General features: G+C 72.2%; 54 protein-coding genes (2 of these 54 only partly in view). 33 read left to right on the forward strand and 21 right to left on the reverse strand.

Annotation, left to right across the window (positions count from 1 at the left end):
* Positions 1-424, forward strand: partial view of a type I methionyl aminopeptidase gene (gene map / locus MXD64_RS10310; protein ID WP_031259118.1) — the 3' portion only. Its footprint begins 344 nt before the window's first position; only the last 424 of its 768 coding nucleotides appear in the window; its start codon lies beyond the left edge, outside the window; it ends in the stop codon at positions 422-424.
* Here map and MXD64_RS10315 read toward each other — a convergent pair.
* Entirely contained in the window at positions 408-962 is a 555-nt protein-coding gene (locus MXD64_RS10315) for a 4'-phosphopantetheinyl transferase superfamily protein (protein WP_263136386.1), read from the reverse strand. The genes map and MXD64_RS10315 overlap by 17 nt on opposite strands.
* Positions 963-1,034: 72 nt before the next feature.
* Positions 1,035-1,238, reverse strand: a complete 204-nt coding sequence (locus MXD64_RS10320) for a hypothetical protein (protein WP_017885770.1) — start codon at positions 1,236-1,238, stop codon at positions 1,035-1,037.
* A gap of 284 nt (positions 1,239-1,522) precedes the next feature.
* Between MXD64_RS10320 and MXD64_RS10325 the strand changes: the two genes are divergently transcribed.
* The 5 genes from MXD64_RS10325 to MXD64_RS10345 all read left to right on the forward strand — a co-directional run bounded on the left by MXD64_RS10325 (position 1,523) and on the right by MXD64_RS10345 (position 6,935).
* On the forward strand, positions 1,523-3,445 hold the full coding sequence (locus tag MXD64_RS10325; protein WP_263136387.1) for a TPM domain-containing protein: 1,923 nt from the start codon (positions 1,523-1,525) through the stop codon (positions 3,443-3,445).
* 80 nt (positions 3,446-3,525) lie between these two features.
* Positions 3,526-4,251, forward strand: a complete 726-nt coding sequence (locus MXD64_RS10330) for a PspA/IM30 family protein (RefSeq protein WP_017885772.1) — start codon at positions 3,526-3,528, stop codon at positions 4,249-4,251.
* A 44-nt stretch (positions 4,252-4,295) separates the two neighbouring features.
* Complete coding sequence (locus tag MXD64_RS10335) at positions 4,296-5,117, forward strand: arginase family protein (RefSeq protein ID WP_262159714.1); 822 nt, start codon at positions 4,296-4,298, stop codon at positions 5,115-5,117.
* A gap of 55 nt (positions 5,118-5,172) precedes the next feature.
* Positions 5,173-6,576: a dihydrolipoyl dehydrogenase family protein gene (locus MXD64_RS10340; protein WP_042539463.1), complete on the forward strand. Its 1,404-nt coding sequence runs from the start codon at positions 5,173-5,175 to the stop codon at positions 6,574-6,576.
* Between the two features lie 2 nt (positions 6,577-6,578).
* Positions 6,579-6,935: a Fe-S oxidoreductase gene (locus tag MXD64_RS10345; protein ID WP_201300463.1), complete on the forward strand. Its 357-nt coding sequence runs from the start codon at positions 6,579-6,581 to the stop codon at positions 6,933-6,935.
* A gap of 1,093 nt (positions 6,936-8,028) precedes the next feature.
* Here the strand turns inward: MXD64_RS10345 and MXD64_RS10350 are convergent.
* Positions 8,029-8,847, reverse strand: coding sequence for an ABC transporter ATP-binding protein (locus tag MXD64_RS10350; protein WP_214520069.1), 819 nt, complete (start codon positions 8,845-8,847; stop codon positions 8,029-8,031).
* Complete coding sequence (locus MXD64_RS10355; protein WP_263136389.1) at positions 8,847-9,749, reverse strand: siderophore-interacting protein; 903 nt, start codon at positions 9,747-9,749, stop codon at positions 8,847-8,849. The genes MXD64_RS10350 and MXD64_RS10355 overlap by 1 nt, the downstream gene beginning before the upstream one ends.
* 66 nt (positions 9,750-9,815) lie before the next feature.
* Between MXD64_RS10355 and MXD64_RS10360 the strand changes: the two genes are divergently transcribed.
* The 6 genes from MXD64_RS10360 (at position 9,816) to MXD64_RS10385 (ending at position 15,889) form a co-directional block, all read left to right on the forward strand.
* Positions 9,816-10,763, forward strand: coding sequence for an alpha/beta fold hydrolase (locus MXD64_RS10360; protein WP_263136390.1), 948 nt, complete (start codon positions 9,816-9,818; stop codon positions 10,761-10,763).
* 58 nt (positions 10,764-10,821) lie between these two features.
* A complete protein-coding gene (locus MXD64_RS10365; RefSeq protein ID WP_263136391.1) occupies positions 10,822-12,366 on the forward strand; it encodes an ABC transporter substrate-binding protein in 1,545 nt (514 codons plus the stop codon).
* 70 nt (positions 12,367-12,436) lie between these two features.
* On the forward strand, positions 12,437-13,390 hold the full coding sequence (locus tag MXD64_RS10370) for an ABC transporter permease (protein WP_017885780.1): 954 nt from the start codon (positions 12,437-12,439) through the stop codon (positions 13,388-13,390).
* Positions 13,387-14,271 (forward strand): ABC transporter permease, encoded by an 885-nt coding sequence (locus tag MXD64_RS10375; RefSeq protein WP_140448127.1) that lies wholly within the window; start codon positions 13,387-13,389, stop codon positions 14,269-14,271. The genes MXD64_RS10370 and MXD64_RS10375 overlap by 4 nt, the downstream gene beginning before the upstream one ends.
* A complete protein-coding gene (locus MXD64_RS10380) occupies positions 14,268-15,107 on the forward strand; it encodes an ABC transporter ATP-binding protein (protein ID WP_263136392.1) in 840 nt (279 codons plus the stop codon). The genes MXD64_RS10375 and MXD64_RS10380 overlap by 4 nt, the downstream gene beginning before the upstream one ends.
* Positions 15,104-15,889: an ABC transporter ATP-binding protein gene (locus MXD64_RS10385; RefSeq protein WP_263136393.1), complete on the forward strand. Its 786-nt coding sequence runs from the start codon at positions 15,104-15,106 to the stop codon at positions 15,887-15,889. Before MXD64_RS10380 ends, MXD64_RS10385 begins: the two co-directional genes overlap by 4 nt.
* 743 nt (positions 15,890-16,632) lie before the next feature.
* Here MXD64_RS10385 and MXD64_RS10390 read toward each other — a convergent pair.
* Positions 16,633-18,078, reverse strand: a complete 1,446-nt coding sequence (locus MXD64_RS10390; protein ID WP_263136394.1) for an amidase — start codon at positions 18,076-18,078, stop codon at positions 16,633-16,635.
* Between the two features lie 37 nt (positions 18,079-18,115).
* On the opposite strand from MXD64_RS10390, the gene MXD64_RS10395 reads away from it, so the two are divergent.
* The 3 genes from MXD64_RS10395 to MXD64_RS10405 are packed head-to-tail and all read left to right on the forward strand — an operon-like array spanning position 18,116 to position 21,093.
* Positions 18,116-18,415: a hypothetical protein gene (locus MXD64_RS10395; protein ID WP_017888165.1), complete on the forward strand. Its 300-nt coding sequence runs from the start codon at positions 18,116-18,118 to the stop codon at positions 18,413-18,415.
* Positions 18,416-18,458: 43 nt separating this feature from the next.
* A complete protein-coding gene (locus tag MXD64_RS10400; RefSeq protein ID WP_159557975.1) occupies positions 18,459-20,132 on the forward strand; it encodes an ABC-F family ATP-binding cassette domain-containing protein in 1,674 nt (557 codons plus the stop codon).
* 43 nt (positions 20,133-20,175) lie between these two features.
* Positions 20,176-21,093, forward strand: a complete 918-nt coding sequence (locus tag MXD64_RS10405) for a L,D-transpeptidase (protein ID WP_263136395.1) — start codon at positions 20,176-20,178, stop codon at positions 21,091-21,093.
* Between the two features lie 17 nt (positions 21,094-21,110).
* On the opposite strand, the gene MXD64_RS10410 is transcribed toward MXD64_RS10405, so the two are convergent.
* Entirely contained in the window at positions 21,111-21,683 is a 573-nt protein-coding gene (locus tag MXD64_RS10410) for a gluconokinase (RefSeq protein WP_263136396.1), read from the reverse strand.
* Positions 21,680-23,248, reverse strand: coding sequence for a GntP family permease (locus MXD64_RS10415; protein ID WP_042539610.1), 1,569 nt, complete (start codon positions 23,246-23,248; stop codon positions 21,680-21,682). The genes MXD64_RS10410 and MXD64_RS10415 overlap by 4 nt, the downstream gene beginning before the upstream one ends.
* 206 nt (positions 23,249-23,454) lie before the next feature.
* Between MXD64_RS10415 and MXD64_RS10420 the strand changes: the two genes are divergently transcribed.
* Positions 23,455-24,153, forward strand: coding sequence for a FadR/GntR family transcriptional regulator (locus MXD64_RS10420; protein ID WP_263136397.1), 699 nt, complete (start codon positions 23,455-23,457; stop codon positions 24,151-24,153).
* Between the two features lie 246 nt (positions 24,154-24,399).
* Positions 24,400-25,821 carry a carboxypeptidase regulatory-like domain-containing protein gene (locus MXD64_RS10425; RefSeq protein WP_263136398.1) on the forward strand — a complete coding sequence of 474 codons (1,422 nt, stop codon included), beginning with the start codon at positions 24,400-24,402 and terminating at the stop codon, positions 25,819-25,821.
* Between the two features lie 242 nt (positions 25,822-26,063).
* On the opposite strand, the gene MXD64_RS10430 is transcribed toward MXD64_RS10425, so the two are convergent.
* The 5 genes from MXD64_RS10430 to MXD64_RS10450 all read right to left on the reverse strand — a co-directional run bounded on the left by MXD64_RS10430 (position 26,064) and on the right by MXD64_RS10450 (position 29,522).
* Positions 26,064-26,669 (reverse strand): GNAT family N-acetyltransferase, encoded by a 606-nt coding sequence (locus MXD64_RS10430; protein WP_017888172.1) that lies wholly within the window; start codon positions 26,667-26,669, stop codon positions 26,064-26,066.
* 9 nt (positions 26,670-26,678) lie between these two features.
* Positions 26,679-27,362 (reverse strand): uracil-DNA glycosylase, encoded by a 684-nt coding sequence (locus MXD64_RS10435; protein ID WP_214519694.1) that lies wholly within the window; start codon positions 27,360-27,362, stop codon positions 26,679-26,681.
* A 5-nt stretch (positions 27,363-27,367) separates the two neighbouring features.
* The gene (locus MXD64_RS10440) at positions 27,368-28,087 is read right to left on the reverse strand and encodes a Type 1 glutamine amidotransferase-like domain-containing protein (protein ID WP_263136399.1); all 720 of its coding nucleotides are present in this window, start codon (positions 28,085-28,087) and stop codon (positions 27,368-27,370) included.
* Positions 28,084-28,611 carry a phosphoribosyltransferase gene (locus MXD64_RS10445; RefSeq protein WP_017888175.1) on the reverse strand — a complete coding sequence of 176 codons (528 nt, stop codon included), beginning with the start codon at positions 28,609-28,611 and terminating at the stop codon, positions 28,084-28,086. Before MXD64_RS10445 ends, MXD64_RS10440 begins: the two co-directional genes overlap by 4 nt.
* Before the next feature lie 137 nt (positions 28,612-28,748).
* Positions 28,749-29,522 carry an SDR family oxidoreductase gene (locus MXD64_RS10450; RefSeq protein ID WP_031260283.1) on the reverse strand — a complete coding sequence of 258 codons (774 nt, stop codon included), beginning with the start codon at positions 29,520-29,522 and terminating at the stop codon, positions 28,749-28,751.
* A gap of 123 nt (positions 29,523-29,645) precedes the next feature.
* Here MXD64_RS10450 and MXD64_RS10455 point away from each other — a divergent pair, with 123 nt between their 5' ends.
* The 6 genes from MXD64_RS10455 (at position 29,646) to MXD64_RS10480 (ending at position 37,296) form a co-directional block, all read left to right on the forward strand.
* On the forward strand, positions 29,646-30,737 hold the full coding sequence (locus tag MXD64_RS10455) for an acyltransferase family protein (RefSeq protein ID WP_017888177.1): 1,092 nt from the start codon (positions 29,646-29,648) through the stop codon (positions 30,735-30,737).
* A gap of 390 nt (positions 30,738-31,127) precedes the next feature.
* Entirely contained in the window at positions 31,128-32,459 is a 1,332-nt protein-coding gene (locus MXD64_RS10460) for a bifunctional o-acetylhomoserine/o-acetylserine sulfhydrylase (RefSeq protein WP_017888178.1), read from the forward strand.
* Between the two features lie 263 nt (positions 32,460-32,722).
* On the forward strand, positions 32,723-33,925 hold the full coding sequence (gene metX, locus MXD64_RS10465; RefSeq protein WP_017888179.1) for a homoserine O-acetyltransferase MetX: 1,203 nt from the start codon (positions 32,723-32,725) through the stop codon (positions 33,923-33,925).
* Between the two features lie 135 nt (positions 33,926-34,060).
* A complete protein-coding gene (locus tag MXD64_RS10470; RefSeq protein ID WP_259495513.1) occupies positions 34,061-35,218 on the forward strand; it encodes a sensor histidine kinase in 1,158 nt (385 codons plus the stop codon).
* On the forward strand, positions 35,215-36,537 hold the full coding sequence (locus MXD64_RS10475) for a hypothetical protein (RefSeq protein ID WP_017888181.1): 1,323 nt from the start codon (positions 35,215-35,217) through the stop codon (positions 36,535-36,537). The genes MXD64_RS10470 and MXD64_RS10475 overlap by 4 nt, the downstream gene beginning before the upstream one ends.
* Before the next feature lie 87 nt (positions 36,538-36,624).
* Positions 36,625-37,296 carry a response regulator transcription factor gene (locus MXD64_RS10480; protein WP_017888182.1) on the forward strand — a complete coding sequence of 224 codons (672 nt, stop codon included), beginning with the start codon at positions 36,625-36,627 and terminating at the stop codon, positions 37,294-37,296.
* Positions 37,297-37,465: 169 nt separating this feature from the next.
* On the opposite strand, the gene MXD64_RS10485 is transcribed toward MXD64_RS10480, so the two are convergent.
* Positions 37,466-38,728 carry an MFS transporter gene (locus tag MXD64_RS10485; RefSeq protein ID WP_263136400.1) on the reverse strand — a complete coding sequence of 421 codons (1,263 nt, stop codon included), beginning with the start codon at positions 38,726-38,728 and terminating at the stop codon, positions 37,466-37,468.
* A 411-nt stretch (positions 38,729-39,139) separates the two neighbouring features.
* Between MXD64_RS10485 and MXD64_RS10490 the strand changes: the two genes are divergently transcribed.
* Entirely contained in the window at positions 39,140-39,598 is a 459-nt protein-coding gene (locus MXD64_RS10490) for a hypothetical protein (RefSeq protein ID WP_017888184.1), read from the forward strand.
* Positions 39,599-39,622: 24 nt separating this feature from the next.
* Here the strand turns inward: MXD64_RS10490 and MXD64_RS10495 are convergent, their stop codons facing one another.
* The 3 genes from MXD64_RS10495 to MXD64_RS10505 all read right to left on the reverse strand — a co-directional run bounded on the left by MXD64_RS10495 (position 39,623) and on the right by MXD64_RS10505 (position 41,545).
* Positions 39,623-39,808, reverse strand: a complete 186-nt coding sequence (locus tag MXD64_RS10495) for a hypothetical protein (protein WP_017888185.1) — start codon at positions 39,806-39,808, stop codon at positions 39,623-39,625.
* 118 nt (positions 39,809-39,926) lie between these two features.
* Positions 39,927-40,235, reverse strand: a complete 309-nt coding sequence (locus MXD64_RS10500) for a thiamine-binding protein (RefSeq protein ID WP_017888186.1) — start codon at positions 40,233-40,235, stop codon at positions 39,927-39,929.
* Positions 40,232-41,545 (reverse strand): glycosyltransferase 87 family protein, encoded by a 1,314-nt coding sequence (locus tag MXD64_RS10505; RefSeq protein WP_017888187.1) that lies wholly within the window; start codon positions 41,543-41,545, stop codon positions 40,232-40,234. The genes MXD64_RS10500 and MXD64_RS10505 overlap by 4 nt, the downstream gene beginning before the upstream one ends.
* An 83-nt stretch (positions 41,546-41,628) precedes the next feature.
* Here MXD64_RS10505 and MXD64_RS10510 point away from each other — a divergent pair, with 83 nt between their 5' ends.
* Positions 41,629-42,339, forward strand: a complete 711-nt coding sequence (locus MXD64_RS10510) for a YceI family protein (protein ID WP_017888188.1) — start codon at positions 41,629-41,631, stop codon at positions 42,337-42,339.
* A gap of 118 nt (positions 42,340-42,457) precedes the next feature.
* Here the strand turns inward: MXD64_RS10510 and MXD64_RS10515 are convergent, their stop codons facing one another.
* On the reverse strand, positions 42,458-43,318 hold the full coding sequence (locus MXD64_RS10515) for an ADP-dependent NAD(P)H-hydrate dehydratase (RefSeq protein WP_017888189.1): 861 nt from the start codon (positions 43,316-43,318) through the stop codon (positions 42,458-42,460).
* A 24-nt stretch (positions 43,319-43,342) separates the two neighbouring features.
* Between MXD64_RS10515 and MXD64_RS10520 the strand changes: the two genes are divergently transcribed.
* The 4 genes from MXD64_RS10520 (at position 43,343) to MXD64_RS10535 (ending at position 47,660) form a co-directional block, all read left to right on the forward strand.
* Positions 43,343-43,975 (forward strand): HAD family hydrolase, encoded by a 633-nt coding sequence (locus MXD64_RS10520; RefSeq protein WP_056068896.1) that lies wholly within the window; start codon positions 43,343-43,345, stop codon positions 43,973-43,975.
* A 9-nt stretch (positions 43,976-43,984) separates the two neighbouring features.
* The gene (locus MXD64_RS10525) at positions 43,985-45,067 is read left to right on the forward strand and encodes an NADH:flavin oxidoreductase/NADH oxidase (protein ID WP_159557955.1); all 1,083 of its coding nucleotides are present in this window, start codon (positions 43,985-43,987) and stop codon (positions 45,065-45,067) included.
* Between the two features lie 158 nt (positions 45,068-45,225).
* Positions 45,226-46,626 (forward strand): hemolysin family protein, encoded by a 1,401-nt coding sequence (locus tag MXD64_RS10530; RefSeq protein WP_017888192.1) that lies wholly within the window; start codon positions 45,226-45,228, stop codon positions 46,624-46,626.
* Positions 46,623-47,660 (forward strand): hemolysin family protein, encoded by a 1,038-nt coding sequence (locus MXD64_RS10535; RefSeq protein WP_259552712.1) that lies wholly within the window; start codon positions 46,623-46,625, stop codon positions 47,658-47,660. The genes MXD64_RS10530 and MXD64_RS10535 overlap by 4 nt, the downstream gene beginning before the upstream one ends.
* 97 nt (positions 47,661-47,757) lie before the next feature.
* On the opposite strand, the gene MXD64_RS10540 is transcribed toward MXD64_RS10535, so the two are convergent.
* Positions 47,758-49,197 (reverse strand): GuaB1 family IMP dehydrogenase-related protein, encoded by a 1,440-nt coding sequence (locus tag MXD64_RS10540; RefSeq protein WP_042539619.1) that lies wholly within the window; start codon positions 49,195-49,197, stop codon positions 47,758-47,760.
* A gap of 177 nt (positions 49,198-49,374) precedes the next feature.
* Between MXD64_RS10540 and MXD64_RS10545 the strand changes: the two genes are divergently transcribed.
* Entirely contained in the window at positions 49,375-53,121 is a 3,747-nt protein-coding gene (locus MXD64_RS10545; RefSeq protein WP_175470728.1) for a multifunctional oxoglutarate decarboxylase/oxoglutarate dehydrogenase thiamine pyrophosphate-binding subunit/dihydrolipoyllysine-residue succinyltransferase subunit, read from the forward strand.
* Between the two features lie 79 nt (positions 53,122-53,200).
* Here MXD64_RS10545 and MXD64_RS10550 read toward each other — a convergent pair whose 3' ends face one another.
* The gene (locus MXD64_RS10550) at positions 53,201-53,641 is read right to left on the reverse strand and encodes a GNAT family N-acetyltransferase (protein WP_042539621.1); all 441 of its coding nucleotides are present in this window, start codon (positions 53,639-53,641) and stop codon (positions 53,201-53,203) included.
* 115 nt (positions 53,642-53,756) lie between these two features.
* Here MXD64_RS10550 and MXD64_RS10555 point away from each other — a divergent pair, with 115 nt between their 5' ends.
* Positions 53,757-54,338, forward strand: a complete 582-nt coding sequence (locus MXD64_RS10555) for a hypothetical protein (RefSeq protein ID WP_263136401.1) — start codon at positions 53,757-53,759, stop codon at positions 54,336-54,338.
* A gap of 50 nt (positions 54,339-54,388) precedes the next feature.
* On the forward strand, positions 54,389-55,840 hold the full coding sequence (locus MXD64_RS10560) for a LamG-like jellyroll fold domain-containing protein (RefSeq protein ID WP_263136402.1): 1,452 nt from the start codon (positions 54,389-54,391) through the stop codon (positions 55,838-55,840).
* Between the two features lie 81 nt (positions 55,841-55,921).
* Here the strand turns inward: MXD64_RS10560 and MXD64_RS10565 are convergent, their stop codons facing one another.
* Both MXD64_RS10565 and MXD64_RS10570 read right to left on the reverse strand, forming a co-directional pair.
* Entirely contained in the window at positions 55,922-56,164 is a 243-nt protein-coding gene (locus MXD64_RS10565) for a zf-HC2 domain-containing protein (RefSeq protein ID WP_017888199.1), read from the reverse strand.
* On the reverse strand, positions 56,161-57,012 hold the full coding sequence (locus MXD64_RS10570; RefSeq protein ID WP_194590660.1) for a sigma-70 family RNA polymerase sigma factor: 852 nt from the start codon (positions 57,010-57,012) through the stop codon (positions 56,161-56,163). The genes MXD64_RS10565 and MXD64_RS10570 overlap by 4 nt, the downstream gene beginning before the upstream one ends.
* Positions 57,013-57,093: 81 nt before the next feature.
* Between MXD64_RS10570 and aroA the strand changes: the two genes are divergently transcribed.
* A protein-coding gene (gene aroA / locus MXD64_RS10575; RefSeq protein ID WP_263136403.1) for a 3-phosphoshikimate 1-carboxyvinyltransferase crosses the window boundary here: on the forward strand, positions 57,094-57,149 show its start. The gene runs 1,330 nt beyond the window's last position; the window shows 56 of its 1,386 coding nt (coding positions 1-56); it begins with the start codon at positions 57,094-57,096; the stop codon falls past the right edge of the window.

Here is a 57,149-nt window from a genome sequence, read left to right on the forward strand (position 1 = left end):
CTTCGTCGTCGGCACCGCGCGCCCCGAGGACACCGCACTCATCGACGCCACCGAGCGAGCGCTGGCCGCGGGCATCGCCGCCGCCGGACCCGGGGCACGCATCGGCGACCTGTCGCACGCGATCGGCACCGTGCTCGAAGCCGCGGGCTACCCGGTGAACGTCGAGTTCGGCGGACACGGCATCGGCTCCACCATGCACCAGGACCCGCACGTGTCGAACACCGGCCGCCCGGGCCGCGGCTACACGCTCCGACCGGGGCTCCTGCTCGCGCTCGAACCGTGGGTGATGGCGGACACCGACGTCCTGGTCACCGACCCGGACGGCTGGACCCTGCGGAGCGCCACCGGAGCGCGGACCGCCCACACGGAACACACCATCGCGATCACCGAGGACGGCGCCGAGGTGCTCACGCTCCCCCGCTGACCGTCCCGACCACGTCGACGGGCAGGCCACCCGCTGCGACGACGAGCACCACGTCCGGCGCGGGGAACAGCACGGTGAGCGGTTGTCCGACACCCTCGAAGCGGGCCGTGCCGCCGACCACGTCGACGTCCACCGCGAGCGGGTCGACGCGCAGCCCACGTCCGTCGCGTTTCAGCACGGCCTCCTTGGCCGCCCACGCGGCAGCGAGGAGCGCCGGGTCCCCGTCGGCCCGGAACAGTTCCCCCGGCGTGAAGGCGTCGAGCGGCGCGGCGGCGACCCGGGACACCCGTTCGACGTCGACACCGAGTGCCGCCGGTCCGACCGCGAGGGCGACGACGCCCGGTGCGCGCGACAGGCTCGCGCCGACCGGGACGCCCGCAGCACTCGCCCACGGACGGCCGTGGTCGGCCTCCGCGCAGTGCGGGCACACGCGCCCCGCGCGCACCGCGACCGGCTCGGCACCCGTCGCCGACGCGACGGCGGCGACCAGTGCCTCCCGGTCGTCCGCGCGCGCAGCGCCCGGTGTCCGGATGGTCACCGTGACGGCCTGGAGGCGCGGCTCACCGACCCGGGCAGCGCCCGTCGGTCGTGTGGCCCGGCCCAGAGCGGATCAGGCGTGCGTCAGCGCGATGAGCGCGACGTTCATGGTGCTGTACTGACCCTCGGAGCGGGTCGCCTGGCGGACTCGTCCGCGCAGGACCTCGTAGCGGCCGTCGTGCTCGCGCACGAAACCGATCACGCCCGTCGCCGGAGTCGACACCCGGTGGTAGCCGTCCTCGAGCGGGACGACCTCGGTGCTCGTGGTGCGTTCCATCGTTCTTCCCCTTCCGTTCATCCTCGAACAGTGGCGCCAGCATACCCCGGTACGGGGGACAGGACGTCCACAGGAAGCACCCTCCGGAGCGTTCCCCCAGAGTCTGGCGGTGCCCCTGCGTGGCCTGGATAGACTCCGGGCGACAGCGCCCTCGTGGCGCGGTCCGGGGCGGTGCCACGGGGTACCGACCGGCGACGGACGGAGGACGGATGCGAGCGGTCCAGCACGGATCGGACACGGACGGATCGAGCGGGCACAGGGGGACAACGCGGCTGTGGAGCCGTGTGACGGCCGCCCTCGTCGCGATGCTGATCGTCCTGGCTCCGGCAGCGACCGCCCACGCCACGGCGCCCGTCGACCTGGGCGGGACGTACGTCCTCGACGAGGCCGACGCGCTGACCGCACCACAGCAGGCGCGGGTCGAACAGGCCGTGCAAGACCTGTACGCCGAGACGCAGACGCAGCTGTACGTCGTGTTCGTGCCCTCCTTCTCCGATCCAACCGACCACACCGAGTGGGGTCGGGCGGTGCTCGAGAAGAACCAGATCGACAGCGGCGGCATCCTGCTCTCGGTCGCGGTCACCGAGCGCAACTACGACGTGCAGCAGACGAACGAGACCGCGATCTCGGAGTCCGACGTGCAGAACGCCGTCGACGATTCGCTGCTGCCCCGGCTCAAGCAGGATGACTGGTCCGGCGCCGCCGTGGCCTTCGCCGACGGGCTGACCCAGTCGCAGGCCCCGGTCGACCTCACCTGGCTGTGGATCCTGCTGCTCGTCGTGGTCGTCGGACTCGTCGTCGTGGTCCTGGTCGTCCGGACCCGCAACAAGCGCCGCACCGCCGCAGCCACCGAGGCACAGGAAGCCTCGCTCGCCGACCTCGAACGCAGCGCCGGCGGCGCCCTGGTCACGATCGACGACGAACTCCGCACCGCCGAGCAAGAGGTCGGGTTCGCGAGCGCGCAGTTCGGCCCCGACGCCGCCAAGCCCTTCGCCGACGCCGTGCAGGCCGCCCAGCGCGAGGTCCGCAAGGCCTTCACGATCCGGCAGCAGCTCGACGACGAGATCCCCGACACCCCCCAGCAGCGCGCCGAGTGGGCGAACCAGATCATCGTCATCTGCGAACGGGCGCACGCCGCGATCGAGGAACAGACCGAGGCGTTCGACCAGCTCCGCTCGCTCGAGGACGGCGTCGAGGACGCCGCCGCGTCGCTCGCCCAGGCCGTGGCCGCCGCACCGGCCTCGGTGGGGTCGGCAGCCGCCGCACTCGACCGCGTCCGCGCCCGCTACACCGGCCGCACCCTCGCAACCGTGGCGAACAACGTCGACCAGGCCCACCAGGTGCTCGCCTTCGCGACCGAACGCTCCAACGCGGCCACCGCCTCGATCGCCGCCGGCGACAAGGGCGAGGCGGTCGTCGCCGTGCGCGACGCCCAGCACGCCCTCGCCCAGGTGCAGCAGCTCACCGACGGCGCACTCGCCGCCGAGCAGTCCTTCGACGAGGCCACCGCCCGCGCCGAGGCGATGCGCATCGACATCCAGGGCGACGTCGCCGCCGCCCGCAGCCTGCGCTCCGGCGGCCCGGACCTCGCCGCAGCGGTCACCCGCGCCGAAGCCGTGCTCCGCCAGGGGCTCGACCCGAAGGACCCGGTCGCCGCCGTCGACGCCCTGACCCGGGCGAACACCGAGATCGACCAGGCCATCGCCGCGGCACGGGGTGCCGAGGAACAGCGCCAGCGCGCCACCCAGGCACTCGACGCCGCCCTGCGCGACGCCCGGAACCGGATCAGCCAGGCCCGCGACTACGTCTCCCTGCACCGCGGCGGCATCGGTCCGACTGCCCGGACGCGACTGTCCGAGGCCCAGCGTGCCTACGACGACGCCGTCGAACTCGCCCCGAGCAACCCCGGCCAGGCGCTGAACGCCGCCCGCGCGGCCGAGCAGTACGCCGCAGCCGCGATGGACGCCGCGAACGACGACCTGGACGGCTGGGGCGGCGGTCAGGGCGGAGGCGGTGGCGGCGCCCAGCTCGGCGGACTCGTCACCGGACTCGTCCTCGGCGGCCTGCTCGGTGGTCGCGGCGGCAGCTACGGCGGCGGTTCCTTCGGGGGCGGCGGCTTCGGCGGCGGCGGCTTCAGCGGCGGTGGCGGCTTCGGCGGAGGTGGCGGCGGAGGGGGCGGCGGCTTCTCCGGCGGCGGCCGCTTCTGACCCGACGGACTCCCCCGGCACCCAGAACCAGACACGACCCGACAACACCGTCCACAGGACTTCCACGAAAGGGAACAGCAATGGCCAAGCAGACCATCTTCGGACGCATCTCCACCCTCGTGCGCGCGAACATCAACCAGATCATCGACGACGCCGAGGACCCGCAGAAGATGCTGGACCAGCTCGTCCGCGACTACACGAACAACATCGCCGACGCGAAGACCGCGATCGCGCAGACCATCGGCAACGTCCGCCTGCTCGAGCAGGACCACGAGGAGGACAAGAAGGCCGCGGTCGAGTGGGGCCAGAAGGCCGCCAACGCCTCCACCGCAGCCGACAAGTACCGCTCCGAGGGCAAGTCGGCCGAGGCCGACAAGTTCGACAACCTCGCCAAGATCGCGATCGGCAAGCAGATCGCTGCCGAGCAGGAGGTCAAGGACGCCGAGCCGAACCTGGCGTCGCAGAACGAGGCCGTCGAGAAGCTCAAGACCGGTCTCGCCGGCATGGAGCAGAAGCTCGAGCAGCTCCGCGCGAAGCGGGACAACCTCGTCGCCCGCTCGAAGACCGCCGAGGCCCAGTCCCGCGTCAACGACGCCCTCGGCAACATCGACGTGCTCGACCCGACGAGCGACCTCGGCCGCTTCGAGGAGAAGGTCCGCCGCGAAGAGGCGAAGGTGCTCGGCCAGCAGGAGCTGCAGTCGTCGAGCCTCGACGCCCAGTTCGAGAGCCTCGAGGACGTCGGCAAGGACGCCGAGGTCGAAGCACGGCTCGCCGCGCTGAAGTCCGGCGGATCCTCGAGCATCTGACGAACACCCTGACGACGCCGGACCCCAGCTGACAGACTGAGACGATGCACTTCCTCGTGGTCGGTCAGTGGCAGGGTTCGGCGTCGTCGCGCGCGATGCGCCTGGGTGACGGCGCGTCGGCGATCGCAGCCGACCTCCCCCGGGCGTCCACCACCGTGGTCGATGTCCCGGCCGGCGCCGGAGACCGCCTCGAGACCGCGGTCGCCCGCTACACCTCGGTGCTCGCCGTCGCCGAACGCGTCGCGGAGGAGACCGCCGTCGCCACCGAACCGGTGCTCGTCGTCGGCGGTGACGGCGCCAGTGTCCTCGGCACGACCGCCGCCCTTCTGCCGGACACCGCGTTCGTCCGGATCTCCGGCTCCAGCGGGTACCGCGCGCTCAACCGTGCCCAGCCCGTCGCCGCCGAGACCGCCGCCCTGCGTCTGCTGGTCGACCGCCCCGACGACCTGTTCCCCGGCCTGCCGGTGGTGCCGGCGTCCTCGGTCGTCGTCGCCGGGGTCCGCGGGGTCGAGGACGCCGAGCGCGCCGCCCTCGACAAGGCCGGGATCGTGCACCTCGACGTCGACGCCGCCACACCGGACGCCCTCGCCGCAGCGGTCGAGCGCACCGGTGCGTCGTCCGTCTTCGTGCACGTCGACCTCGACGTCCTCGACCCGTCCGAGGTCGACGGACTGCTCGAACCCGTGCCGTTCGGCCTCGACGGCGCAGCGCTCGTCGAGCGCATCCAGGCCGCGACGCGCGGCCGGCGCCTCGTCGGCGCCGCACTCACCGGGTTCGCGCCCGTCGACCCGGGCCGTGCAGTGGACGACCTCGGCGTGATCCTGCGCGTCGTCGGCGCGGTGACCAGCGCCTCCCGGGTGGGTTGACCACGCACCCCGCGCGCCCGGCGCACCCCATGCCGGTCCGCGTACGCTCGGCCGCATGACGGACTACGACCTCATCGTGATCGGCGCCGGCGCAGTCGGCGAGAACGTGGCGGACTACGCCAGGAAGCGCGACCTGTCGGTCGCCATCGTGGAGGCCGAGCTCGTCGGCGGCGAATGCTCGTACTGGGCGTGCATGCCCTCGAAGGCACTCCTGCGCAGCGGACACGCCCTCGCCGCGGCCAAGCGGCTCGACGGTGCGAAGCAGGCCGTGACCGGCACGCTCGACGCCGCCCACGTGCTGGCCCGCCGCAACTCGTTCACCTCGGACTGGAAGGACGACAGCCAGGTCTCGTGGCTCGAGTCCGCCGGCATCGACCTGATCCGCGGGCACGCCCGCATCACCGGACCGAAGACCATCGACGTCGACGGCGAGACGCACACCGCCCGTGCTGCCGTCGCGGTCGTCACCGGTTCCCTGCACACGCTGCCCCCGGTGCCCGGTCTCGCCGACGCGAAGCCGTGGGGCACCCGCGAGGGCACCAGCGCCCAGCAGGTCCCCGAGAGCCTGCTCGTCATCGGCGGCGGCGTCTCCGGCTCCGAACTCGCCACCGCGTGGGCCTCGCTCGGCGCGAAGGTCACCCTCGTCGCCCGGCACGGCCTGCTCGGCGGCATGGAGCCCTTCGCCGGGGAACTCGTCGCCGACTCCCTGGGCGAACTCGGTGTCGACGTCCGCACCGGCGTCAACCCGGTCCGCGTCGACCGTGACGAGCACGGCCTCGTCACGACGGAACTCGACGACGGCACCACGGTCATCACGAGCGAGGTGCTCGCCGCCACCGGCCGCGCCGCCCACACACGCGACCTCGGGCTCGAGACGGTCGGCCTGACCGCCGGAGACTGGCTCGACGTCGACGACACGATGCTCGTGCACGGCACCGACTGGCTGTACGCCGTCGGCGACGTCAACCACCGCGTCCTGCTCACCCACCAGGGCAAGTACCAGGCCCGCGCCGCTGGCGAGGCGATCGCCGCCCGGTACCAGGGCACGCCGCTGCACACCGAGCCGTGGGGTGCGCACGTCGCCACCGCCGACCACGCCGCCGCGCCGCAGGTCACCTTCACCGACCCCGAGGTCGCGAGCGTCGGCCTGACCGAGGCGAAGGCCCGTGAGCAGGGGATGAACGTCCGCGCCGTCGAGTACGACCTCGGTGCGATCGCCGGGTCCTCGCTGCAGGCCGACGGCTACACGGGCCGCGCGAAGATGGTCGTCGACGAGGACCGCCGGGTCGTCGTGGGCGTCACGTTCGTCGGCCAGGACGTCGCCGAGATGCTGCACGGCGCCACCGTCGCCGTCGTGGGCGAGGTCCCGATCGACCGCCTGTGGCACGCGGTGCCCGCCTACCCCACGATGAACGAGGTCTGGCTGCGCCTGCTCGAGACCTACGGCCGCCCGGCCTGAGCGTGCGCAACCCGCTGCTCGACTCCCCCGTCTCCCTGGCGGGGTGGGCGTTCGCGACGGCCGTCGGGCTCGCCGTGGGCGTCCCGCTGTCGACCGGGCGGATCCGGGTGGTCGACGGGCTCGTGGTCTGCACGGGGCTCCCACGCTGGGTCTTCCGTCGAGGCGGCACCTGCGTCGGCTCGGTGTACCTGACCCGCGACAACGACGGCCCGCGGGTGCTCCGGCACGAGCGGGTGCACGTCGAGCAGTGGCGGCGGTACGGCATGCTCATGCCGCTGCTCTACGCCGTCGCCGGCCGGGATCCGCTGCGGAACCGCTTCGAGGTCGAGGCCGGCCTGGAGGACGGCGGGTACCGCTGACGGGTGCGGCGGGTGCGGTGCGGGTGCGGGTGCGGGTGCGACCTCGGCGGACGTGTCGGCCGACGGCTCGGTCGGTCACAACACCCCGCCTTGAGCGCGGCGAGCGGTCGCAGCCCGTCGCCTGCGGCGCCGCCAGCCGACAGTTCGTGACCACATGACGCCCGGCCCACGACGTGTCGTGACCACTCGGCGGCAGGCCCTCCAGGCGACGAAACGCGACCAGTCGACGGCCTGGAGGCGCGTGGCGGGCCCGCCACGGGCCTCCCGGCCGCCGCGCCCCACCCCACTGCACCCGGTCGCGGGTCGCAACAACCCGCCAGGCGCGCAGCGAGCGGTCGCAGACCGTCGCCTGCGGCGCCGCCAGCCGACGGTTCCTGACCACTCGCGCGCTGGCCCACGACGTGTCGTGACCACTCGGCAGCAGGCGGGCCAGGCGACGAAACGCGACCAGCCGACGGCCTGGAGGCGCGTGTCGGCGCCGCCACGGGCCTCCCGGCCGCCGCGCCCCACCCCACTGCACCCGGTCGCCGGTCGCAACAACCCGCCAGGCGCGCAGCGAGCGGTCGCAGACCGTCGCCTGCGGCGCCGCCAGCCGACGGCTCGTGACCACACGACGTGCGGCCCACGACGAGTCGTGACCACTCGGCAGCAGGCGGGCCAGGCGACGAAACGCGACCAGCCGACGGCCTGGAGGCGCGTGTCGGCGCCGCCACGGGCCTCCCGGCCGCCGCGCCCCACCCCGCTGCACCCGCGCACCGGTCGCAACAACCCGCCGGGCCCGCGCCGAGCGGTCGCAGACCGTCGCCTGCGGCGCTGCCAGCCGACGGCTCGTGACCACACGACGTGCGGCCCACGACGAGTCGTGACCACTCGGCAGCAGGCGGGCCAGGCGACGAAACGCGACCGGCCGACGGCCTGGAGGCGCGTGCCGGCGCCGGGACAGGGCCACGGCCGGTCGCAACACCCCGCCGGGCCCGCGCCGCGCGGTCGCAGACCGTCGCCTGCGGCGCCGCCAGCCGACGGTTCCTGACCACTCGCGCGCCGGCCCACGACGAGTCGTGACCAGCCCCACCCGGCCGCCGGCGCAGCCGCGTCAGGCCGCGGGCCGCCGGGGCACCACGAGCGGCGTGCCGGTCTCGGGGTCGGGGACGACGACGCACGGCAGGCCGAAGACGTCCTCGACGAGGTCCGCGGTGAGCACCGACGCCGGCTCCCCCGAAGCGACGATCGCACCGTCGCGCATCGCGATGACGTGGGTGGCGTAGCGGGCGGCCTGGTTCAGGTCGTGCAGCACCGCGACGACCGTGCGGCCGGCGGCGTGCAGCGTCGAGGCGAGTTCGAGCACGTCGTACTGGTGCGCGATGTCGAGGAACGTCGTCGGCTCGTCGAGCAGCACGATGTCGGTCTGCTGCGCGAGCACCATCGCGATCCACACCCGCTGCCGCTGCCCGCCGGAGAGCTCGTCGACGCTGCGGTCGGCGAGTTCCACCGTCGACGTCTGCTCCAGTGCGGCCTGCACGGCCTGCCGGTCGGACCCGGACGACGGGTGCAGCAGGTCCTGGTGCGGGAACCGGCCCCGGGACACGAGGTCGCGCACGGTGATGCCGTCGGGGGCGATCGGGGTCTGCGGGAGCATCCCGACCCGGCGGGCGACGGCCTTCGGGCGGTACGAGTCGATCGGCGCACCGTCGAGGTACACCGTGCCGGCACGGGGCTTCAGGGTGCGGGCGAAGGACTTCAGCAGCGTCGACTTGCCGCAGGCGTTCGGGCCGACGATGACCGTCAGCTCACCGTCGGGGATGTCGACGTCGAGCGTGTCCACCACGACCCGGTCGTCGTACGCCAGGGTCAGCCCGCGGGCGCCCAGCGCGGTGGTCGGGACCGGGCCGTGCGCGGCACCCGCGGTCGGCATCAGTGCTCGGCCTTGCCGTGCCGCCAGTAGCCCATGAACGCGACCTGCTTGCGGTCGATGCCGACGCCGCGCACCAGGTGGCGGCGGAGTTCCTTGACGCAGCCGGCCTCGCCCGCGATCCACGCGTACACGGGACGATCGTCGACCGCGGCGGGGACGTCCCACAGCACCTGCTCGTCGACGTCGACGTCGGTGAGCTCGGCGGCCGGCTCGCACGCGGCGGCAACGGCTGGTGCGACGGTGGAGGCCCAGGCGTGCACCTGGTCGGTCATCCGGACGCCGTGCGTGGCGCCGTTCCGGGCGATCCAGCGGACCTCGACCCCGGCGGGCGCGCTGACGGGCAGCCGGTCGGCGTCGGTGGGCACCTCGATGAAGACGTGGCCGACGGTCGAGACGTCGAGGGCTTCGAGGATGGCGCAGATCGCCGGTGCGGCGGTCTCGTCCCCGGCGAGCAGGATCCGGTTCGCGTGCCCGGGAGCGAACTCGGCGGCACCGGTCGGCAGGTCCTCCGGCGACTCGGGCACGTGCGGCCCGACGATGCGCAGCTCGTCACCGACGCGGCACACAGACACCCAGCGCGACGCCGGACCGGTGTCGCCGTGCGCGACGAAGTCGATGTCGAGCTCGCGGGCGTCCGGCCGGAACGAACGGACCGTGTACGTGCGGAGCGGGTTCCGGGTCTCGTCCGGCAGCGCGCGCCAGGCGGCGTACCAGTCCTCGTCCTCGGGCAGTTCGGAGAAGCCGATGCCGGGCAGGGGCAGCACGATCTTGATCCGCTGGTCGAGACCGACCGAGGAGAAGTCGGCGAGCGCGTCGCCCGTCAGCGTGACCCGGACGAAGTTCGGGGTGAGCGACGTCACGGCGGCCACACGGACGGAGAAGACGCGATACCGGGTTGCCACGGAACCGAGTATGGCATGCCTTACCTAACGTCTCCAGGCCCCCGGAACGGTGCGAGGATCGTCCCCGTGTCCGATGCCGCCGACGACGAATTCGCCGACCTGCCCGCCCTCGCCAGCGCGAGCGGCGTGACCACGCCGCTCCGCGCCTCCAGGCAGGTGGTCCGCACCGCGGACGGGCAGGAGATCTCCGCGATCCGGTGGGGCGACGTCGGCCAGGAGGCCCGGATCACCTACCTGCACGGGCTCGGCATCGACGCCCACAGCTTCGACACCACGGCACTCGCCGTGGGCGAGCCGGCGGTCGCCCTCGACCTGCCCGGCCACGGTCGGTCGTCGTGGCGGGAGGACGCGGACTACGCGGCCGCCGCGACCGCGCCGAGCGTGCTCGCCGCGCTCGACGCGCTCGCGGTGCCGCCGGGGGTCGTCGTCGGGCACTCGCTCGGCGCCATCCTGTCCGCTCGGCTCGCGGCCACCGCGCCGGAGCGTGTCACAGGACTCGTGCTCGTCGACATGTCGCCGGACTTCGCGCAGCGTGCGGTCGACCGGATCGCCCGTGCGCTCGAGGCCGAGGAGCCGTTCGAGTCCCTCGAGCAGGTCGTCGACCGGGCGATCGAGGCTCGGGTCGGCGACGACCGGCAGGTGCTGCTGCGCGAGGCCCGGCACACGACGGCCCTCGGTGCGGACGGACGGCTCGTCCGCCGGCACCACTTCCCGCACCTGCCCGCCGGCCGGACGTCGTCGGTGGGGCGCTTCGCCGACGCGTGGCCGGACCTCGAGGCCCTGCGCGTGCCGATCCTGCTCGTCCGGGGCGACCGCGGGTACGTCTCCCCGAAGCTGCACGCCGGGTTCGCCGAGCGTCTGCCGGACGCCGAGATCGTGACGGTGACCTCGCGGCACGCGGTGCAGAACCAGGCGCCCCTCGAACTGGCGTCGGCGATCCGGGCATGGGCGGGGCGGCACGGATTGTTGCACCCGATCGAAGAACCGTCGCCGGACGGCCCCGGCCGCCGGTAGCCTCGTGCGAGCGCGAGGCCCGATCCCGCCCTCGCGCCCGGAAGGAACCCACCACCCCATGAGTCCGCTCCTGCTCCGTCGTCCTGCACGCACCTCGCGCACCGGGCGCGCTGTCGTCGCCGCCACCGCGGTCGCCGTCGTCGTAGCCCTCGCGCTGACCGGCTGCTCCGGCTCGTCCGACACCACCGGCGGCAAGGACGCCACGGTCCGTGTCGGGCTCGTGCTCGAGCCGACGAGTCTCGACATCCGCACCCAGTCCGGGGCGGCGCTCGACCAGGTGCTCATCGACAACGTGTACCAGGGGCTCGTCGGCCGGACCGCCCAGGGCGACGTCCGCGACGTGCTGGCCTCGTCGCACCAGGTGTCCGACGACGGCCTGACGTACACGTTCACGCTGCGGGACGGCACGACGTTCCAGGACGGCAAGCCGGTCACCGCGGCCGACGTCGTGTGGTCGCTCGAGCAGGTCAAGTCGAACGACTCGTACGTCGACTCGGCCAAGCTCGCGGGCGTCACGTCGATCACCTCGCCGTCCGCGGACTCCGTCGTGCTGCAACTCGCGAAGCCCGACTCCGACCTGCTCTGGAACCTGACCGGTCGCGCCGGCCTGGTGCTCGAGAAGGCCGCGGACAACGACCTGTCCGACAGTGCGAACGGCACCGGTCCGTTCGAGGTGGCGGACTGGAAGCAGGGCGACTCGCTCACCTTCGACCGCAACGAGGACTACTGGGGCACGAAGGCGAAGGTCGCGAAGATCGTCTTCCGGTACATCACCGACCCGTCGACCGCCGTCAACGCGATGGCGAACGGTGACCTCGACGTCCTGAACCCGGTCGACGGCACCCTGAAGAGCCAGCTGCAGGGCAACGGCGACATCACGCTGCACAGCGGCAAGACGACCGACAAGTACACGCTGGCGTTCAACGACCGCAAGGAACCCTTCACCGACAAGCGCGTGCGCCAGGCGATCCGGCAGGCGATCGACGCGAAGGCGCTCATCAAGGCGATCGGCGGCACCGGCGTGGAGCAGGGCGGCCCGATCCCGGAGCTCGACCCCGGCTACGAGGACCTGACCGACATCGACGCGTACGACCCCGCGAACGCGAAGAAGCTCCTCGCCGCCGCCGGGCAGCAGGACCTGAAGCTGACGCTCACCTACGCGAACATCTACCCGACCACCATCGGCGACGTGCTGAAGTCCCAGCTCGCCGACGTCGGGATCACCCTGACCGTCAAGCGCGTCGACTTCGCCACCTGGCTGTCCTCGGTGTTCCAGGCGCCGAAGTCCGGCGAGCGGGACTTCGACCTGTCGATGGTCGACCACGTCGAGGCGCGTGACTTCGGCAACTGGGCGAACCCGGACTACTACTTCGGCTACGACAACCCGAAGGTGCAGGCGCTCTACGCCCGGTCGATCGCGGCGACCGACGAGGCCACCAAGACCGAGGCACTGCGGAAGGCCGCACGCATCGTCAGCGAGGACGCGGCCGGCGAGTGGCTCTACACCGCGACCGAGATCACCGCGGTGCGCTCCGGCGTGACGGGCTTCCCGGTCGACGGCGGCAACTCGCGCCTCGACCTGTCGAAGCTCGCGGTCAAGTGAGGCGGAGCCACACCACGCCCCGGAGCGGCCGCGTGCCCGGGGCGCACTCCCTCCCCGTAGCATCGGTGTCGTGACCCGGTTCCTCATCGGGCGGGCGCTCCTGCTCGTCGTCGGCCTGCTCGTGGCGAGCGTCATCATCTTCGCCACGCTCCGCGTGCTGCCCGGTGACGTCGCCCAGGTCGTCGCCGGCACGCAGTCGACCCCGGCGCAGGTGGAGCAGCTCCGCCAGCAGCTCGGACTCGACCGGCCCGTCGTGGTGCAGTACCTCGACTGGATCGGCGGGGTGTTCCGCGGTGACCTCGGCCGTTCCCTGGTGACGAACGGTGCCGTCGCTCCGGAGATCGCGCAGAAGCTCGCGATCACCCTGCCGCTCGCCGCGATGTCGCTGGTGACCGCCCTGGTGATCGGCGTGCCGCTCGGGGTCGTCGCCGCGGTGCTCCGTCGCCGCCCGGGAGGTGCCGTCATCGGGTTCGTCGCACAGGCCGTCGCCGCCGTGCCCGTCGTGTGGGCCGGCATGCTCCTGGTCGCGCTGTTCGCCGTGACGCTGCACTGGCTGCCGACGCAGGGCTTCCCGCTCGACGGCTGGTCGGAACCCGGGCGGGCGTTCGCGTCGCTCGTGCTGCCCGCGCTGACCATCGGTGCTGTCGAGGGGGCCGTGATCCTGCGGTTCACCCGCTCCGCCACGCTCTCCGTCCTCGACGCCGACCACCTGCGCACCGCGGCCGCGATCGGCCTCACCCGCACGCAGGCCCTGCTCCGTCACGGGCTGCCGAGCGTCGCCCTGACGGTGCTCGCCGTCCTCGGGGTGCAGATCGCCGGGCTCCTCGTCGGGGCCGTCGTCGTCGAACAGCTGTTCTCGCTGCCCGGGGTCGGTCGGATGCTCGTGACCGACGTCGGCCGCCGTGACATCACCAAGGTGCAGTCCGAACTGCTCGTGCTCACGGGGCTCGTGCTGCTCGTCGGGTTCGCCGTCGACGTCGTGCACCGCACCCTCGACCCCCGACAGCGCGAGGTGCAGGGATGATCCGCCGCCTGGTGTCCCGACCGACCGGGGTCTTCGCCGTCGTCGTGCTCGGCCTGCTGGTCGTGCTCGCCGCCGTGTCGCTCGTCTGGACGCCGCAGGACCCGTTCCGCGCCGACCCGTTCCACCAGTGGGAGGGACCGAGCGCCGCGCACTGGTTCGGCACCGATGCCGCCGGCCGCGACATCGCCAGCTACCTGCTCGCCGGCACCCGCACCACCGTGCTCGTCGCCGTCGGCTCCGGCGTGATCGCGAGCGTCGTCGGCATCGTCCTCACCGCGATCGGTTCGCTCACCGCCCGCTGGGTGCGCGAGGGCACCGCGGTCCTGCTCGACATCCTGGTGGCGTTCCCGACCCTGCTCACCGCGATGCTCCTGACCGCGGTGTTCGGCGGGTCGCTCGGCGTGGTGATCGTCAGCGTCGGGCTGTCCTTCGGCGTCACGATCGCCCGCGTTGCCCGCGGCGAGATCCGGCGGATCGCCCGGAGCGACTACGTCACCGCGGCGCGGGCATCGGGCGTCGGCGGTGCCGGGGTGCTGTTCCGCCACCTGGTGCCGAACGCGGCGCCGCTGTTCACCGTGCAGCTGTCGCTCGCGATGGCCACGGCCGTGCTCGCAGAGGCCGGGCTGTCCTACCTGGGCTACGGCGCAGGGTCCGACACCGCGTCGTGGGGCAGCCTGCTGTCCGACCTGCAGACCTACATCGGGGTCCACCCGTGGAGTGCGACCTGGCCGGGCGCCGCCATCGCCCTCGTCGTCGCGGCACTCTCGCTGCTCGGCGACGCGGTGCGCGACGCCTCCGACCCGCGGCTGACGACGAGCGACCGCAGCACCGATGACCGTCGCAGCGATCCGGCGACGACCACCCCGGGGGTGACCGCATGACCGCCGACGCACGCGACGGATCCGGCCCCACCGGCGGAGCCGGCACCGACGAGACCACCGCAGCCTCCGGGCTCGAGGTGCGCGGGTTGTCGGTCCGCATCACGGGGCGGACGATCCTCGACGACGTCAGCTTCACCGTGCCTCCCGGCCAGCGCGTCGGCGTGATCGGCGCGAGCGGATCCGGCAAGTCGATGACCTCGCTCGCCCTGATGGGCCTTGCGCCCACCGGCGCCGTCATGACCGGCAGCGTCCGCCTGGACGGCACCGAACTCGTCGGCCTGCCCGACCGCGAGCGCGCGCGACACCGCGGATCGGGCATCGCGATGGTGTTCCAGGAGCCGGGCACCGCGCTCGACCCGTTGCGACGGGTCGGCGGGCAGATCGCCGAGCCGCTGCGCCTGCACCGCGGGCTCGACCGTCGCGCGGCCCGCGCGGCGGCCGTCGACCTGGCGGCGTCCGTGGGCCTGCCCGACCCGGAATCGCTGCTGCGGCAGTACCCGCACCAGCTGTCCGGCGGGCAGCGGCAGCGGATCTGCATCGCGATGGCGATGGCGGGCGAGCCGTCGTACCTGGTGGCCGACGAACCGACCACGGCGCTCGACGTCACGACCGAGGCACGCATCCTCGACCTGTTCGAGCACCTGCGCGCGGGCATGGTGTTCGTCACCCACGACCTCGCCGTGCTCGCGCGCATCGCCGACACCGCCGTGGTGCTCGACGCCGGCCGGGTGGTCGAGCAGGGCCGGGTCGCGGACCTGCTCGCCGCGCCGCAGCACCCCGCCACCGCCGCGCTCGTCGACGCCGCACGTGCCACCGCCAGGAGGACCGCCCCGTGACCCTCCCCGCCCTGGAGGCCACCGGTCTCCACCGCACCTACCGCCTCCCCCGCCGCGGCCTGTTCGAACCCGGTCCGGTCCGCACCGCCGTCGACGGTGTCGACCTGACGGTCGCCCCCGGCGCACGGCTCGGCATCGTCGGCGAATCGGGGTCCGGCAAGTCCACGCTGGTCCGGCTGCTCGCCGGCCTGGAGGGCCCTTCCGCCGGCACCGTCGCCGCCTCCGGTCGTCCGGTGGTCGCGTCCCGGTCCGCGCGCGCCTTGCGCTGGTTCCGTCGCGAGACCGGCGTGGTGTTCCAGGACCCGTACGCGTCCCTCGACCCGCGGATGCGCGTCGGTGCGATCGTCGCCGAGCCGCTGCGGGCACTGCAGGTCCCGGGGTCGCACGACGAGCTCGTGCGTGCCGTGCTGGAGCGCGTCGACCTGCCCGCGGACACGGTCGACCGGTACCCACACGAGTTCTCCGGCGGGCAGCGGCAGCGGATCGCGATCGCCCGGGCCGTGGTGCACTCGCCCCGGATCCTGTTCGGCGACGAGCCGATGAGCGCCCTCGACGTGGTGGTCCGCGCCCGGGTGATCGAGCTGTTCCGATCGCTCGCCGACGACCTCGGGCTGACGCTCGTGCTGGTGTCGCACGACATCGGCGTCGTGCAGCGGCTGTGCGACACGGTCGCGGTGATGTCCCACGGCAGGGTCGTCGAGCACGGGCCGGTTTCGCTCCTCGATGCGCCGCAGCACCCGGTGACGCGGGCGTTGGTGGCGGCGGCGCCGACGCTGCCGTAGGCGGGCGGGCGGGCGGCGGGCGGCGGCGGGCGGCGGGCGGCGGGCGGCGGCGCACCGTGCGCGTCCCGTCACCCCGTGCGAGCTTGCCCGCACGGAGCCGGCCTACAAGGCCGCGCCGAACAAGCAACACCGCACCACATGCACGAAACCGCACCGTGCGCCCAGCCAGGAGGCACGACACCGGCCCGCCCCGCGCCTCCCGACCGACGCACACGAGCCCACCGCACCGTGCACGCCCCGCCACCCCGTGCGAGCTTGCCCGCACGGAGCCGGCCTACAAGGCCGCACCGAACAAGCAACACCGCACCACATGCACGAAACCGCACCGTGCGCCAGCCAGGAGGCACGGCACCGGACCGGCCCGCGCCTCCCGACCAGACGCACACGAGTCCACCGCACCGTGCGCGCCCCGCCACTCCGTGCGGGCTTGCCCGCACGGAGCCGGCCTACAAGGCCGCACCGAACAAGCAACACGCACCACATGCATGAAACCGCACCGTGCGACAGCCAGGAGGCACGGCACCGGCCCGCCCCGCGCCTCCAGACCGACGCACACGCGTCCACCGCACCGTGCACGCTCCGCCACTCCGTGCGGGCTTGCCCGCACGGAGCCGGCCAACAAGGCCGCACCGAGCGTGCAACGCCGCACCAGCCTGACAACGCCGCACGGTGCGCCCCGCGCCCCGCGCCCCGCGCCCCGCGCCCCACGCCCCGCGCGCACCCGGAGCCGCCCGGACCTGGCCTCAGGCGGTCCAGGCGGCCGGGTGCCGCCGCTGCCAGCGCAACCGGCGCTCGAGCTGCGCGCCGATCGCGAGCAGGACGCGCTCGCCGCCGGGGCGTCCGATCAGCTGCACGCCCATCGGCAGCCCGCCCCCGTCGGGGTGGTCGTCGTCGGTCACGCCGACCGGCAACGTGATCGCGGGGAGCCCGGACACGTTCGCCATCGACGTCCACGGCGAGTAGGCGCACTGGCGGCGGAAGTCCTCGTCCGGGTCGTCGCCGTACCAGCCGAGGGGCCGCGGCGTCATCGCGAGGGTCGGCGTGAGCACCGCGTCGAACCGGTCGAACGCGCCGATGAGCGTCGTCGAGAAGGTGTCGAGCGTCGTCATCGCGTCGAGGACCTGCGTGGCGGACAGTGCCTGCCCACGCGCCACGAGCCAACCCACGAGCGGGGTCAGCGCCGACAGGTCGATTCCGGGCACCAGCGGCAGGCGGGCAGCCGAGCTCTCCCACGCCACCCGGAACGCGTCGGCGTAGGGCACGCGGGGCATCCGGACGTCCTCGACGCCGTGCCCGACCTCGCCGAGCACCCGCACGGCCGTCTCCACGGCGGCACGGGCAGCGGGATCGACGACCACGTCGACGGTGTCGTCCCACGGCGAACCGTCGAGCACCCCGACGACGAACCGGCCCTCGCCGCGGACGGCGGCCGCGGTGAACGGCCCCTCGCCGACGTCGGGGGTGACGAGGGCGTACGGCGACGGCTCCGGCAGCCCGGTCGGCGCGACCAGCGCGTCGAGGAGCATGCCCGCGTCGGCGACGGAGCGGGTGAGCGGTCCGGCGACCGACAGGCCGCCGACGCCGGAGCGGCCGGGCATGGACGGCACACGACCGCGGCTCGGCTTCAGCCCGACGAGTCCGGTCGCCGCCGCGGGGATCCGCACCGACCCGCCGCCGTCCGAACCGATCGCGGCCGGCAGCAGCCCGGCGGCGACGGCGACGGCCGCACCGCTCGACGACCCGCCCGGCGCCCGCGTGGTGTCGTAGGGGTTCCGGGTCACGCCGAGCCGGGTCTCGGACGACGAGGACATACCGAACTCCGGTGACGCCGTCTTGCCGAGGCTGACCGTGCCCGCCGCGTCGAGCGCGGCGACGAGCGGGTGGTCGGCCGCGGCGGGCCGCTCCGGCAGGCTCGCGGTGCCGTTCCGCGTGGGGACACCGGCGCGGTCGTACAGGTCCTTGTCGGCGGACGGGAGGCCCCACAACGGTCTCGACGTCGGCACCAGGTGGCCGAGGCGGTCGGCTCGGGCCCGGGCCGCGTCCGCGGTGACCGTCACGAAGGCGCCGAGTCCGGCGTCCAGGCGTTCCACGCGGGCCAGGTAGTGCTCGGTGGCCTCGAGGGCGGTCGCCTCCCCTCGACGGATCCAGTCCCAGAGTTCCTGTGCGGAGAGGTGGTGGAGTTCGAACACGGCTCCGAGCCTAGGCGGCGGCCCGTATCCTTCGACGGTGGACACGACTCTCCCCTCCGGCACGACGAAGCGCCGGATCGAACTGCGGCTCGTGAAGCCCCTGTTCGCCTGGTTCGCCCGGCCGACCGTCACCGTCGACGGGGTGGGGCACCCGGCGCAGTGGGGCACCGGCACGTGGGCGGTGCCGGACGACGGCGACACGGTGATCGGCGTGTACCTGTTCAACCGCGCGTGGCGGTTCGGGGCGGCTTCGGTGCCGGTGGGTGGTTCGAACGCGCTCGAGTACCGGGGCGGGCTGCTGCCGATCGGTGCGGGCCGGTTGACGCCGCGGGGCTGAGGGTCGCGCCGGTGGTGCCGCTCCCGCGTGGCACGATGGGCGCATGACCGCCACGCTCGTCGCCAAGGGCCTGTCCGGCGGGTACGCCGCTCGCACGCTGTTCGACTCCCTCGACCTGACGGTGGCGCCGGGCGACGTGATCGGGGTCGTCGGCGTGAACGGTGCCGGCAAGTCCACGCTGCTCCGGCTGCTGGCCGGGGTCGACGAGCCGCTGGCCGGCACGGTCTCCCTGGCGCCGACGGACGCGTTCGTGGGGTGGCTCCCCCAGGAGCACGAGCGCATCGCGGGCGAGACCGTCGCGGCGTACCTCGGGCGCCGGACCGGCTGCACCGAGGCGACGGTGACGATGGACGCAGCGGCGGCGGCCCTCGGGGACCCCGACGCCGGCGACGCAGCGGCCGACCGGTACTCGGCGGCGCTCGACCGCTGGCTCGCCGCGGGGGCCGCCGACCTGGAGGACCGGATCCCGGCGGTGCTCGCCGACCTCGGCCTCGAGCCCGGTACCGGCGACTCCGCTGCGGACGGCGTCGGCCCGGACTCCCTGATGACCGCGCTGTCCGGTGGGCAGGTCGCCCGCGTCGGGCTCGCCGCGCTGCTGCTGTCACGGTTCGACATCGTCCTGCTCGACGAGCCGACCAACGACCTCGACCTGGACGGCCTCGACCGACTCGAGGCGTTCGTGCGCGGGCTGCGCGGCGGGGTGGTGCTCGTCAGCCACGACCGTGAGTTCCTGGCGCGCTCGGTGACCTCGGTGCTCGAGCTCGACCTGGCGCAGTCGTCGAACCGGCTGTTCGGTGGCGGGTACGACTCGTTCCTCGAGGAGCGCGAGATCGCCCGGCAGCACAAGCGGGACGCGTACGACGAGTTCGCGTCGACGAAGGCCGACCTGGTCTCGCGGGCACGGACGCAGCGCGAGTGGTCGAGCCAGGGTGTCCGGAACGCCATGAAGAAGAGCCCGGACAACGACAAGATCCGCCGCCGTGCCGCCTCGGAGTCGAGCGAGAAGCAGGCGCAGAAGGTCCGGCAGATGGAGTCCCGCATCGCCCGGCTCGACGAGGTCGAGGAGCCGCGCAAGGAGTGGCAGCTCGAGTTCACGATCGGCAGCGCACCCCGGTCGTCGGCCGTCGTCGCGACGCTGTCGAACGCCACGTTCACCCAGGGCGACTTCACCCTCGGCCCGGTCTCGCTGCAGGTCGACGGCGGTGACCGGATCGGCATCACCGGTCCGAACGGCGCCGGCAAGTCCACCCTGCTGCGGGCGCTGCTCGGCAAGCAGGCGCCGACGACGGGCACGGCCTCGCTCGGCTCGAGCGTCGCGGTCGGCGAGGTCGACCAGGCGCGTGCGGCGTTCACCGGCGACCAGCCCCTGGCGGCGGCGTTCGAGGCGATCGTCCCCGAGTACACGACGGCCGACGTGCGGACGCTGCTCGCGAAGTTCGGGCTCAAGGCGGACCACGTCGGCCGACCGGCCTCGGCACTCTCCCCCGGCGAGCGCACCCGGGCCGGGCTCGCACTGCTGCAGGCCCGCGGGGTGAACGTGCTCGTGCTCGACGAGCCGACCAACCACCTGGACCTCACTGCGATCGAGCAGCTCGAGCAGGCACTGGAGTCCTACGACGGGACCCTGCTGCTCGTCACACACGACCGGCGCATGCTGGAGACCGTCCGACTCGACCGGCAGTGGCGGGTCGAGGGCGGCACCGTCACCGAACGCTGACGGATCCACCGAACGCTGACGGATCGACCGAGGGGGACGCACCATGCGACGCAACACCTGGATCGCGACGACCGCCGGGGTGGTGGTGCTCGCCGTCGCCGCCGTCGTGGTGGGGGTGAGCGTCGGGTCGCCCGAGCCCGAGCCGGAGTCGACCCGCGCGGCACGGGCGACGACGACACCGACCCCGAGTGCCACGCGGACGCCGACGCTCGCGGCCGTCCCCGCCGCACCGTCCGACGCGACCCTGGCCGCGCTGCCGCTGGCGTTCCACGACGCGGTCGTCCCGCAGTTGCTCGACGGTTCGGACGTGGAGCCGGAGGACACCTGGCAGATCGCGACCCCGCGCACGCCGCTCGTCGCCCTGTACGCGAGCCCGTCGAGCCGCGCCCGGCCGGTGGCGACCCTGTCCCACCTGGTGTCGACGATCAACCGGCCCGCTGCGACGGCGGTCTGGGGTCGCTCCCCCGGCAAGGACGGCGGGATGCTCCTGGTGTCGACGCCGTCCCGCAACCGCACCCCCGGTGACGGCGGCGACCCGGACGCCCCGAGCGCGACGTTCGCCTGGGCCCGGGCCGCCGACTTCACGGTGGTGCGCACCGACCGGATGATCACGGTCGACGTCGCCGCCAGCACCGTGTCCGTCGTCACCCGGTCGGGCAAGGTCACCGCGACCGAGGCGGCCCGGCTCGGCACGCCGGAGGACCCCACCCCGGCCGACACCGCCACCTACGTCGAGGCGGCGTACGTCGACACCCGCGTCGCGTACACGCAGGGCAACCCGATCATCCTGACCGGGGCGCACTCGTCCCGGATCCCGTCCTACGGCGGCAACGCTGCCCTGACCGCGCTGCACTACTACCCAGATCCGACCGGCAGCTCGCACGGCTGCGTGCGGATCTCGGCGGAGATGACCCGCACCCTGGCGGCACTGCCCGTCGGGACGCCGATCCGGTTCAACTGAGCACCGGCACCACCCGATCAGCCTCGCGGGATCCGGACGAGTCCGAGCCGCTCGACGACCTCGGCGCTCTCTTCTTCCGGGGTGCGGTCGGCGGCGATCGTCACGTGGGCCTCGTCGGGCTGCGGCGGCTCGAGCGTGGCGAGCTGCGACTGCAGCAGCGACGTCGGCATGAAGTGCCCGGAGCGCTGCGCCATCCGCTCCTCGATGAGCGCGCCGTCACCGGCGACGTGCACGAACACCACCCCGGGGGCCCGCAGCACGTCGCGGTACGAGCGCTTCAGGGCCGAGCAGGTCACGACGCCGTTCGTCCCGGCGTCCAGGTGTCCGCTGATCCAGCCGGCGACGACGTCGAGCCACGGCCAGCGGTCCTCGTCGGTGAGCGGGGTGCCGGCGTGCATCTTGTCGACGTTCGCCTGCGGGTGCATCGCGTCGCCCTCGGCGAACTCCCACCCGACCTGCTCCGCCACCATCGCGGCGACGGTCGACTTGCCGGACCCGGAGACCCCCATCACGACCAGGACGCGGGCGTCGAGCCCGGTGTCGGCCGCACCGGCAGCAGCGGTCGCACCGTGGTCTGCTGCGCCGCTCATCGGATGAACACCCCGGCCAGCAGGACCCCGAGCAGACCGAACACCGAGATGAGGCACTCGAGCACCGTCCACGTCTTGAACGTCTGCCCGACGGTGGTGCCGAGGTACCCCTTCACCAGCCAGAACCCGGCGTCGTTGACGTGCGACAGGAACACCGAGCCAGCACCGATCGCGAGCACGAGCAGCGACGTCATCGGCGTCGACAGGTCGGCGGCGATCGGTGCCATGATGCCCGCGGCGGTCACCGTGGCGACCGTGGCGGAACCGGTCGCGACGCGCACCAGGGCCGAGACGATCCAGGCGACGAGCAGCACGGAGACGCCGGAGTCCTTCACGGCGTCGGCGATCACGCCGCCGATGCCGGTGTCGATGAGCACCTGCTTGAAGCCACCGCCTGCGCCGACGATGAGCAGCACCCCGGCGATCGGGGGCAGCGCGCTCTCGAGCGACTTCGACACCGCGGAGCGGTCCATGCCGCCGCCGATCGCGAAGAAGACCATGGCGTAGACGGCGGCGATGCCGATGGCGATCATCGGGGAGCCGAGGAAGTCGAGCAGGCTCACCCACGAGCCGGCGGCGTCCGGTGCGGTGGCCTCACGGATCGCCTGGGCGAGCATGAGCACGACCGGCAGCAGGATGCCGATCAGGGCGACGGTGAACGACGGGCTGCGCGGCTCGCTGATGACGCGCGTGAAGTCGCTCTTGCCGTTGGGCAGGGACGCGGTGTCCTGCGTGGCGGGGCCGCGCCGGGCCTCCCGTCCGGGGTGCGCCGGGTCGTCGGCGAAGGCGGCGGACCCGGAACCCGACCCCGAGGCGGAACCCGACCCCGGCCCGGCGGTGGCGACCGCCCCACGCGACCCGAACATGTCGGGCACCGGGATGTCGACCCAGCGGGCCGCGAAGCGGGCGAAGAGCGGCCCGGCCAGGATGATCACCGGGATCGCCAGCACGATGCCGAAAGCGAGCGTGGTGCCGAGGTTCGCGCCGACGGTGGAGATCGCGACGAGCGGGCCGGGGTGCGGCGGGACGAACGCGTGCATCGTGGACAGGCCGACCAGGGCGGGGACGGCGATCTTCATGATCGGCACCTCGCTGCGCTTGGCGACGAGCACGATGATCGGGATGAGCAGGACGAGGCCGACCTCGAAGAACATCGGCAGCCCGATGAGCGCCCCGATCAGGGCCATCGTCCACGGCAGCGCCGCCTTCGACGACTTCCGCACCAGGGTGTCCACCACGCGGTCCGCTGCTCCGGAGTCGACGAGCATCTTGCCGAACATCGCCCCGAGTCCGACCAGGATGCCGACGCTCGTCATGGTCGCGCCGAAGCCGTCGCCGAAGCTGGTGACCGCCTTGTCCGGAGCGAGCCCTGCACCGATACCGACGCCGAGCGCACCGATCGTGAGCGCGATGAACGGGTGCACCTTGAGCCAGGTGATGAGCGCGATGATCACCACGATGCCGACGAGTGCCGCGATGATCAGCTGCGGGATCGAACCGGACGGGTCGACCGTCTCGGTGGTGCCACCTGCGGCGAGCAGGTGGTCCGGGAGAGCGTGAGGCATCAGCGCCCCTTCCTGGAGTCGCTGCTGCGCGGCTCCGTCGCCTTCGTGTCGAGGGTGGACTGGCGCGACGAACGCCGACCCTCAATAATCTGATTAATCAGACTATACGACGTCGTCCCGCGCGCCAACCGCCCGTCCCCGGAGTCTGCCGCTTCGATGGGATCGGTGTCACGGCGACCGCGTGACCCGTACTGCACGGAGGAACGATGCCCACGGCACGCGGACTGCACGCCCAGGTGCTCGACACCCTGGGCCAGCGGATCGTCGACGGCGACCTGGCCACGGGTGCCGTCGTGCGACCCGAGCTGGTCGCCGACGAGTTCGGGGTGTCCCGCTCGGTCGTCCGCGAGGCCCTGCGCGTGCTGCAGTCGCTCGGCCTGGTCGAGCCCCGGCAGCGCGTCGGCACGCTCGTCCGCGACATCACCGCCTGGGAACTGCTCGCCCCGACCGTCATCCGGTGGCGGGGCACGTCACCGGCGTACTTCGTGCAGCAGCGCGAGCTGGTCGAACTCCGGCTCGGGGTCGAACCGGTCGCGGCGTCCCTGACCGCCGGCACCGACGGCGCCTCCGCCGTGCTCGCCGCCGCCGAGGACATGCTCGACGCCTGCGGGCGCGAGGACAGCCGCGCCTACCTGGAGGCCGACGTCCGCTTCCACCGTGCACTGCTCACCGGGTCGGGGAACGCCGTGTTCGCGCACTTCGCCGGCACCGTCGAGGCGCTCCTGCGCACCCGGACGTCGGAGTCGCGCGACCCGATCACGCGCTGGACGCGCGAAGCGGCGCTCCGGCACCAGGCGGTCGGTCGCGCAGCGGTCGACGGCGATGCCGACGCCGCTGCGGCAGCGGCGACCGCGCTGCTGCGCGTGACGCGCGACGAGTTCATCACCGAGGCTGCGGCGGGCTGACGCGACCGGGCGACGGCCTGGAGGCGCGTGCCGGGCCCGCCACGGGCCTCCCGTCCGCCCTGCAGGGAGCGACCACACCAGCGCTCGACCCGGAGCTGCTGGTCACCACGGGCAGAGCCGCACCCACATGAGCGGTCGCTCAGGAGGTTCAGGACTTGCGCCCCACGGGTTGTGGTGCGCGCGGTCCTGACTAGCCTGTTGCCGGGGGAGCATCTAGGGTTCCTCGACCGAAATCGGAGGAATCTCGTGCAACGACAGACCCGTGTCGCTCGAACAGTGGCGATGATCGCCATCGCCGCGACGACGATGGTCGGGCTGGTCGGGTTGGCCGGTCCAGCGCAGGCCGACCCTGCGTTCTCGGTGTCCGGGACGTTGACCGGCAAACCGTCCGCCACAGCCGCCGCTGTCCCGCTCGCCGGCGTCGAGGTCTACCTCAGTGGCCTCGCGGGAAACTACGTTTCCGCGTACGCGTACACCGACGCGGCGGGGCACTGGTCGATCTCCGAGATCGACGACCACTCCAGCGGCGCCGACGACGTCCCGCTCGCCGCGGGCTCGTACACGGTCCAGTTCAACTGCGCCACCACCGGCAGGAGCAGCTGCAACCACGACTACGTCGTGGAGTACCTCGGCCACACGCTCCTGTCGAGTGACTCGACCAAGGTCACACTGACTGCAGCCCACCCGACGGCATTCGCTGACGACGAACTCGCTCGGGGCGCGGCGGTCTCGGGCACGGTGACCACCGCCGACGGCACGCCGATCGCCGGCGCGTCGGTGTCGGCGAACCCGGTGGGTGGCTTCTCGAACAGCCACACGACCACGGCCGCCGACGGCAGCTACACCCTCGACCAACTGACGACGACGAACGACGTCATCAGCGCGGGCTTCTACGACTCCGCGCACCCCGACGCGCACGGTTTCCCGATCCGGTACAGCACGCAGTGGTGGGACCACGCATCCACGCAGGGTGCCGCGACGCCGGTCCCGCTGGTCCCGGCCTCCACGAAGCCCGACATCGACTTCGCGCTGTCCGTCACGCCGTTCGTGAGCGGGCGGGTGGTCGACGCCGCGGGGAACGGTGTCCCCGCACTCACCATGGTCCCGATGCGCTTCGATCCGGGCACCGACCAGTTCGTCGGGCCGAGGTCGGGTCCGAACGAGACCGACGCGCAGGGGTACTTCCGGCTCACTGGCGACCTCGGTTCCGCGACCCGGTACAAGCTGCTGTTCTCCGACTCGCTCGGCAGCGACGACGAGAACCCGCAGACCCGGACTCCGTTCGAGACGACCTGGTACCGCGACGCCGCTTCGTTCGACGACGCGACCGTCATCACCGTGCCGACGAGCGGGAGCGCGGACCTCGGCCCGATCCCCGTATCCCCGCACACGGGTGCGTTGCGCTTCATCGGCAACCCGGTCATCCAGCAGGACCAGTTCCAGGACGGCTTGCTCGTGGTCAGTGGTGTCGCCGCCTCCCCGGGGACGGCGAAGAGCACTGCTCAGTGGTACCGCGACGGCACTGCGATCAGCGGAGCGACGAGCTACTCGTACACGCCGGTCGCAGCGGACGAGGGGACCGTCCTCACCGTCACCGTCACCGCGAAGCTCGGCACCGAGACGGCCTCTGCGACGTCCGCGGGGTACGAGGCGCCGTCGGACGAGTAGTCGCTCGGACCGCTCTCCGCAGTGACGAGTGCCGGGCGCTCGACGTGCCGGAGCGCGCGCGTTCAGACGGCGGGGTCGCCGTGGCGGCGACCGGGCGACGTCCTGGAGGCGCGTGCCGGGCCCGCCACGGGCCTCCCGTCCGCCCTGCGGCCACGTGGCGAGCGTGACGGACGTCCGTCAGGTCCGTCAGGTCCGTATCGGTGCCGGCGCCGGTGCCGGCACCGGTGCCGGTGCCGGTGCCGTCAGCGGCGGCGGGCGAACAGCCGTGGCCCGCGCAGGCGGAGCCGCATCGTGACGGTGCCGAGCCAGCGGTCGTACTTGTAGCCGACCTTGCCCATCCGGCCGACCTCCTCGAAGCCGAGCCGCTCGTGCAGCCGGATCGACGCCTCGGCCTGCCGGTCCGCGATGACCGCCACCACCTCGCGCACCCCGGCCAACCGGCACTCGTCGAGCAGGGCCTCCATCAGCGCACGGCCGAGGCCCTTGCCACCGGACGCGGCACCGAGGTAGATCGAGTCCTCGACGACGTGGTTCGAGCGGTCCCGCGGGTTCCACGCGTCGACCAGCGCGTACCCGAGGATCTGCCCGGCGGGGTTCTCCGCGACCAGGAACGGCAGCCGGCGCTTGCGGATGTCGTCGTAGCGCTTCTTCCATGCGGCGTACGTGAACGCCGACGGGTCGAAGGTCACCGACGAGTTCCGGACGTAGTGCGTGTGGATCTCGCGCACGTGGGGCAGGTCCCCCACCTCGGCCGCACGGATGCGGTACTCGAAGGCCGTCTCGGTCGCCGCCGGGGCACGCAGGTGTCGCGGCAGGACCCGCCGTCGCTGGTATTCCTCCTCGAGCACGTGCCGAGCCTACTGAGCGGGCAGCGTCCAGTCGACGGGCGGTGCGCCCTGCGACTCGAGCAGGGCGTTCACCTGCGAGAACGGGCGGCTGCCGAAGAACCCGCGGGACGCGCTGAGCGGACTCGGGTGGGCCGAGGCGACGACCGGGGTGTCGCCGAGGAGCGGCCGCACCGACCCGGCCTGGGCGCCCCAGAGCACGGTAACGAGCGGGGTACCGCGGGCGACGAGCGCTCGGACGGCCTGGTCGGTCACCGCTTCCCAGCCCTTGCCGCGGTGGCTGCCGGCCTCACCTGCCTGCACGGTGAGCACCCGGTTGAGCAGCAGCACGCCCTGGTCGGACCACGCCCGCAGGTCACCGTGCGCAGGCGGTGTCACCCCGACGTCGTCGGACAGCTCGCGGTAGATGTTCGCCAGGCTCCGCGGCACCGGACGGACCGCGGGGTCGACGGCGAACGACAGGCCGATCGGGTGGCCGGGCGTCGGGTAGGGGTCCTGGCCGATGACCAGCACCCTGACGGCGTCGAACGGGGTCGTGAACGCGCGCAGGACGTCACTGCCGGCGGGCAGCCAGTGCCGACCCGCAGCGGTCTCGTCACGGAGCCACGTACCGATCCGGTGCACGTCGTCCTCGACCGGGGCGAGCGCCGACGCCCAGCCGGGGTCGACCAGGTCGGCGAGCGGCCGCGGTTCCACGTCGGCTACGCGCCCATGGTGGCGACGGACACCGACTCCTCGCCGGCCATCACGCGCCAGACGCTGCCGGTCCCCCGGACCTCGAGCGCCCCTTCACCGACGACGAGCGTGGTGTCCTCGTCGATCGCGAGCCCGGCGGTGACGAACTCGGCCTCGGCGCTGGCGATGAGCCGCGCGAGCGTGCCGGCCTGCACCGCGTGGACGTCGATCGTCAGGTCGACCAGCCCGAGGCCCTCGCGGAGCTCGACCTCGTCCAGGCCCTCGGACGCGGCCTCGGGGCAGATCTCGACGCCACCGATGCGCCAGCCGCCCACCAGGGCACGGTCGGCGGCGATCATCGCGCCGGCCGAGTAGCCGAGGTAGGGCAGACCGTCGGAGACGAGCAGGCGGAGCTGGTCCACCAGCGGCGCGATCGCCGCGAGGTAGTCGGGCGTGACACCGCCGCCGATCACCAGGGCGTCGACATCGCTCAGGACCGTCGTGTCGAAGACCTGGCCGGCAGCGACCTCGGTGACGAACACCTCGGCTGTTCGCGGGCCACCGAGGACCTCGGCGATGTCGGCGGTCGACGCCGGGCTGCCGCCGTCCGGGCCCGCCACGGAGAGCAGGGCGATGCGGGGGACGCTGCGGCCGACCGCCGCCGAACGGGCGGTGGCCTCGGCGAGGAACGGCGCGGCGGCGTCCGAGGCGGCGAACAGCCCGCCGCCGACCAGGTGGATGCTCACGACTCGGCCGTCACGGGCGCCAGGGCGCTCCACGGGAACGTGATCCAGCCGTCGACCCGGCGCCACACGTGGTCGGGCTCCAGGACGGTGCCGGGCTTCGAGTACAGGCAGGCGCTCCGGACGTCGCCGCCGGCGTTCCGGATGATGTCGACCACCAGGCGCAGGGTGCGGCCGGAGTCGGACACGTCGTCGACCACCAGGACCCGCTTGCCGGCCAGGCTCGGGGCGTCGAGGGCGGGGGCGAGCACGACCGGCTCCTCCAGCCGCTGCTCGACGTCGGTGTAGAACTCGACGTTGATCGAGCCGCACTCCTTGGTGCCGAGGGCGTACGCCACGGCGCCGGCGATGATCAGTCCGCCGCGGGCGACAGCGACGACGACCTCGGGCTCGAAGCCACTGGACAGGACGTCCTTGGCGAGCAGGCGTGCGGCGTCACCGAACTCCAGCCAGCCGAGTACCTCGGGCCCGCTCGTCACGGTCACGGTGGACGGAGCCGCGGGCTCGGGTTCGCTGCTGATCGGCATCCGACCACGGTACCGGCAGGGAGCCCACGCCCGCGACCCGCGCCCGCCGCCCGGGCGCTGCGCGGGTGGCGGCGGTGCACCGCGCGGGTGGCCGCGGTGCGCTGCGCGGGTGGCCGGGTGCGCGGCGCACCGGCTGCTCAGCGCGGCGTCAGCGGGCCGCGCGCCAGCTTGTGCTGTGCCGACTGCGCCACCGGCCGGATCGTCACCAGGTCGAGGTTCACGTGCGGCGGCAGCTCCACCGCGTGCACGATCGCCTCGGCGACGTCGTCGGCCACCAGCGGCTCCGGCACGTCGTCGTACACCGCGGCGGCCTTCTGCTCGTCGCCGCGGAACCGGGTGAGCGCGAACTCGTCGGTCTTCACCATGCCCGGCGCGATCTCGACGACCCGGATCGGCTCGCCGTTCAGTTCGAGCCGGAGTGCGCCGACCAGGGCGTGCTCTGCGAACTTCGCCGCGTTGTAGCCGCCGCCGTTCTCGTACGCGACGAACCCGGCGGTGCTGGTCACCGTGACGATGTCGGCTCCCCCGGACACCCGAGCCCGGTCACGCAGGTGCGGCAGCAGCGCGGAGACCACTCGCTTCGTGCCGATCACGTTGACCTCGAACATGGCGCGCCAGTCGTCGACGTCGGACTCCTCGACGCTCGCGGAGCCGAACGCCCCGCCGGCGTTGTTCACCAGGACGTCGGCGCCGCCGAGGTCCGCGACCCGCGCGGCGAGCGCCGTCACGTCGTCGGCGTCCGTGATGTCGGCCACCAGGGTGTCCGCCCCGGTCTGGGCGGCGAGCGCTTCGAGCTTCGCGGTGCGGCGGGCCACGGCGAGCACGTCCCAGCCCCGCGACCGGAACAGCCGGACGGTGGCCGCCCCGATGCCCGAGCTCGCTCCGGTGACGACTGCGCGCCGTGCTGCCATGTGATCTGCCTCCTGCGTCGGTGACCGGAGCACGTGGTGGCCCGGTCCGTCCACCGTACCGAGCGGGACGGTTCCGGCACCGCACCAGGCCGTCCAGGTCACGATCCGGTAACGTGACCGGCGATGACGACGGATGCCGCCCCTCCCGCCCCCTCGGCCCCGGCGACGCAGCTCGAGCCCGGTCGAGCCCCGCGCCGGATCCCGATGTGGGACACCGCGCGCTTCGTCGCGGTCACGCTCGTGGTCATCGGCCACGCGATCCAGCGGCAGACGCCGGCGAGCGAGCACGCCCTGGCGCTCTACACGTTCATCTACGCGTTCCACATGCCGGCGTTCGGCGTGATCAGCGGGTACTTCTCGTCGGCGGACACCCCGACGGCGAAGCGGATGCGCCGGACGATCACGGACATCGTCGTGCCGTACATCATCATGCAGACGATCTGGACCGTGGTGCAGGGCATCGTCGAGGGCGGCAAGGACTTCAACCCGACGCAGCCGACGTGGACCCTGTGGTTCCTGCTGGCCCTCGGCATCTTCAAGCTGATCCTGCCGTACCTGGCGCAGCTGCGGTGGCCGCTGTTCTGGGCGGTCGTGTTCAGCATCGGCGTCGGGTACTTCGACAACGTCGACTCGACGCTCTCGCTGTCCCGTGCGATCAGCCTGCTGCCGTTCTTCCTGCTCGGCTGGCAGGTCAAGCAGTGGGGCGTCTTCGACCGCTGGTACGAGGCGTCGCGCCGCACGGTCGTCCGGGTGCGGGTGGCGGCCGCCGTGGTGTTCGCCGCGTGGGCGGTGTCGTGCGCGGTCTGGATCCCGCAGTTCAAGGAGTTCGACCTGCACCACTGGTTCTTCTACGACGACTCCTACTCGGGGCTCGGCGAGGACGCCTGGTGGGCCGGCGCGGTGCGCTTCGGCCTGATGCTGCTCGCGACGCTGCTGACGGCGTCGTTCCTGGTGCTCATCCCCCGCCGGAACGTCTGGATCACCCGGTTCGGCGCCGCGACGATGTACGTCTACCTGCTCCACACGTTCGTGCTCTACCCGATCCGGGAGTCCGGCGTCCTGGCAGGCGAGCACTCGGCCTGGCCGTTCGTGCTGCTGATGGTCGTCATCGCCTGCGTCGTCAGCCTCTTCCTGGCGCAGCCCTTCGTGCGGCGCGGGATGCGCTGGCTGCTCGAGCCGAAGGTCGACTGGCTGTTCCGCCGCGACGCCGCGTAGCGGTGCCACCCCGCACCGTGCGCGTTCCTCCGGCCGGTGCGAGCTTGCCTGTTCGGTGCGGCGCTGCCGCTCCGCACCGGACCACCGACCTCGCACCGTCCGACGGAACCCCGCACCGTGCGCGTTCCTCCGGCCCGTGCGAGCTTGCCCGTCCCGTGCGGCGCGGCAGCTCCGCACCGGACCACCGACCTCGCACCGTCCGACGGTGACAGCACGGTGCGGACGGCCGGCCGGGAGGCCCGTGGCGCGTCGGGCGCGCGCGTTACGTCCCGAGGCGGGTGCGCTGGTGTGGACCCGGCCACCTGCGTACCGTGACCGGGGACGCAGCGCCGCACATGCCTCCCGGCCGACGGCGCGACCGCACGAGAACCGCACCCGACAGGAGCACCGATGAGCACGAACGACGCCGCCGCCTGGCAGTTCGAGACCACCCAGGTCCACGCCGGCGCGCAGCCGGACCCGACCACGGGGGCCCGAGCGACGCCGATCTACAAGACGACCTCGTACGTCTTCGCGAACTCGGACGAAGCGCGCGACGTGTTCGCGCTCGCCAAGCCGGGCAACATCTACTCCCGGATCACGAACCCGACGAACGACGTCGTCGAGCAGCGGATCGCGGCGCTCGAAGGCGGTTCGGGGGCCCTGCTCGTCGCGTCCGGCCAGGCTGCCGAGACCTACGCGGTCCTGAACATCGCCGGGGCGGGCGACCACATCGTGTCGTCGTCGTCGATCTACGGCGGTACGTACAACCTGTTCAAGTACACGCTGGCGAAGCTCGGCATCGAGACGACGTTCGTCGAGGACCAGGACGACCTCGAGGAGTGGCGCCGCGCCGTCCGCCCGAACACGAAGCTGTTCTTCGCCGAGACCATCGGCAACCCGAAGATCAACGTCCTCGACATCACCGGGGTCAGCGACGTCGCGCACGAGTCCGGTGTCCCGCTGATCGTCGACAACACCATCGCGACGCCGTACCTGATCCGTCCGTTCGAGCACGGTGCCGACATCGTCGTGCACTCGGCCACGAAGTTCCTCGGCGGACACGGCACCGTCATCGGCGGGCTCATCGTCGACGGCGGGACGTTCGCGTGGTCACAGCACGCCGACCGGTTCCCGGAGTTCAGCACCCCGGACCCGTCGTACCACGGTGCGGTCTTCACCGAGGCCGTCGGCGACGCACTCGCCTACATCGTCAAGGCCCGGGTGCAGCTGCTCCGTGACCTCGGCGCCTCGAACTCGGCGGACACGGCGTTCGCGCTGCTGCAGGGCATCGAGACCCTGTCGCTCCGCATCGAGCGGCACGTGTCCAACGCCCAGGAGATCGCCGAGTGGCTCGACCAGCACCCCGACGTCGCCACCGTCGCCTACGCGGGCCTGCCGACGTCGCCCTGGTACGCCGCAGCCAACCGGTACGCGCCGAAGGGCGTCGGTGCCGTGCTGTCGTTCGAGCTCAAGGGCGGGGTGCCCGCGGGCAAGGCGTTCGTCGACAACCTGCAGCTGTTCTCGCACCTGGCGAACATCGGTGACGTCCGTTCCCTCGTCATCCACCCGGCGTCGACCACCCACTCGCAGCTCACGCCCGAGCAGCAGCTCACCACCGGGGTCACGCCCGGCCTGGTGCGACTGTCGGTCGGCATCGAGAACATCGCCGACCTGAAGGCAGACCTCGAGGCCGGGCTCGCCGCTGCCCGGGCGGTCGCGCAGGAGAGCCAGCGCGCGTAGGGCTCGCCGCGCCGCCGGCACCACTCGCTCGATGCGTGTGCATGTTCCGACGTCCCACGTGTCGATCGACGCGTGGGACGTCGTTCGTTGCACACGCATCCGGTACGTGTGCATGATGCGACGATTGACGAGTCGAACAACGCGCACGATGTCGGAACATGCGCACACACGGGGGCGGCACCCGGGCCCGGGGCCCGGCGACGCGCCGGACGTGACGTAACACGGCAGCGGCGACCCGCGCCTCCCGGCAGACTGGACGCACCATGGACTGGCAGACGACCCCCGAGGACTCCGTGCCGTCCACCCTGGTGCCCGGCACCGAACTCGGCACCCTGGGCAAGCCGCCCGTGACCGGCGCCTGGCGCCCCGGTGACCACCCGGGTGCACGGCACTTCGCGTCGCTCGGCGAGCAGTGGGTGCGCGGCGGCCGCCTGCCGTCAGTGCGCGTGGCGTACGAGACGTGGGGCACGCTCAACGCGGCTCGCGACAACGCCGTGCTCGTCCTGCACGCGCTCACCGGGGACTCGCACGTCACGGGGCCCGCCGGCCCCGGACACCGCACCGCCGGCTGGTGGGGCGACGTCGTCGGACCCGGCCGGGCGATCGACACCGACCGGTGGTTCGTGATCGCGCCGAACATGCTCGGCGGCTGTCAGGGCACCACCGGACCGTCGTCGGTGTCGCCGACGGGCGCGGAGTGGGGTTCGCGGTTCCCGTTCCTGACGGTGCGGGACCAGGTCGAGGTGCAGGCGCAGCTCGCCGACCGGCTCGGCATCGACACCTTCGCGGCCGTCGTCGGCGGATCGATGGGCGGCATGCACGCCCTCGAGTTCGCGGTCTCGCACCCGGCGCGGGTCGGGCGGCTGGCGGTCCTGGCGTCGACGGCGCAGACCACCGCCGACCAGATCGCGGCGAACTCGCTGCAGCGGGCGGCGATCCAGATGGACCCGGCGTTCGCGGGCGGCGACTACTACGAGGCCGACACCGGCGAGGGGCCGCACCGCGGACTGTCGTTGGCACGGCGGATGGCGCTCATGACCTACCGGGCCTCGGACGAGCTGAACAGCCGCTTTGCGCGGTCCTGGCAGAGCGACGTCTCACCGCTCGGCGACGACGGACGCTTCTCGGTGGAGAGCTACCTCGACTTCCACGGCAACAAGTTCACCCGGCGGTTCGACGCCTCGAGCTACGTGACGCTGACGTACGCGATGGACTCGCACGACGTCGGTGCCGGGCGCGGCGGGGTGGCGGCGGCGCTGGCGCTCGTGACCGCGCGGACCCTGGTCGTGGGCATCTCGAGCGACCGGCTGTTCCCCGTCGAGGACCAGCACCGGATCGCCGCAGGCGTGCCGGACGCGCTCGACGGTGACACCGCGGCGGTGATCGAGAGCGAGTTCGGACACGACGGGTTCCTCATCGAACACGAGCAGGTCGGGGCGCACCTGCGGCGGCTGCTCGAGTCCTGAACCGGTGCCGCAGAGCGCGGGCGGCGCGCCGAAGACCCCCCAACGGGTGGCGCGCGTGGAATGATGGCGTGGAGCTCGGCACTGACCGACGCTCGGTTTCCCGCTCCACCCAGATCGTCACCAACCAGGACATCGATGGACTTCATCGCACAGGAACGCGACCGCTTGCTGCGGTCGGCGACCCGTGTCGTGGGCATCGTCTGCGCGCTCGTCAGCGTCGTGGGCATCGTCTCCGCTGCAGCCGTGCCCGTGCCGGTCCTCGTCGGCGCACTCCTGTGCATCGCCGCGATGATCACCGCGCTGGTGTGCTTCGGCCGCGGCGGCGAAGTGTGGTGGACCGCCGCCGTCGTCGTCGCCGGGCTCGCCACCATGGTGCTGCTCTTCACCGGCGTCGACGACACGGCCCGGCCGCTCATCGCCAGCGCCGTGATGCCCCTGGCCGCCGGCGGGCTCTCGGCACCGCTGATGGCGCAGCGTCGGCACCCGTTCGGGCTCGGTATCACCATCGCCGGAGGCGGCGTGGTCGTCGTGCTCATGGTCTGGGGTTCGGGTTCGATCCTGTCGACCCCGGTCAGCGGCGCACTGCTCGGGTGGATCCTGATGGCCGTCGTGGCGATCTGGATCTCGCGCAGCATCCCCCGCGTGGCCCGCCGGATCTACAGCATCGGCACCGCCCACCGCGCCGAACGGCAGGCCAGCGAGACCGAGGCGCAGCGACGCCAGGGTGCCCGTCTGCTGCACGACACCGTGCTCGCGACCCTGACGCTGCTCGCCCACTCCGGCGTCGGCGTCTCCGAGCAGGCGATGCGCGAGCAGGCCGCCGAGGACGCCCGGCTGCTTCGGCACCTGCGCCTCGGCGCGACCCCGCAGCCCTCGCAGTCCGGCGACTACTCGCTCACCCGCGAAGAGGAATCACCGCTCGGGCAGACCCTCGAATCGGTCAAGCAGCGCTTCGGCCGGATGGGCCTCGAGGTCAGCTGGCACGGCACCGGGCAGGTCCTGCTGCCGTCGAACGTGCTCGACGCGTTCCTGCTCGCACTCGGCGAGTGCCTGGAGAACGTCCGTCGGCACGCCGGCGTCGGCGAGGCACACGTCACGATCGTCCACGACAACGAGGTCGTCCGAGCCATGGTCACCGACTCCGGTGTCGGCTTCGACCTGACCACCGTCAGCGCCGAACGCCTCGGGTTCAAGGAGAGCGTCGTGAACCGTCTGCGCGAGGTCGGCGGCGACGCGAAGCTCTTCTCCGCGCCGGGCTCCGGCACCACCGTCGTCCTGGAGGCACCGCGATGAGCCGGATCCCCGAGGACACCATCGGCCGCAGTCTGCCCGGCGAGACCGCTCCGCCGGCGCCCCGCACCCGTCGCGAGGCGCGCGAGCGCTACCGCACGAGCGAGCGCCGCCAGGCCCGAGGACTCCCCTCGACGTCCACCGGCGCCCGGTCCCTGCGCCAGGCCGCCAAACCAGGCGCGTCACTCGGTGCCGGGTACCTGGGCCTCGGCGCCGCGATCCTCACCGCGATCGAAGCCGTCGCCGGCATCGCGTTCTTCCTGGTGCGCTGGAACGAGTACTCCGACCCGTTGCTGCCCACGGTCGCCTGGGTGCTCTACATCGTCGCGGCCGTCGGGGTCGGGCTCAGCGTCCTGACCTACGGCGAACGGCTGACGGGGCCGGCGTTCGCGCTGATCTGCGTCGTGCTGGCCTGCGTGGTCACGCTCGACTTCATCGGCATCTGGCCCGAGCACGACATCGCCCACACCGCGAGCGCCTCGATGGCAGCCGGGTTCGCGCTGCTGCCGATCGCCACGCTCCGACCCGCCCGCGAGGTCGCCGCCGCCATCGGCGTGCTCGGCATCGCGTTCGTGGTGATGGCCGTCGTGTCGACGCCGATCACGCACGACACCCTGCCCGGCATCGTGTCCCTGCTCTCGCTCGTCGTCGTGCCGCCGTCGCTCGCCCTGTACGTCGTGCAGCGGTTCCGCCAACTCGTGCAGCGTGAGCTCGACCGGGTGCTCGTGCAGAGCAACGTGCAGGCGCCGCAGTTCGCCGTCGGCATGCTCGCCTCGGACGAGCTCGCCCGGCTCGACCTCGCCGCCGAGAAGCTGCTCGACGCCGTCGCGAACGGCACCGACCCGCTGCCGTTGTCCGACGCCTCGAGCTCCGTCGCCGCGTCCCTCGCCACCGAGCTCCGTCTGCACCTGATCGAGGGCCGCCGTGAGACCTGGCTCTACCACGCGATCACCGAGTCCGACCACCTCGGTCGTTCGGTGAGCGTCGCGGACCCGACCGCCCTGGCCGGACACCTCTCCCCCACGCAGCGCGACGGCCTGCTGCAGGCGATCTGGCAGATGGTCGGCGACGGCCGTACCGCGCAGCCCGGCATGCCCGTCGTCTCGGTCACGCTCGGCCCGATCGGCTCCGACGGCCACCCGGTCAGCGACGACACCATGGACGTGCCCGTCGTCATCGAGTCCCGCGGGGTGCCCCGGCGCAGCCTCGGCCCGACGGCCTGGAGCGCCCTGCAGCGCATCGGCCAGTACACCGAGACCGTTCGCGACGGCACGCTGCACATCGTCGCGCACTGCGTCGTGAACCGACATCCGTCGATGTAGCTGGCGGACACCAGCACGCCTCACCCGCTTCCGGCCGGGATCCTCCTAGGATCGGCCGAGCAATCCGCACCGAGAAAGGACGCCAGCATGGCGACTCCAGAGGAACCGATCCGACTCGCACTGGTCGACGACCACAGGATGCTCCTCGGCGCGCTCACGGAGTGGATCCGGAACGCCGCCGACGACATCACCCTGGTCGCCGCCGTCACGACCTGGCCGGAGCTCCTGACGAGCCCCGCGTTCCCGGTCGACGTGGTGCTGCTGGACCTGGACCTCAAGGACTCCATCCCGGTGTCGCTGAAGATCTCGACGCTCAAGACCGCCGGCGTCAAGACCGTCGTGATGAGCACCTACTCGGAGCCGAACGTCGTGCGCGAAGCCCTGGGCGCCGGCGCCCTCGGCTACCTGGTCAAGAGCGAGGACGCCGACATGATCGTCGAGGCGATCCGCTCCGCCCAGCGCGGCGAGCAGTACGTCTCGGCCGAGCTCGACCTCGCCATCAACAGCGGCGACGTCGGCGGCGTCCCGAAGCTCAGCGCGCAGGAGCGTCGTGTGATGGCCCTGTACGGCGGCGGCGAGCCCGTCAAGAGCGTCGCCTACCAGCTCGGCATCTCCGAGGAGACCGCGAAGAGCTACCTCAAGCGGATCCGCGAGAAGTACCGCGTCGCCGGTTTCGACGTCGGCACGAAGGTGGCGCTCCGGAAGCGGGCGATCACCGACGGCATCATCGTGCAGGACGGCAGCCCCCTGGGGCTCTGACGCGCGTCGCGTCGCGCATCGAGTGAGCAGAAGACGTCGGGTCCCGTCACGGAACCCGACGTCTTCTGCTCACTCGGGGCGGTCTTCCGCGCCACGTGACGGACGGGAGGCCCGTGGCGGCGCCGCCACGGGCCTCCCGTCCGGTGGGTGCGTGCGCGAACCCCGCGTGTCAGGCCATCGGGACCGGTGCGGTGATCGGACCGGTGGACGGCGACGAGGAACGGACAGCCCCTCGGGTGCTCCGCCGTTCGACGGCGTAGCTCGCCATCGTGACGAGCACACCGAGCAGCGCCAGGCCGATGCCGAGCCAGCCCGGGGCGAGGAACCCGAAGCCGGACGCGATGACCGCGCCGCCCAGGGCCGCACCGATCGAGTTGCCGATGTTGAACGCCGAGTGGTTCAGCGCCGCGGCGATCGTGCGCGCATCACCCGCGACGTCCATCAGGCGCGACTGCACCGCCGGCGGGATGGCCGACGAGGTCGCCCCGAGCAGGAACGCACCGAGCAGCATGCCCCAGAGCCACTGCGCCGTGAGGACCGTGATGAGCAGGGCACCGATGAGCGAGAACATGCCGACGTAGATGGTGCGCTTCACGCTGTGGTCGGCCAGGTGTCCGCCGAGGACCCCGCCGACGACCATGCCGATGCCCACGACGACGAGCACGATCGGCACGAACGACTCCGACATACCGGTGACGTTCTGCACGAGCGGCGAGATGTACGAGTAGACGGCGAAGAAGCCACCGAACCCGACGGCGCCGAGGCCCATCACGATCCACACCTGCGGCACGCGGAACGCCCGGAGCTCACGGCCGATCGTGGCGTGCTCGTCGCGGGCGCTCTTCGGCACGAAGGCCGCGACGGCCAGGAACGTCAGGGCGAACAGTGCGGCGACGACGCCGTACGCGACCCGCCAGCCGGCCATCTGGCCGACCCAGGTGATCGCGGGGACACCGACGACGTTCGCGACCGACAGACCGAGCAGCACCATGGCGATGCCCTTGCCGCGCTTGCCCGGACCCATCATGTCGCCGGCGACGATCGAGGCGATGCCGAAGTACGCGCCGTGCGGCAGCCCGGCCACGAAGCGGGCGACGAGCACCAGGCCGAACGAGGGCAGCAGGGCGCTCGCGATCGTCGCGACGACGAAGCCGACGAGCAGCACGAGGATCAGGCCCTTGCGTGGGAACCGTGCGGACATCGCCGCGATGGTCGGCGCACCGACCACCACCCCGAGGGCGTACGCGCTGACGAGCCAGCCGGCGTGGGCGATCCCGGCGTCGGGGTCGATGCCGTACTGCTCGGGGAGCAGGGCCTGCGCGATGTTCGGCAGCAGACCCATCGCGACGAACTCGGTCGAGCCGATGGCGAAGCCACCGAGGGCGAGCGAGATGAGCGCGAGGGTGCGACGCGCAGGCGTGAGCTGTGACATGGGGCCTGTTCTGTGCGGGAGGGAGATAGAACTGTCCACAGTGCGGGACCGCGGCGATCGGGAACGCGGCGACGGCTGCAGCCGGTTCGGCAGACCGGTCCGCGCAGTGCGTGCGTGCGACGGTCGATCACGCCGTCACGACCGGGGGTGCCGGTCCGGGTTCAGCGACGAACGGGACGGTCCGGGTGGCGTCGTGGCTGACTGCCGCGACGACCCGGTCTCAGCAGTGTAGACCGCTCCAAAGGGCGAACGGAAGCGCACGCAACTACAGTGGCCGGAACGGGCCGCGCTCCCGGCCGGGCGCTCCTGGCGAGCACCGAGGCGCTGCGGTCGAACGATGCGCACGACACGGACGGGGGCGGTGGACCGGTGAAGCGGAGGAACAGGGCGGGCTTCTCTGGCGTCCTGGCGGTGAGTTCACTGCTGCTCGCAGCCTGCTCCGGGGTGCCCGCCACGCCGAGCCCCGGAGACGTCCAGCAGGGATTCGTCGGAACGTGGGCACAGGACGACCGGGGGCAGTCGGTGCTGGTGCTGGACGAGGACGGCACATTCCGGGCACAGGACTTCCCCGCTGCCCTGGTCTGCGACGGCTCGGGGAACGGCGGGTACCAGCTCGACGCCTGCAGGTCCCGCCCGAGCACCGTGTCGGCCGACGGCACATGGACCGTGGCCGAAGGGCAGTTCGGCGTGGTCCGGCTCGACAGTGGCGAGAAGTCGTTCGCCACCGCGTACCAGCATCACACGAGCTTCTTCGGCCATGACTTCGTGCTCGGGTTCTACACGGGGTCACTCGAACGGCCGGAGCCGGACTACGTGTTCGAGCGGGTGCAGCAGCGCGCGGAAGGCGTGCACGGGGCGCTCGAGCGCTGAGGGCACCGCCCCGACCCGTGGCGGTCAGGCTGCGCGGCGACCCTGCCCGGCGACACCGCTCGACGCACCCTGCAGCTCGGGCAGCTCGTCACGGTGCACCCATCCGGTGCCGCACTCCGCGCAGCTCGCCCAGGCGTTCTCGCCCTGTTCGTCCGTGTCGATGACGACCGTTCGCAGGTCGCAGTCGGGGCACCAGCCGTCGTGCATCATCACGCGCTCCTCATCGTCGTCTCGGAGGCCACCGGAAGTGGCTCGATCCCGACCATGAGACACCCGGCCACCGACATCCGAGGGACCGGTCCGGCGTGTCGGGCGACGGCGCCGCGGGCTACTCGCCGAGCGCGGCCTCGAGCCGTTCGAGCTTGCCGTCGATCTCGCCGGTGTGCCCGGGGCGGATGTCGGCCTTGAGCACGAGCGACACCCGCGTGCCGTACGCACCGACGGCCTCAGTGGCGCGCTTGACGACGTCCATGACCTCGTCCCACTCCCCCTCGATCTCGGTGAACATCGACGAGGTGCGGTTCGGCAGCCCGCTCTCGCGCACCACGCGGACAGCGGCCGCGACGGCATCGTGCACGGATCCGTCGGACGTTGCAGCGGGACCACCGGACGGAGCGACGGAAAAGGCGACGATCATGCGTCCATCCTGCCCGGCTCGGGCTGGTCGCGCACGGACGGCGACGAGCGCGCCGGCACCCGTCCGGGCCCCGCAGCCCGCCCCATCCGCACCAGCACGACCACGCTCCACACCAGGATCGCGACCTCGAGTACGTTCCGCACCGTGAGCACCACGAGGATCCACGGCTGCACGCCGAGCAACTGGTCGTAGTAGCCCGGGTAGATCACCTGCGTGAGCAGCGCCATCGGCAGGGCGGTCACCGCGATCGGCACGAACCGGCGCGCACTGGGGGTGCCTGCGGCGAGCCCCCACACGATCGGCACCGCGAACCAGCCGATGTACTGCGGCGACCCCACCTTGTTCGTCGCGATGAGCGCGGCCACGAACAGGAGCGCGAGCACCGGCGCGAGCTCGGCCCGACGGGCACCGCGGCGGGCGGCCCAGAGCGCGAGCACGACCCCGGCCACCACGACGACGGCCATCAACGGCGTCGACACCGCGGCGGCGGCGGACGTGCCGGCACCGGACACCTCGAAGGTCAGGATCTCCTGGTTGTAGAACACCGCTGCCCCCGGAACGCCGGAGGCTGCGGCCCACATGAACGGCGTCGCGAGCGGCGACTCGATCTGCAGCGCGCGACCGGTCTGCTCGCCGATGAACGACAGCAGGAACGGCGCACCACCCCACAGCACGTCGACGAGCACGATCAGCGCACTCAGCACCAGCGCACCGGCGAGCACGCCACGGCGATGTCCACGACGCACGAGCAGCAGCACCGCGACGAGTGCCGCCGGCCACACCTTCGTCCACGCACCGGCGGTGAACAGCGCGGAAGCGACGGCCGGCCTCGAGGCCACGAACGCCACCCCCACCAGCGCGAACGCCGTCGCGACGGTGTCGATCCGGCCCAGTGCGATCGGCCCGAGCACGAGCAGGAACAGCAGCCACCACCAGGCGACCCGCACGCCGTGCACGCCGAAGCGGTCCGACGACCCCACGCGCGCCCGGAACCGCCACAGGAACGCGCACGCCGCGGCGTCGAGCAGCACCATCAGCAGCAGCCAGCCGGTGCCAATCGACTCGACGCCCCCGAGGGCCGCTGCGGCCATCGGCACGATCGCCAGGATCGGGTACACCCACGCGCCGTCGATGCCCACCCAGAAGTCCGCGCTCCGCCCGGTCTCGATCCAGCGGCTGTAGGTGATGGTCACGTCACCGAGCGGCAGGTTCGCCGACACGAGGGTCAGCCACCACAGGAAGCCGTGCACGGCGACGAACGCCAGGACGAAGCCGGCGAGTTCGAGCCACCGGGTCGAGGTCCTCTGCACCGGACGAGCGTAGCGGCAGGACCGGAGACGATCCCCGCCACGGACTCAGGGTCTCCCGAGCATGACGTGTCACCGTTCAGCTCGTGACCTCCGACACCCCGCGCAAGCGCCGCAAGGCCGTCATCTGGATCTCCGTCATCGCCGCCGTCGTCGTCCTCGGCGTCGTCGGCGCGGTGGTCTTCACGAACGTCTACACGAGCAACGAGAACGCGAAGGCCTCGGCCGCGCCGTCCGTCGCGGCGACGCGCCAGGCCTCCACCCTCGACGACACCGACCTGTCCGGCGAGTGGACGGTCGGCGGCGACTCCGAGGCCGGGTACCGCGTCCACGAGGTCCTGAACGGCTCCGACGTCACCGTCACCGGCCGCACCGACAGCGTCTCGGGCACCGCGACCGTCGACGGCACGAGCATCACCGCCGCGAAGATCACGGTGCAGGTCGGCGACATCACCACCGACTCGGACCAGCGCGACTCGTACTTCCGCGACTCCGCCATGGACACCGCGGCCTTCCCCGAGGCCACGTTCGAGCTCACCGCACCGATCGCGGACGCGGTGCCGAGGGGCTCCGACACGACGACCGTGACGGCTCCGGGGAAGCTCACGCTGCACGGCGTCACGAAGGACGTCACCGCGAAGCTGCAGGTCGGCCTGAACGGCGACGGCGTCGACATCTCCGGCTCGGTCCCGATCACCTTCTCGGACTACGGCGTGCAGGCGCCGAGCCTGGGGTTCGTCAAGGTCGACGACGCCGGTTCCGTCGAGTTCCTGGTGCACGCCACCCCCGCGACCTGACGTCCGCGACGCGCGTCACGCCCGTGACGTGACCGCCGAACCCACTGCGTTCGCATCCTTCGACAGAACACGCGTCGATCACCTCGTGGATCGTCGGAAGGTGCACGCGCACCGACCGCTACCCGCGCGCATCCCCGTCCACGACGAGGTCCCGGACGACCCCGGGCAGCTCGGCGATGAGCGTCGTCATCGGGAACGGCCCGCCGCCGGATGCCCGTCGCGCCGCGAGCCCGTGCACCACCGCGGCCGACGCGGCCAGGTGCGCGAGGTCGGACGGCGTGAGCGACGACCCGGCAGCCTCGACGGCGCCCTGCCGCGCGGCGACGAGTGCCCCGAGGACCCCGCCGAGCACGTCCCCGGCGCCGGCGGCCGCGAGCCACGGCGTCGCCGACGACGCCACCAACCGCACCGACCCGTCCGGGGTGACCACGTGGGTCCGCTCCCCCTTGAGCAGCACGACGCTGCCGGACCGCTCGGCCGCACGGAGCGCCGCGGCGGCCGGGTCCTGCTCGATGTCGGCGCGATCCGCCCCCAGGAACGAAGCGAGCTCACCGGCGTGCGGTGTGAGCACGGCGAGCGGCCCGAGGTCGACGAGCGGGATCGCCCCGGCGTCGACGACGACCGGGACGCCGTCGTCAGAGGCGTGCGAGAAGCCCGACGCCGTCGCCTCGTCCAGGTCGCCGAGCGACGACGCCGAGATGCCGGAGCCGACGAGCCAGGCCTGCACGCGGCCGACGCCGGACACGACCTCGGGGCGGCGGGTGAGCACGTGGTCGGTGGCGCGTGCGGGTCCGACGTACCGGACCATGCCGACGCCGGTGTGCACGGCGGCGTCGACCCCGAGCACGGCGGCGCCGGGGTACTGGTCGGACCCGGTCGCGATGCCGAGCACCCCGCGCCGGTACTTGGTGGACTCCCCCGTCGGCGCGGTGACCCACGCGGCGGCATCGGACGGTCGGACGGGCACGAAGTCGTTCACCGGCCCCACGTTACGGTGGAGGCCATGAGCCTGTTCCTGCCTGGTCGCGTGGTGGTCTTCGACTACGGCGAGGTGATCAGCCGGACGCCGCACGCCTCGCGGGACGCCCTGGTGGCCGCCACCGGTGTCCCGGCGGAGGAACTGTTCCCGGTGTACCAGGAGCTCCGGCACGACCTGGACCGCGGCGACCTGTCCGTCGTGGCGTACTGGCGTGCCATCGCGGAACGGACCGGACGGAACTGGAGCATCTCCGAGATCCACCGGTTCTGGGCGATCGACTTCACCGGGTGGTTCGAGGTCGAGCCGGAGACCCTCGACATCGTCGAGGAGCTGCACGACGCCGGCACCCGCGTGGCGCTGCTCTCCAACGCGGGCTTCGACTTCGGCGACCCGTACCGACGATCCCCGATGGGCTCGCTGTTCGAGACCGTCGTGGTGAGCGCCGAGGAGCACGTCCTGAAGCCCGCGGCATCCATCTACCGCGACACCTGTGCGCGCTTGGGAATCGACCCGGGTCAGATGGTGTTCGTGGACAACAGGGCCGAGAACGCCACCGGTGCGGAAGCGATCGGGGCGGTCGGCCACCACTACACGTCGCCGGCGTCGCTGCGGTCGTTCCTGACGGAACTGGCCGAGGCACCGGCACCCGTCCTCTGAGGAGCCCGCGTGACGCACGCCCTGTTCGACCCGATCACCGTCCGTGACCTGACCGTCCGCAACCGCATCTGGGTCTCCCCGATGTGCCAGTACTCGGTGGACCAGCAGGACGGCGTGCCGACCCCGTGGCACCTCGTGCACCTGGGCGGGTTCGCGAAGGGCGGTGCCGGCGCGGTCGTGGTCGAGGCGACGGGCGTCGTGCCCGAGGGACGGATCACCCCGCAGGACCTGGGGCTGTGGAACGACCAGCAGCGCGACGCCTACAAGCCGATCGTCGACTTCCTGCACGACCAGGGCGCCGCAGCGGGCATCCAGCTGGCGCACGCCGGCCGCAAGGCCTCGACGTACCGCCCCTGGGACGCGACGCACGGCACAGTCCCCGCCGACCAGGGCGGCTGGACCACCGTCGCCCCGTCAGCCGTGGCGTTCGACGGCTACGACGTGCCCCGCGAGCTCGCGGTCGAGGACATCCGCGTCGTCGCGCTCGCCTTCGCCCAGTCCGCCCGCCGCGCGGTGGAGGCCGGGTTCGACCTGGTCGAGATCCACGCCGCCCACGGGTACCTGCTGCACCAGTTCCTGTCGCCGCTGAGCAACCAGCGCACCGACCAGTACGGCGGCTCGCTCGAGAACCGTGCCCGCGCGCTGCTCGAGGTCGTCGACGCCGTGCGTGCCGAGGTCGGCGAGGGCTTCCCGATCGTCGTCCGCTTCTCGGCCACCGACTGGGTCGACGGCGGGCTCACGCTCGACGAGACCACGGTCGTCGCCCGCTGGGCCGCCGAGCGCGGTGCCGACCTGGCCGACGTGTCGACCGGCGGCAACGTCGCGAGCGCGCCGATCCCGGTCGGCCCCGGCTACCAGGTACCGCACGCCGCAGCGATCAAGCGCGACGCCGGCATCCCGACCATCGCGGTGGGGATGATCTCCGAGGCGTTCCAGGCCGAGCAGATCGTCGCGACCGGCCTGGCCGACGTGGTGATGATCGGGCGCGAGATGCTCCGCGACCCGTCGTTCGCGCTCCGCGCCGCGCTGGAACTCCGCGTGGCGGTCGACTACGAGCCGCAGCAGTACCACCGCGCGCGGATCACGGCGTAGACGGCGGACCGGATCTGTACGGTTCCACGGCTCCGAGCCCGCGCAGGCGGTACGATTGGCAGCACTGTGGACGATCCCCCGAATAGTTCTTCGCCTCACTCATCCGCCGCTCACTCGGTGAGCTGCACGTCATCCCTGTGCGCGAACGGGGGTGAATCATGAGTCCGATCGACATCGTCATGCTGATCGGCGGCATCCTGCTGACCCTCGGCACGGGTGTCTTCGTCGCGTCCGAGTTCGCGCTGGTGAACCTCGACCGCGCCGACGTCGAAGCACGGCGTGACCGCGGAGAGGCCGGCCTCGCACCGGTCATCGGCGCGCTGAAGGTCACCTCGACCCACCTGTCCAGCGCGCAGCTCGGCATCACGCTGACCACGCTGCTGACCGGCTACCTGCTCGAACCCTCGATCGCGAAGCTGCTCGAGGCACCGTTCCTGGCGATGAACCTGCCGGAGGGCATCGTCGAGACCGTCGGCTCGATCGTGGCGCTCGTCATCGCGACCCTGCTGTCGATGATCCTCGGCGAGCTCGTGCCGAAGAACTTCGCGCTGGCGCTGCCGCTGCAGACCGCACGGCTCGTGGTCCCGCTGCAGATCGCGTTCACGACGGTCTTCAAGCCGGCGGTCGCGCTGCTGAACGGCACCGCGAACGCCGTACTGCGCTCGATGGGCATCGAGCCGCAGGAAGAGCTCTCCGGCGCCCGCAGTGCCGAGGAGCTCACCTCGCTGCTGCGCCGGTCGGCGTCCGAGGGCTCGCTCGAGCAGGACACCGCGACGCTCCTCGAGCGCACCATCTCGTTCTCCGAGCTGAGCGCCAGTGACGTGATGACCCCGCGCCCCCGGCTCTCCACGATCCGGGTGTCCGAGTCCGCCGAGGACGTCATCGCCCTCGCGCGCAAGACCGGCTTCAGCCGCTTCCCCGTCATCGAGGAGGACGCGGACGACGTCGTCGGCATCGTGCACGTCAAGCAGGCCGTCGCCGTGCCGCGCGAGAAGCGTCCGGAGGTCCCCGTCGGGGCGCTCATGACCGACGCCGAGCGCGTGCCGGAGACGATGCCGGGCGACACCCTGCTCGCCGAGGTCCGCGGCCGCGGGTACCAGATGGTCATCGTCGTCGACGAGTACGGCGGCACCGCCGGGGTCGTCACGCTGGAGGACCTGATCGAGGAGATCGTCGGCGAGGTCTCCGACGAGCACGACCGCGCACGCATCGACGTGGTCCGCTCCCGAGACTGGCTGACCTTCCCCGGTCTGCTGCGTCCCGACGAGCTCGAGGACCGCGCCGGTGTGAAGGTGCCCGAGGACGGCCCGTACGAGACCGTCGGTGGGTTCGTCATGTCGACGTTGGGCCGTCTGCCCGTCGTCGGCGACGAGGTCCCGCTGGACGGCGGCGTGTTCCGCGTCGAGCGTCTGGACGGCCGCCGGATCGACCGCATCCGCTGGACCCCGACGCGCGAGCCGACCGACACGGCGGCCACCGCGATCATCATCCCGTCCACCAAGAGCACCCCGACCACCATGAAGGCCGCGGCCACCACGACGAAGGGCAGCACCCGATGAGCTCCGACTGGTGGGGCATCTTCTGGCTCGTCGTCCTGCTGCTGGGCAACGCGTACTTCGTCGCGGCGGAGTTCGCGGTCATCTCGGCACGCCGCTCGCAGATCGAGCCCCGCGCCGAAGAGGGCTCGAAGGCTGCGCAGATGACGCTGTGGGCGATGGAGCACGCCACCCGCATGCTCGCGACGACGCAGCTCGGCATCACGGTCTGCTCGCTGCTCATCCTGAACGTCTCCGAGCCGGCGATCCACCACCTGCTCGAGGTCCCGCTGCACCTGACCGGCTGGAGCGCCGAGGTGATCGGCACGGTGGCCTTCGTGTTCACGCTGCTGCTCGTGTCGTTCCTGCACGTCGTGTTCGGCGAGATGGTGCCGAAGAACATCTCGTTCTCGATGCCGGACCGCGCCGCGCTGCTGCTCGTGCCGACGCTCTGGTACATCGGCCACGGCCTGCACTGGGTCATCGTCGGCCTGAACGAGGTGGCGAACGCCGTGCTGCGACTGTTCCGCGTCGAGCCGAGGGACGAAGCGGTGAGCGCGTTCACGGTGGAAGAGGTGCAGACCATCGTGGAGCAGTCCCGCCGCGAGGGCACCCTGACCGACGACGGCAAGCTCGCCCTGGCGTTCGAGTTCACCGAGAAGAAGGTCCGTGACGTGGCCGTGCCGATGGCCGAGCTCGTCACACTGCCCGACGACGCCACCCCCGGCGACGTCGAGCACGCCGTGGCACAGCGTGGGTTCTCCCGCTACGTGCTCGTCGGCGAGGACGGCTCCCCCACGGGCTACGTGCACGTGAAGGACGTCATCGACCTGCGACCGGACGAGTTCGACGACCCGGTGCCGCCGAAGCGCATCCGCCAGCTCATCTCGCTGTACACCGAGATGGACCTCGAGGACGCGCTCGCGACCATGCGGGCCGCCGGCCGCCACGTGGCGCGTGCGTTCGACGCGGACGGCCGCACACTCGGTGTGCTGTTCCTCGAGGACATCCTCGAGGAACTCGTCGGCGAGGTCGAGGACGCGACCCGACGCCGGTAGACGCTCCGGCAGGACGGACGGGAGGCGCGGTGCCAGCTGGCACCGCGCCTCCCGTCCGTTCGTGGTCGCGACCAGGGCGACGCGCGCCCCGTCCGCGCTACCAGCTGACGGGCAGGGGCTTGCCCTCTTCGTACCCGGCGGCGGACTGGATGCCGACCAGCGCACGCTCGGAGAACTCGGCGAGCGACGATGCGCCCGCGTAGGTCGCGGAGCTGCGGACGCCGGTGGTGATCATGTCGAGCAGGTCCTCGACGCTCGGGCGCTCCGGGTCGAGGTAGATCGTCGACGACGAGATCCCCTCGGCGAAGAGTTCCTTGCGGGCCCGCTCGTACGGGTCGAGCCGCTCGAAGCGCTCGCGGACGGCCTTGGCCGAGGCCATGCCCCAGCTCTCCTTGTACGCCTTGCCCGCAGTGTCGCGGCGCAGGACACCGGGCGCTTCGAGCGTGCCGGCGAACCACGAGCCGATCATGACCGCGGACGCCCCGGCGGCCAGCGCGAGGGCGACGTCGCGCGGGTAGCGCACCCCGCCGTCGGCCCAGACGTGCGCGCCGAGCGACCGAGCGGCGGCGGCCGTCTCGAGCACGGCGGAGAACTGCGGGCGGCCGACGGCGGTCATCATGCGGGTCGTGCACATGGCGCCCGGCCCGACACCGACCTTGATGATGTCCGCCCCGGCGCCGACCAGGTGCGCGACGGCGTCGGCGGTGACGACGTTGCCGGCGACGAGCGGGATGCCGAGCTGCAGGGACGAGACCGTGCGGAGGGCACGGAGCATGCCGTCCTGGTGTCCGTGCGCGGTGTCGAGGACCAGGACGTCCACGCCCGCGGCGGCCAGCGCCTTCGCCTTGGCCGCGACGTCACCGTTGATGCCGAGCGCGGCGGCGACCCGGAGCCGCCCGGAGGCGTCGACGGCGGGCGTGTAGATGTCGGAGCGGATCGCGCTCGTCTGGCTCGTGGTGCCGACGACCCGACCGTGCCGCATCACCGGCGCGAAGTCGACCTCGGCGGCGGAGAGCACCTGGTGGACGTGGCGGGGCGTCCCGGCGTCCTCGGCGTCGATGGCGGTCGAGGCTCCGTGCAGCAGGTCGCCGAGGACGGCGTCGGGGCCGGCGGTGCCGAGGCGGGTGGCGGGCACGCAGCCGAGGTACTCGCCGTCGGCGTCGCGGACGACCACGCCACGGCCGGCGACCGGCAGGAGCTGCTCCAGGGCCTCGGCGACGGTGGTCTGCGCCCCCATGTCGTAGGCGGTGTCGAAGTCGACCGGCTGGTCCTTCACCCAGCGGATCGCGGCGTCGAGGTCCTGCAGGTGCATGTCCTGCGGCAGCACGCCGAGGCCACCGCGCCGGGCGAGCGTGGCGGCGAGCCGGGGGCCCGTGACCGAGTTCATGTTGGCACTGACGATCGGGATCGTGGCGCCGCTGCCGTCGTTCGCCGCCAGGTCGACGTCGAAGCGGCTCGTCACACCGGAACGGCTCGGGACGAGGAAGACGTCGGAGTAGGTCAGATCGTGCGTCGGCCGCGTCTCGTAGAACCTCATGCGCTCCACTGTACGGCTCCGGTCACGGCCCCGACCGGGTGCCCACGGGCCACCGACTCGCGCCGCGGCTGACACGGAACGGACATGTCGGAGCGGCTAGGCTTGGCACCTGTGCGGCGCAGGGTTGCTCCGCACGACACACACGAGCATCTATCGACGGAGAGTGGGCGATCGGCTGTGTCGAGCCATCTGACCGGAACGGACGAGACCGCGGGCGAATTCGGGGCGAACGAGTGGCTCGTCGACGAGCTCTACGAGCAGTTCGTCGCGGACAAGGAGTCGGTCGACAAGTCCTGGTGGCCGGTCCTCGAGAGCTACCACCGCACGCAGGTCGGTGGCGCTGCGGCCCCGGCCCAGTCCCCCGCGCAGCCGGCACCGGCCCAGCAGCAGTCGTCGACGCAGCAGCCCGCCACCGGTGACGCTCCGGGCGAGGCCAAGTCCGGTCCGATCCAGGCGAAGACCACCTCGCGCCAGCCGGCACCGCAGCCGATCCCGGCCGAGGCGAACGACGCCGCGGACGACCACGAGGAGACCCACGAAGACGTGGCGACCCCGCTCCGGGGCATGGCGAAGACCCTGGCGTCGAACATGGACGCCTCGCTGACGGTCCCGACCGCCACGAGCGTCCGCACCATCCCGGCGAAGCTGATGATCGACAACCGCATCGTCATCAACAACCACCTGCGGCGGGCCCGCGGCGGCAAGATCTCCTTCACGCACCTGATCGGGTGGGCGATGGTGCAGGCGCTGAAGGACTTCCCGAGCCAGAACGTCTTCTACGAAGAGCGCGACGGCAAGCCGTTCGTCGTCGCCCCGGCGCACGTGAACCTCGGCATCGCGATCGACGTCCCCAAGAAGGACGGCACCCGCTCGCTCCTGGTGCCGAGCATCAAGCGGGCCGAGTCCCTGACGTTCGGCCAGTTCCTCTCCGCCTACGAGGACCTCGTCAAGCGCGCCCGTGACAACAAGCTCACCCCGGCGGACTTCCAGGGCACGACGATCTCGCTCACCAACCCGGGCGGCATCGGCACCGTGCACTCGGTCCCCCGTCTGACGAAGGGGCAGGGTTCGATCATCGGCGCCGGTGCCCTGGAGTACCCGGCGCAGTTCCAGGGATCGGCGTCGAAGACCCTGGTCGAGCTCGGCATCGGCAAGACCATCACCCTGACGAGCACCTACGACCACCGTGTCATCCAGGGCGCCGGTTCGGGCGAGTACCTCAAGCACGTGCACGAGCGCCTGATCGGTGAGCACGGGTTCTACGACGGCATCTTCGCCGCGCTCCGGATCCCGTACAAGCCGATCCAGTGGGCGAACGACATCAACGTCGACCTGGCGCACCGGGTGAACAAGACCGCGCGCGTGCAGGAGCTCATCAACAGCTTCCGCGTCCGTGGGCACCTGATGGCCGACATCGACCCGCTCGAGTACCGCCAGCGCACCCACCCCGACCTCGAGATCGAGAGCCACGGGCTCACCTTCTGGGACCTCGACCGCGAGTTCGTCACCGGCGGGCTCGCCGGCACCACCTCGGCACCGCTCCGCGACGTCCTCGGGATCCTGCGCGACGCGTACTGCCGCACGGTCGGCATCGAGTACATGCACATCCAGGACCCGGAACAGCGTCGCTGGGTGCAGGAGCGCATCGAGGTGCCGTACTCGAAGCCGTCGAAGGAAGAGCAGCTCCGCGTCCTCGGCAAGCTCAACGAGGCCGAGGCGTTCGAGACCTTCCTGCAGACCAAGTACGTCGGGCAGAAGCGCTTCTCGCTCGAGGGCGGCGAGTCCACCATCGCCTTCCTCGACACCCTGATCCAGCACGCCGCCGGAGCCGGACTGGCCGAGGTCGCGATCGGCATGGCCCACCGTGGCCGTCTGAACGTGCTGACGAACATCGCCGGCAAGACCTACGGGCAGATCTTCCGTGAGTTCGAGGGCTCATCGCTGCCGGGCACGGTGTCCGGTCAGGGCTCCGGCGACGTGAAGTACCACGTCGGCACCGAGGGCGTGTTCCGCACGTCCGACGGCTCGAGCATCCCGGTGACGATCGCCGCGAACCCGTCCCACCTCGAGGCCGTCGACGGCGTGCTCGAGGGCATCGTCCGCGCCAAGCAGGACCGCGAGGCCCCCGGCAGCTTCGGCGTGCTCCCCGTGCTCGTGCACGGCGACGCGGCGATGGCGGGCCAGGGCGTGGTCGTCGAGACGCTCCAGATGTCGCAGCTCCGCGGCTACCGCACGGGCGGCACGGTCCACCTCGTCATCAACAACCAGGTCGGGTTCACCACCCCGCCCGAGTCCGCGCGCAGCTCGGTGTACTCCACCGACGTCGCGAAGACGATCCAGGCGCCGATCTTCCACGTGAACGGTGACGACCCCGAGGCCGTCGCCCGCGTCGCCGAGCTCGCCTTCGCGTACCGCGAGGAGTTCCACCGCGACGTCGTGATCGACCTGATCTGCTACCGCCGTCGCGGCCACAACGAGGGCGACGACCCCTCGATGACGCAGCCGCTGATGTACAACCTCATCGAGGCGAAGCGCTCCGTCCGCACGCTGTACACCGAGGCCCTCGTCGGCCGTGGTGACATCACGCAAGAGGAGTACGACGAAGCGCACCGCGACTTCCAGGACCGCCTGGAACGCGCCTTCGCCGAGACGCACGAGGCGCAGACCGGCACCATCCCGGTGATCGAGGTCGACGACGACGGTGCGGTGCAGGGCCTCGAGCGCCCGGCAGCGCAGCGCGACGACTCCGAGGTCGAGGTGCACGAGACCGCCGTGTCCGACGAGCTCGTCCGGGCGATCGGCGACGCACACAGCAACCCGCCCGCCGGGTTCTCCATCCACCCGAAGCTGCAGCAGCTGCTGACCAAGCGCACCGAGATGACGCGCAACGGCGGCATCGACTGGGCGATGGCCGAGCTCATGGCGATCGGGTCGATCCTGGTCGAGGGCAAGCCGGTCCGCCTCGCCGGACAGGACGCCCGCCGTGGCACCTTCGTCCAGCGCCAGTCGGTCTTCCACGACCGGGTGAACGGCCAGGAGTGGCTGCCGCTGTCGAACCTCACCGAGGACCAGGCCCGGTTCTACGTGTACGACTCGCTGCTGAGCGAGTACGCGGCGATGGCCTTCGAGTACGGCTACTCGGTGGAACGCCCCGAGTCCCTCGTGCTCTGGGAAGCGCAGTTCGGTGACTTCGCGAACGGCGCCCAGATCGTCATCGACGAGTTCATCTCGTCCGCCGAGCAGAAGTGGGGACAGCGCTCCGGCCTCGTCCTGCTGCTGCCGCACGGGTACGAGGGCCAGGGGCCGGACCACTCGTCGGCACGCATCGAGCGGTACCTGCAGCTGTGCGCCGAGGACAACATGATCGTCGCACGACCGTCGACCCCGGCGTCGTACTTCCACCTGCTCCGTCGACAGGCCTGGGCCCGTCCGCAGAAGCCGCTCATCGTGTTCTCGCCGAAGGCGATGCTCCGGCTCCGCCAGGCGACGAGCGCGGTCGAGGACTTCACGACGGGCACGTTCGAGCCCGTGCTGGACGACCACCGGATCACCGACAAGGGTGCCGTCCGCCGGGTCGTGCTGCACTCCGGCAAGGTGCACCACGACCTGCGCGCCGAGGTCGACAAGCGCGGGATCACCGACGTCGCGCTCGTCCGCCTCGAGCAGCTCGCGCCGCTCCCCCTCGACCGCATCCTCGAGGTGCTGGCCGGCTACCCGGACGCCGACGTCGTGTGGGCACAGGAGGAGCCGGAGAACCAGGGCGCCTGGCCGTTCGTCTGCATGAACCTGTCGCCGCACCTGGGCGGCCGACCGTTGTCCGTCGCGGCCCGCTCGGCGAGTGCAGCACCGGCCACCGGGTCGTCGAAGCGCTCCGCACAAGAGGCCGCGGACGTCATCGACACGGCACTGAGCACGTCGGCGTAACCACGAGGAAGCGCCCCGTGTGGGAGTCCGATGGACTCCCACGCGGGGCGCTTCGCTGTTCCCGAGGAGTGCGACGCCCCTAGGCGAACTTGGTGTACCGGACTCCGGCGTCGTGGTACCCGCGCTTCTGGTAGAACCGGTGCGCGTTGTCCGTCGCTGCCGCACTGACCGCGCTGAGGCGACGCGCGCCCTGCTCGACGGCCCACGCTTCGAACGTGTCGATGAGTGCGGAACCGGTGCCGAGCCTCCGGGCCGTGTCGTCGACGACCAGCAGCAGCAGCTGCGCCGTCGGTTCGTCGCTGGCGTACGCCCACGTGACCTGGGCCCCGGCCACGGCGGCCACACGGCCGTCGTCCCCCCGGACGACCCAGGTGCGGTGCCCGGCCTCGGGCGTGAGCCGTTCGAGGCGGGCGCGCATCGACGCGTCGTCGACGTCGTGACCGAGCAGGCGGACGAGGGCGGCGACGTCGGCGACGTCCGTGTCGGACCAGGCGGTGGTCGACTCGACGGTGAGGGTCATGTCGGCCAACCTACCCGGGCCGCCGGTCGTGTTGCGACGGGCTTCCATAACAACTGATATTCATATACTCTGCTGTCATATCACCCGCCGGGTGATCCCGACCGACAGGACAGCCATGCACATCACCTCCCGCCACGGCCGCACCGCAGCCTGGATCGCGTTCCCGCTCGCCGTCGTCGCCAGCGGTGCCCTCATCGCCACGGCCTCGTACGCCGCCTTCTCGAGCAGCACCGACAACGCCGCGAACAGCTGGCGCACCGGCGCCGTCTCGCTCACCGACGACGACCAGGGCGTCGCGATGTTCGACGCCGACGATCTGGTGCCCGGGTCCAGCGGCTCGAACTGCATCACCGTCACGGCGAACACCACCAACGCCTCGACCGTGAAGCTCTTCACCACCGACCAGGCCGACGACGACGCACTCGCCGAGCACGTGGGACTGACCGTCGAGCGCGGCAGCCTCGGCACCCCCGGAGACTGCAGCACCTTCACCACGGCGACGACCGTGCACGACGGGACGCTCGCCGGCCTGATGGAGTCCGAGTCCTTCGGCACCGGCGTCGACGCGTGGCAGCCGGCGACGGGTACGGCGAGCACGACCTACCGCTTCAGCTACGACCTGAGCGCGGGCGCCCCGAACACCGTGCAGTCGTCCGAGGCGGGCACCACGTTCGTGTGGGAAGCGCAGACCGACTGACCCCGTCCCGAACCCGACCCGCCCGACCCGCCCGACCCGAGGAGCAGCCGATGCCGAACGCCACCACCCGCCGTCACGTCCGCTGCGCCGGCGACGTGCCCCGGCTGCTCCTCGCGGTCACGGCACGCACGGTCCTCTGGTCGGCCCTGCTGCTCGCGCTGTGGGCGTCGCTCCCCGCGGCCCTCGGGTGGCACGTGACGACCGTCGTCTCCGACTCGATGGCCCCCGGCATCCGGACCGGGGACGTCGTCGCCGCGATGCCGTCCGGCCCGGACACCGTCGAGGCCGGACGGGTGCTGCTCGTCGAGGACCCGGACCACCGGGACCGACTCCGGCTGCACCGGCTCGAACGCGTCGAACAGGACGGGGCCCTGCGCCTGCGCGGGGACGCCAACCCGACGGCCGACCGGACTGCCGTCGCCCCGGACGCCGTCCTCGGTGTCGGCGTCCTGCGCTTCCCGTGGGTCGGGCTGCCCGGTGTCTGGATCCGCGGGGGCGACTGGACCTCCCTGTTGCTGACCGGTGTCGTCGCCGCCGTGCTCGTCGTCGCCGGGCGGGCCGACCGGGACATCACCGCCGGTCGCCCCTGCCGGACCTGCGGCGCGCCGCGCCGGGACCTCCACTCGCCGGTCGTCGCGGAGCCCGGCACCGTCACCGTCACCGCCGTGTCGTCGTCCACCGTGCCGGTCGCGGCGTTCACGGCGGCTGCCATCGTCCTCACCCTGCTCGCCGCAGCGGGAGCGGGAACCGGGTTCGGGGCCGGAGCCGGTTTCAGCGGTTCGACCGGCACCGCCTCGGCACTCGGCACCGGCGGGTTCGGGTGCTTCCACCAGCCCGCACCCGGCGCGGCACTCGCGTGGGACTTCGCCGAGAAGAGCGGCCCCCGGGTCGTGGACTCGAGCGGGTCCGGGGCCGACGGCACCTTCACGCCCGCCGCTGCCCGGGTCGACGCCGACTGCGCCACGAACCCGTACGCGACGTTCTGGACCGAGGACGGGGCCGAAGGGTGGGCGGTCACCGACACCGCGGTCGACGCTCCGAACGCCTTCACGATCGAGGTCTGGTTCCGCACCCAGGACACCGACGGCGGGCGCGTGTTCGGCTTCGGCTCGGACCGCTCTGCCGCGTCCCAGTACCGCGACCGGCACCTGTACATCGGTGCCGACGGAGTCCTGCGGTTCGGCGTCGAGGGATCAGGGTCGCAGTTCAAGTTCACGCTGGGATCGACGGCGACGGTCACCGACGGCGAATGGCACCACGCGGTCGCGACGTTCCAGTCGCGATCGATGGCGCTCTGGGTCGACGGCCAGCTGCAGGGCAGTCGTTCCGATGCCGTCACCCTGCGGCAGTACGCCGGACACTGGCGCGCCGGACGCCAGACGCTGGCCGGTTGGCCGAACGCCGGCGACTACGTCTACACCGGCGACGTGGACACGGTCCGGGTGCACGAGCGCGTCCTCGACGCAGCGGCGATCACCCGTGCGTTCCAGGCCGGCCGCTGACGCCGGACCGGGCCGAGGCGAACGCCGATGCCTGACCAGTCCGGGCGCCACCCGAGCCGGGCGTGCGCCCGGCCTGTGACGTCAGTGCGTCGACTGTTCCTGCCGGATGCGCTCGAGGATCTCGCTGCGCAGCTGGTCCGGAGCGGTCTCCTTGCACGCACGGCGGACGGTCTCCATGAGCACGACGCCGACGCGGTGCTCGGTCTGGCAGTCCTCGCACCCGTCCATGTGCTCGCGGATGTCCGCAGCGTCCTCGTGGCGGAGCTCGTCGTGCAGGAACTCCTCGAGTTCGGCCTTCGCCTTCGAGCAGTCGCAGCCGCTCATCGTGCGTCCTTCCGTCCGGTGCGACCCGTGGCCGCGGTTGCCTTCGTCGTCGGCGCCGCGCCCCGGCCTCGTCCGCGCATCGTCGCCGTCGACGCTGCATCCGGGACGATGCCGGTCTCACGGGCGTGGTCCGCCAGGAGCCCACGGAGGAGCCGGCGACCACGGTGGAGGCGGCTCATGACCGTCCCCACGGGGGTCTTCATGATGTCGGCGATCTCCTGGTACGAGAAGCCTTCGACATCGGCGAAGTAGACGGCCATCCGGAAGTCCTCGGGGATGGCCTGCAGGGCGTCCTTCACGGCGGAGGACGGCAGGTGGTCGATCGCGTCGGCCTCGGCGGACCGGGCGGAGATCGACTGGGTGACGCTCTCGGCGCCGCCGAGCTGCCAGTCCTCGAGCTCGTCGATGGTGCCCTGGTACGGGTTCCGCTGGTTCTTGCGGTACGTGTTGATGAACGTGTTCGTGAGGATCCGGTACAACCAGGCCTTCAGGTTCGTGCCCTGCTTGAACTGGCGGAACGCGGCGAACGCCTTGACGAATGTCTCCTGCACCAGGTCCGACGCGTCGGCCGGGTTGCGGGTCATCCGCATGGCCGCGCCGTAGAGCTGGTCCATGAAGGGCAGGGCCTGGTCCTCGAACAGGGACCGCAGCTCCGCCTCGGAGACGGTCTTCGCGTCCACGGGCTCGTCGGCTGCGTCGTCGAGGGCGGTCTGCTCGTCTTCGACGGCGTCGAGCTGCACCTCGGTCTCGTCGACCAGGTGGTGCGGAGCTGCCTGCGGTTCGTCGGTCGTCATCGCGGCCAAGTCTAGGCCGAGCGTGCCGAGCGTCGTCGGCACCGCGGTCAGCACGGTCGCCGTGCTGGTCCGCTCTCGAGCGAGTGTTGCTGTCGCCACTGATCCTCCCGGTGCGTTCAGTACCCTGGTGAACCGATGGCAGACACGACGCATTCCCAGAGCGGGACCCAGCCCGCCGCACCCTGGATCGC

The organism is Curtobacterium sp. Arg-1, from assembly GCF_025643395.1.
GTDB lineage: Bacteria > Actinomycetota > Actinomycetes > Actinomycetales > Microbacteriaceae > Curtobacterium > Curtobacterium poinsettiae.

Excerpts from the sequence above, each read along its gene's own strand:
- MXD64_RS10320 (WP_017885770.1), bottom strand. The coding sequence starts at position 1,238 with ATGGAACGCACCACGAGCACCGAGGTCGTCCCGCTCGAGGACGGCTAC.
- MXD64_RS10330 (WP_017885772.1), top strand. The coding sequence starts at position 3,526 with ATGGCCAAGCAGACCATCTTCGGACGCATCTCCACCCTCGTGCGCGCG.
- MXD64_RS10335 (WP_262159714.1), top strand. The coding sequence starts at position 4,296 with ATGCACTTCCTCGTGGTCGGTCAGTGGCAGGGTTCGGCGTCGTCGCGC.
- MXD64_RS10340 (WP_042539463.1), top strand. The coding sequence starts at position 5,173 with ATGACGGACTACGACCTCATCGTGATCGGCGCCGGCGCAGTCGGCGAG.
- MXD64_RS10350 (WP_214520069.1), bottom strand. The coding sequence starts at position 8,847 with ATGCCGACCGCGGGTGCCGCGCACGGCCCGGTCCCGACCACCGCGCTG.
- MXD64_RS10365 (WP_263136391.1), top strand. The coding sequence starts at position 10,822 with ATGAGTCCGCTCCTGCTCCGTCGTCCTGCACGCACCTCGCGCACCGGG.
- MXD64_RS10375 (WP_140448127.1), top strand. The coding sequence starts at position 13,387 with ATGATCCGCCGCCTGGTGTCCCGACCGACCGGGGTCTTCGCCGTCGTC.
- MXD64_RS10380 (WP_263136392.1), top strand. The coding sequence starts at position 14,268 with ATGACCGCCGACGCACGCGACGGATCCGGCCCCACCGGCGGAGCCGGC.
- MXD64_RS10400 (WP_159557975.1), top strand. The coding sequence starts at position 18,459 with ATGACCGCCACGCTCGTCGCCAAGGGCCTGTCCGGCGGGTACGCCGCT.
- MXD64_RS10405 (WP_263136395.1), top strand. The coding sequence starts at position 20,176 with ATGCGACGCAACACCTGGATCGCGACGACCGCCGGGGTGGTGGTGCTC.
- MXD64_RS10410 (WP_263136396.1), bottom strand. The coding sequence starts at position 21,683 with ATGAGCGGCGCAGCAGACCACGGTGCGACCGCTGCTGCCGGTGCGGCC.
- MXD64_RS10415 (WP_042539610.1), bottom strand. The coding sequence starts at position 23,248 with ATGCCTCACGCTCTCCCGGACCACCTGCTCGCCGCAGGTGGCACCACC.
- MXD64_RS10420 (WP_263136397.1), top strand. The coding sequence starts at position 23,455 with ATGCCCACGGCACGCGGACTGCACGCCCAGGTGCTCGACACCCTGGGC.
- MXD64_RS10445 (WP_017888175.1), bottom strand. The coding sequence starts at position 28,611 with ATGCCGATCAGCAGCGAACCCGAGCCCGCGGCTCCGTCCACCGTGACC.
- MXD64_RS10450 (WP_031260283.1), bottom strand. The coding sequence starts at position 29,522 with ATGGCAGCACGGCGCGCAGTCGTCACCGGAGCGAGCTCGGGCATCGGG.
- MXD64_RS10455 (WP_017888177.1), top strand. The coding sequence starts at position 29,646 with ATGACGACGGATGCCGCCCCTCCCGCCCCCTCGGCCCCGGCGACGCAG.
- MXD64_RS10460 (WP_017888178.1), top strand. The coding sequence starts at position 31,128 with ATGAGCACGAACGACGCCGCCGCCTGGCAGTTCGAGACCACCCAGGTC.
- metX (WP_017888179.1), top strand. The coding sequence starts at position 32,723 with ATGGACTGGCAGACGACCCCCGAGGACTCCGTGCCGTCCACCCTGGTG.
- MXD64_RS10470 (WP_259495513.1), top strand. The coding sequence starts at position 34,061 with ATGGACTTCATCGCACAGGAACGCGACCGCTTGCTGCGGTCGGCGACC.
- MXD64_RS10475 (WP_017888181.1), top strand. The coding sequence starts at position 35,215 with ATGAGCCGGATCCCCGAGGACACCATCGGCCGCAGTCTGCCCGGCGAG.
- MXD64_RS10480 (WP_017888182.1), top strand. The coding sequence starts at position 36,625 with ATGGCGACTCCAGAGGAACCGATCCGACTCGCACTGGTCGACGACCAC.
- MXD64_RS10485 (WP_263136400.1), bottom strand. The coding sequence starts at position 38,728 with ATGTCACAGCTCACGCCTGCGCGTCGCACCCTCGCGCTCATCTCGCTC.
- MXD64_RS10495 (WP_017888185.1), bottom strand. The coding sequence starts at position 39,808 with ATGATGCACGACGGCTGGTGCCCCGACTGCGACCTGCGAACGGTCGTC.
- MXD64_RS10500 (WP_017888186.1), bottom strand. The coding sequence starts at position 40,235 with ATGATCGTCGCCTTTTCCGTCGCTCCGTCCGGTGGTCCCGCTGCAACG.
- MXD64_RS10520 (WP_056068896.1), top strand. The coding sequence starts at position 43,343 with ATGAGCCTGTTCCTGCCTGGTCGCGTGGTGGTCTTCGACTACGGCGAG.
- MXD64_RS10530 (WP_017888192.1), top strand. The coding sequence starts at position 45,226 with ATGAGTCCGATCGACATCGTCATGCTGATCGGCGGCATCCTGCTGACC.
- MXD64_RS10535 (WP_259552712.1), top strand. The coding sequence starts at position 46,623 with ATGAGCTCCGACTGGTGGGGCATCTTCTGGCTCGTCGTCCTGCTGCTG.
- MXD64_RS10540 (WP_042539619.1), bottom strand. The coding sequence starts at position 49,197 with ATGAGGTTCTACGAGACGCGGCCGACGCACGATCTGACCTACTCCGAC.
- MXD64_RS10550 (WP_042539621.1), bottom strand. The coding sequence starts at position 53,641 with ATGACCCTCACCGTCGAGTCGACCACCGCCTGGTCCGACACGGACGTC.
- MXD64_RS10555 (WP_263136401.1), top strand. The coding sequence starts at position 53,757 with ATGCACATCACCTCCCGCCACGGCCGCACCGCAGCCTGGATCGCGTTC.
- MXD64_RS10560 (WP_263136402.1), top strand. The coding sequence starts at position 54,389 with ATGCCGAACGCCACCACCCGCCGTCACGTCCGCTGCGCCGGCGACGTG.
- MXD64_RS10565 (WP_017888199.1), bottom strand. The coding sequence starts at position 56,164 with ATGAGCGGCTGCGACTGCTCGAAGGCGAAGGCCGAACTCGAGGAGTTC.